52 protein-coding genes and 1 pseudogene (1 of these 53 only partly in view) are annotated in these 55,571 nt (G+C 68.8%); 12 read left to right on the top strand and 41 right to left on the bottom strand.

The features are described 5' to 3' along the window. From ACSQ2G_RS08985 to ACSQ2G_RS08970, 4 genes are all read right to left on the bottom strand, one after another. Nucleotides 1-1,134, bottom strand: the 5' portion of a protein-coding gene (locus tag ACSQ2G_RS08985) for a hypothetical protein (protein ID WP_436030104.1). It extends 966 nt beyond the left edge of the window; only the first 1,134 of its 2,100 coding nucleotides appear in the window; its start codon is at nt 1,132-1,134; the stop codon falls past the left edge of the window. A gap of 223 nt (nt 1,135-1,357) precedes the next feature. Next, entirely contained in the window at nt 1,358-3,904 is a 2,547-nt protein-coding gene (locus tag ACSQ2G_RS08980; protein ID WP_436030102.1) for a TonB-dependent siderophore receptor, read from the bottom strand. A 248-nt stretch (nt 3,905-4,152) separates the two neighbouring features. Continuing rightward, complete coding sequence (locus ACSQ2G_RS08975) at nt 4,153-5,583, bottom strand: APC family permease (RefSeq protein WP_436030100.1); 1,431 nt, start codon at nt 5,581-5,583, stop codon at nt 4,153-4,155. Between the two features lie 170 nt (nt 5,584-5,753). Continuing rightward, nucleotides 5,754-6,938, bottom strand: a complete 1,185-nt coding sequence (locus ACSQ2G_RS08970) for a class I SAM-dependent methyltransferase (protein WP_436030098.1) — start codon at nt 6,936-6,938, stop codon at nt 5,754-5,756. A gap of 206 nt (nt 6,939-7,144) precedes the next feature. On the opposite strand from ACSQ2G_RS08970, the gene ACSQ2G_RS08965 reads away from it, so the two are divergent. Continuing rightward, the gene (locus ACSQ2G_RS08965; RefSeq protein ID WP_436030097.1) at nt 7,145-8,071 is read left to right on the top strand and encodes a LysR family transcriptional regulator; all 927 of its coding nucleotides are present in this window, start codon (nt 7,145-7,147) and stop codon (nt 8,069-8,071) included. 24 nt (nt 8,072-8,095) lie between these two features. Here ACSQ2G_RS08965 and ACSQ2G_RS08960 read toward each other — a convergent pair whose 3' ends face one another. Beyond that, on the bottom strand, nt 8,096-9,040 hold the full coding sequence (locus tag ACSQ2G_RS08960; protein WP_436030095.1) for an IS110 family transposase: 945 nt from the start codon (nt 9,038-9,040) through the stop codon (nt 8,096-8,098). Nucleotides 9,041-9,510: 470 nt separating this feature from the next. Here ACSQ2G_RS08960 and ACSQ2G_RS08955 point away from each other — a divergent pair, with 470 nt between their 5' ends. The 4 genes from ACSQ2G_RS08955 (at nt 9,511) to ACSQ2G_RS08940 (ending at nt 14,402) form a co-directional block, all read left to right on the top strand. After that, on the top strand, nt 9,511-10,539 hold the full coding sequence (locus tag ACSQ2G_RS08955; protein WP_436030093.1) for an aspartate-semialdehyde dehydrogenase: 1,029 nt from the start codon (nt 9,511-9,513) through the stop codon (nt 10,537-10,539). Nucleotides 10,540-10,635: 96 nt separating this feature from the next. Next, complete coding sequence (gene rarD / locus ACSQ2G_RS08950; RefSeq protein WP_436030091.1) at nt 10,636-11,547, top strand: EamA family transporter RarD; 912 nt, start codon at nt 10,636-10,638, stop codon at nt 11,545-11,547. An 81-nt stretch (nt 11,548-11,628) separates the two neighbouring features. Then, nucleotides 11,629-12,921 (top strand): serine hydrolase domain-containing protein, encoded by a 1,293-nt coding sequence (locus ACSQ2G_RS08945; RefSeq protein WP_436030089.1) that lies wholly within the window; start codon nt 11,629-11,631, stop codon nt 12,919-12,921. A 44-nt stretch (nt 12,922-12,965) separates the two neighbouring features. After that, entirely contained in the window at nt 12,966-14,402 is a 1,437-nt protein-coding gene (locus tag ACSQ2G_RS08940; protein ID WP_436030087.1) for an MFS transporter, read from the top strand. On the opposite strand, the gene ACSQ2G_RS08935 is transcribed toward ACSQ2G_RS08940, so the two are convergent. The 5 genes from ACSQ2G_RS08935 to ACSQ2G_RS08915 form a co-directional block, all read right to left on the bottom strand. Then, on the bottom strand, nt 14,399-15,223 hold the full coding sequence (locus ACSQ2G_RS08935; RefSeq protein WP_436030086.1) for a transporter: 825 nt from the start codon (nt 15,221-15,223) through the stop codon (nt 14,399-14,401). The two genes, ACSQ2G_RS08940 and ACSQ2G_RS08935, sit on opposite strands and share 4 nt — an antisense overlap. A gap of 18 nt (nt 15,224-15,241) precedes the next feature. Continuing rightward, nucleotides 15,242-16,369, bottom strand: coding sequence for a serine hydrolase domain-containing protein (locus ACSQ2G_RS08930; RefSeq protein WP_436030084.1), 1,128 nt, complete (start codon nt 16,367-16,369; stop codon nt 15,242-15,244). Nucleotides 16,370-16,437: 68 nt separating this feature from the next. Then, nucleotides 16,438-19,119, bottom strand: coding sequence for a PAS domain S-box protein (locus tag ACSQ2G_RS08925; protein WP_436030082.1), 2,682 nt, complete (start codon nt 19,117-19,119; stop codon nt 16,438-16,440). Nucleotides 19,120-19,206: 87 nt separating this feature from the next. After that, nucleotides 19,207-19,890: a Fe2+-dependent dioxygenase gene (locus tag ACSQ2G_RS08920; RefSeq protein WP_436030080.1), complete on the bottom strand. Its 684-nt coding sequence runs from the start codon at nt 19,888-19,890 to the stop codon at nt 19,207-19,209. A 112-nt stretch (nt 19,891-20,002) separates the two neighbouring features. After that, a complete protein-coding gene (locus ACSQ2G_RS08915) occupies nt 20,003-22,402 on the bottom strand; it encodes a TonB-dependent receptor (RefSeq protein WP_436030079.1) in 2,400 nt (799 codons plus the stop codon). Nucleotides 22,403-22,673: 271 nt separating this feature from the next. On the opposite strand from ACSQ2G_RS08915, the gene ACSQ2G_RS08910 reads away from it, so the two are divergent. Continuing rightward, nucleotides 22,674-23,306, top strand: coding sequence for a LysE family translocator (locus ACSQ2G_RS08910; protein WP_436030077.1), 633 nt, complete (start codon nt 22,674-22,676; stop codon nt 23,304-23,306). Nucleotides 23,307-23,493: 187 nt separating this feature from the next. Continuing rightward, on the top strand, nt 23,494-24,213 hold the full coding sequence (locus tag ACSQ2G_RS08905; RefSeq protein ID WP_436030075.1) for a ribonuclease T2: 720 nt from the start codon (nt 23,494-23,496) through the stop codon (nt 24,211-24,213). A gap of 8 nt (nt 24,214-24,221) precedes the next feature. On the opposite strand, the gene ACSQ2G_RS08900 is transcribed toward ACSQ2G_RS08905, so the two are convergent. Further along, complete coding sequence (locus ACSQ2G_RS08900) at nt 24,222-24,431, bottom strand: hypothetical protein (protein ID WP_436030073.1); 210 nt, start codon at nt 24,429-24,431, stop codon at nt 24,222-24,224. A gap of 460 nt (nt 24,432-24,891) precedes the next feature. Here ACSQ2G_RS08900 and ACSQ2G_RS08895 point away from each other — a divergent pair, with 460 nt between their 5' ends. Beyond that, nucleotides 24,892-25,362, top strand: a complete 471-nt coding sequence (locus ACSQ2G_RS08895; protein ID WP_436030071.1) for a hypothetical protein — start codon at nt 24,892-24,894, stop codon at nt 25,360-25,362. A 71-nt stretch (nt 25,363-25,433) separates the two neighbouring features. Here the strand turns inward: ACSQ2G_RS08895 and pnp are convergent, their stop codons facing one another. From pnp to rbfA, 4 genes are all read right to left on the bottom strand, one after another. Beyond that, entirely contained in the window at nt 25,434-27,584 is a 2,151-nt protein-coding gene (pnp, locus tag ACSQ2G_RS08890; protein ID WP_436030070.1) for a polyribonucleotide nucleotidyltransferase, read from the bottom strand. 244 nt (nt 27,585-27,828) lie between these two features. Further along, nucleotides 27,829-28,098: a 30S ribosomal protein S15 gene (gene rpsO, locus ACSQ2G_RS08885; protein ID WP_028039724.1), complete on the bottom strand. Its 270-nt coding sequence runs from the start codon at nt 28,096-28,098 to the stop codon at nt 27,829-27,831. Between the two features lie 14 nt (nt 28,099-28,112). Further along, nucleotides 28,113-29,045: a tRNA pseudouridine(55) synthase TruB gene (gene truB, locus ACSQ2G_RS08880; protein WP_436030067.1), complete on the bottom strand. Its 933-nt coding sequence runs from the start codon at nt 29,043-29,045 to the stop codon at nt 28,113-28,115. Then, nucleotides 29,045-29,539 carry a 30S ribosome-binding factor RbfA gene (gene rbfA, locus ACSQ2G_RS08875; protein ID WP_436030065.1) on the bottom strand — a complete coding sequence of 165 codons (495 nt, stop codon included), beginning with the start codon at nt 29,537-29,539 and terminating at the stop codon, nt 29,045-29,047. The genes truB and rbfA overlap by 1 nt, the downstream gene beginning before the upstream one ends. A 167-nt stretch (nt 29,540-29,706) precedes the next feature. Between rbfA and ACSQ2G_RS08870 the strand changes: the two genes are divergently transcribed. Beyond that, complete coding sequence (locus ACSQ2G_RS08870) at nt 29,707-29,982, top strand: hypothetical protein (protein WP_436030063.1); 276 nt, start codon at nt 29,707-29,709, stop codon at nt 29,980-29,982. Here the strand turns inward: ACSQ2G_RS08870 and ACSQ2G_RS08865 are convergent. After that, nucleotides 29,979-30,767, bottom strand: coding sequence for a dienelactone hydrolase family protein (locus tag ACSQ2G_RS08865; protein WP_436030062.1), 789 nt, complete (start codon nt 30,765-30,767; stop codon nt 29,979-29,981). The two genes, ACSQ2G_RS08870 and ACSQ2G_RS08865, sit on opposite strands and share 4 nt — an antisense overlap. A 129-nt stretch (nt 30,768-30,896) precedes the next feature. Between ACSQ2G_RS08865 and ACSQ2G_RS08860 the strand changes: the two genes are divergently transcribed. Next, entirely contained in the window at nt 30,897-31,238 is a 342-nt protein-coding gene (locus tag ACSQ2G_RS08860) for a hypothetical protein (RefSeq protein ID WP_436030060.1), read from the top strand. On the opposite strand, the gene ACSQ2G_RS08855 is transcribed toward ACSQ2G_RS08860, so the two are convergent. The 8 genes from ACSQ2G_RS08855 to rimP form a co-directional block, all read right to left on the bottom strand. Continuing rightward, nucleotides 31,235-31,708 (bottom strand): hypothetical protein, encoded by a 474-nt coding sequence (locus ACSQ2G_RS08855; RefSeq protein ID WP_436030558.1) that lies wholly within the window; start codon nt 31,706-31,708, stop codon nt 31,235-31,237. The two genes, ACSQ2G_RS08860 and ACSQ2G_RS08855, sit on opposite strands and share 4 nt — an antisense overlap. A 110-nt stretch (nt 31,709-31,818) precedes the next feature. Beyond that, nucleotides 31,819-32,334 (bottom strand): DUF2939 domain-containing protein, encoded by a 516-nt coding sequence (locus ACSQ2G_RS08850; protein WP_310080365.1) that lies wholly within the window; start codon nt 32,332-32,334, stop codon nt 31,819-31,821. A gap of 48 nt (nt 32,335-32,382) precedes the next feature. Continuing rightward, the gene (locus ACSQ2G_RS08845; protein ID WP_436030058.1) at nt 32,383-32,796 is read right to left on the bottom strand and encodes a type II toxin-antitoxin system VapC family toxin; all 414 of its coding nucleotides are present in this window, start codon (nt 32,794-32,796) and stop codon (nt 32,383-32,385) included. Further along, nucleotides 32,793-33,095, bottom strand: coding sequence for an AbrB/MazE/SpoVT family DNA-binding domain-containing protein (locus tag ACSQ2G_RS08840; protein ID WP_436030056.1), 303 nt, complete (start codon nt 33,093-33,095; stop codon nt 32,793-32,795). The genes ACSQ2G_RS08845 and ACSQ2G_RS08840 overlap by 4 nt, the downstream gene beginning before the upstream one ends. Nucleotides 33,096-33,217: 122 nt before the next feature. Next, the gene (gene infB, locus ACSQ2G_RS08835) at nt 33,218-36,337 is read right to left on the bottom strand and encodes a translation initiation factor IF-2 (RefSeq protein ID WP_436030055.1); all 3,120 of its coding nucleotides are present in this window, start codon (nt 36,335-36,337) and stop codon (nt 33,218-33,220) included. A gap of 189 nt (nt 36,338-36,526) precedes the next feature. Then, complete coding sequence (locus ACSQ2G_RS08830) at nt 36,527-37,192, bottom strand: RNA-binding protein (RefSeq protein ID WP_436030054.1); 666 nt, start codon at nt 37,190-37,192, stop codon at nt 36,527-36,529. A 54-nt stretch (nt 37,193-37,246) separates the two neighbouring features. Then, on the bottom strand, nt 37,247-38,941 hold the full coding sequence (gene nusA, locus ACSQ2G_RS08825) for a transcription termination factor NusA (protein WP_436030052.1): 1,695 nt from the start codon (nt 38,939-38,941) through the stop codon (nt 37,247-37,249). A 2-nt stretch (nt 38,942-38,943) separates the two neighbouring features. Continuing rightward, a complete protein-coding gene (rimP, locus tag ACSQ2G_RS08820) occupies nt 38,944-39,555 on the bottom strand; it encodes a ribosome maturation factor RimP (RefSeq protein WP_436030051.1) in 612 nt (203 codons plus the stop codon). Between the two features lie 274 nt (nt 39,556-39,829). On the opposite strand from rimP, the gene ppa reads away from it, so the two are divergent. After that, nucleotides 39,830-40,363, top strand: a complete 534-nt coding sequence (ppa, locus tag ACSQ2G_RS08815; RefSeq protein ID WP_028039714.1) for an inorganic diphosphatase — start codon at nt 39,830-39,832, stop codon at nt 40,361-40,363. Nucleotides 40,364-40,508: 145 nt separating this feature from the next. Here ppa and trmB read toward each other — a convergent pair whose 3' ends face one another. The 15 genes from trmB to ACSQ2G_RS08740 form a co-directional block, all read right to left on the bottom strand. Next, on the bottom strand, nt 40,509-41,189 hold the full coding sequence (gene trmB / locus ACSQ2G_RS08810) for a tRNA (guanosine(46)-N7)-methyltransferase TrmB (protein WP_436030049.1): 681 nt from the start codon (nt 41,187-41,189) through the stop codon (nt 40,509-40,511). A 114-nt stretch (nt 41,190-41,303) separates the two neighbouring features. Then, nucleotides 41,304-42,527 carry a methionine adenosyltransferase gene (gene metK / locus ACSQ2G_RS08805; protein WP_436030047.1) on the bottom strand — a complete coding sequence of 408 codons (1,224 nt, stop codon included), beginning with the start codon at nt 42,525-42,527 and terminating at the stop codon, nt 41,304-41,306. 112 nt (nt 42,528-42,639) lie between these two features. After that, on the bottom strand, nt 42,640-43,074 hold the full coding sequence (locus tag ACSQ2G_RS08800) for a helix-turn-helix domain-containing protein (protein WP_436030046.1): 435 nt from the start codon (nt 43,072-43,074) through the stop codon (nt 42,640-42,642). A gap of 53 nt (nt 43,075-43,127) precedes the next feature. Further along, complete coding sequence (gene lnt, locus ACSQ2G_RS08795; protein WP_436030044.1) at nt 43,128-44,711, bottom strand: apolipoprotein N-acyltransferase; 1,584 nt, start codon at nt 44,709-44,711, stop codon at nt 43,128-43,130. Next, a complete protein-coding gene (locus ACSQ2G_RS08790) occupies nt 44,708-45,634 on the bottom strand; it encodes a hemolysin family protein (RefSeq protein ID WP_436030042.1) in 927 nt (308 codons plus the stop codon). Before ACSQ2G_RS08790 ends, lnt begins: the two co-directional genes overlap by 4 nt. Nucleotides 45,635-45,646: 12 nt before the next feature. Beyond that, nucleotides 45,647-46,105, bottom strand: a complete 459-nt coding sequence (gene ybeY, locus ACSQ2G_RS08785) for an rRNA maturation RNase YbeY (RefSeq protein WP_436030556.1) — start codon at nt 46,103-46,105, stop codon at nt 45,647-45,649. Between the two features lie 18 nt (nt 46,106-46,123). Further along, nucleotides 46,124-47,068, bottom strand: a complete 945-nt coding sequence (locus ACSQ2G_RS08780) for a PhoH family protein (protein WP_436030040.1) — start codon at nt 47,066-47,068, stop codon at nt 46,124-46,126. Beyond that, nucleotides 47,065-48,417, bottom strand: coding sequence for a tRNA (N6-isopentenyl adenosine(37)-C2)-methylthiotransferase MiaB (gene miaB / locus ACSQ2G_RS08775; protein WP_436030038.1), 1,353 nt, complete (start codon nt 48,415-48,417; stop codon nt 47,065-47,067). Before miaB ends, ACSQ2G_RS08780 begins: the two co-directional genes overlap by 4 nt. 182 nt (nt 48,418-48,599) lie before the next feature. Then, the gene (locus ACSQ2G_RS08770; protein ID WP_436030036.1) at nt 48,600-49,007 is read right to left on the bottom strand and encodes a Fur family transcriptional regulator; all 408 of its coding nucleotides are present in this window, start codon (nt 49,005-49,007) and stop codon (nt 48,600-48,602) included. Between the two features lie 61 nt (nt 49,008-49,068). Next, entirely contained in the window at nt 49,069-49,521 is a 453-nt protein-coding gene (locus ACSQ2G_RS08765; RefSeq protein WP_436030035.1) for a GNAT family N-acetyltransferase, read from the bottom strand. Then, a complete protein-coding gene (gene tsaB, locus ACSQ2G_RS08760) occupies nt 49,518-50,159 on the bottom strand; it encodes a tRNA (adenosine(37)-N6)-threonylcarbamoyltransferase complex dimerization subunit type 1 TsaB (RefSeq protein ID WP_436030033.1) in 642 nt (213 codons plus the stop codon). The genes ACSQ2G_RS08765 and tsaB overlap by 4 nt, the downstream gene beginning before the upstream one ends. After that, complete coding sequence (locus ACSQ2G_RS08755; RefSeq protein ID WP_436030031.1) at nt 50,156-50,809, bottom strand: DUF1131 domain-containing protein; 654 nt, start codon at nt 50,807-50,809, stop codon at nt 50,156-50,158. Before ACSQ2G_RS08755 ends, tsaB begins: the two co-directional genes overlap by 4 nt. Nucleotides 50,810-50,813: 4 nt before the next feature. Then, entirely contained in the window at nt 50,814-51,464 is a 651-nt protein-coding gene (locus ACSQ2G_RS08750; RefSeq protein ID WP_436030029.1) for a DUF1131 family protein, read from the bottom strand. A 117-nt stretch (nt 51,465-51,581) separates the two neighbouring features. Then, nucleotides 51,582-52,169 carry a malonic semialdehyde reductase gene (locus ACSQ2G_RS08745; RefSeq protein WP_436030027.1) on the bottom strand — a complete coding sequence of 196 codons (588 nt, stop codon included), beginning with the start codon at nt 52,167-52,169 and terminating at the stop codon, nt 51,582-51,584. Nucleotides 52,170-52,295: 126 nt separating this feature from the next. Then, nucleotides 52,296-52,865, bottom strand: coding sequence for a NifU family protein (locus ACSQ2G_RS08740; RefSeq protein WP_436030025.1), 570 nt, complete (start codon nt 52,863-52,865; stop codon nt 52,296-52,298). Between the two features lie 131 nt (nt 52,866-52,996). Between ACSQ2G_RS08740 and ACSQ2G_RS08735 the strand changes: the two genes are divergently transcribed. Then, nucleotides 52,997-54,277 carry a cytochrome P450 gene (locus ACSQ2G_RS08735; RefSeq protein ID WP_436030023.1) on the top strand — a complete coding sequence of 427 codons (1,281 nt, stop codon included), beginning with the start codon at nt 52,997-52,999 and terminating at the stop codon, nt 54,275-54,277. Here the strand turns inward: ACSQ2G_RS08735 and ACSQ2G_RS08730 are convergent. Together ACSQ2G_RS08730 and trpS are read right to left on the bottom strand one after the other, a co-directional pair. Next, nucleotides 54,275-54,367, bottom strand: a pseudogene (locus ACSQ2G_RS08730) (hypothetical protein); the annotation flags it as partial. The gene ACSQ2G_RS08735 and the pseudogene ACSQ2G_RS08730 sit on opposite strands and share 3 nt — an antisense overlap. 25 nt (nt 54,368-54,392) lie before the next feature. After that, nucleotides 54,393-55,427, bottom strand: a complete 1,035-nt coding sequence (gene trpS, locus ACSQ2G_RS08725; protein WP_436030021.1) for a tryptophan--tRNA ligase — start codon at nt 55,425-55,427, stop codon at nt 54,393-54,395. Nucleotides 55,428-55,571 lie beyond the last annotated feature (144 nt).

Below are 55,571 nucleotides of genomic sequence, written 5' to 3'. Positions count from 1 at the left end.
CCGGGCCGAAGGGGCGTCGGCGAACGCGCGGCCCTGGTTCAGCACGAAGCGCAGGTTGCTGACCAGCCTGGCGCCGGTCGGCGTGCGGACGCCGGGCTGGCTCTCGCTGGCCAGGGGCTGGGCCAGCCAAGTCCGCGCCCGCGCCTGTCCAGGGCCTTGCAGGTAGTCGGCGGCGACGGCGCCCAGCATGTAGTCGTCGTCGACCATGCCGTAGTCGAGCTCGGCCGCGTCGCCGTCGCGGCCGGCCTTGCGGTTCTGGACGACGGCGAACTCGCCGACGCCCTCCTCGTGCGCCACCTCGCCGCCGGGCGACAGCCGGGCCAGCACCGAATTGAGCCCCGCCTCGACCGCCGCCGGCCGCAGGGCGGGCATCAGCAGCCGCACCGACATCAGGGTGTCGCGGCCGAAATAGGTGTTGAAGCGCCAGGAGCCGGCCAGGAACTTCTCGCGATAGCTGAGGAAGGCCAGGGCGTCGCGAGCGCCGGGATCGGCGGCCGCCTGGGCGTTGAGCAGCTGCCCGATCGGCAACGGCGTCAGCGGCGCGTCGCCGCTCAACGCCGTGATCTCCAGCGCGATCCGCCCGTCGGCCCCGGCGACGATGGCGCCCTGGTCGATGCGGCCGCCGATGACGCGGATCGTCAGCGCGTAGCCGGGCCCGCCGTCGAGACGGGCGCGCCGCCAGGTGAGGGTGTCGCCCTGAATCGTCGGTTCGGTCGCCACCTCGGCCGGAAAGCGGCCGACCGCCTGATAGTCCCGCAGGTAGCGGACATTGGAGAGCACCGCCTGCTTGGCGACCAGTCTTGGCGCGTCGAGGCTGGCGCGGGCGACCACGCCGTTGAGCGCACCGCGGCGGAGCGGCTTTGGCGGCTGGTCCAGACGCCAGGTCGCCGGCTTGGCCGTCGGCTCGAACCACAGGCCCACGCCGCTGTTGCCGGCCGGGAAGGCGACCAGGATGCGCGGATCGACGCCGTTGCGCAGCAACAGGTGCGCGGCGACCGTGTCTTCGCGGACGAAGGCGTTGAGGTTCTGCCCCTCGGTAAGCTGGTAGGCCAGGTCCGGCCTGGCCAAGGCTTGGCTCGAGACGGTCAGCGACAGCAGGCCGCCGGCGGCCGCCCATCGAAAGTTCTTGAACATCGCTGTCTCCAATCCCACGGGGACCGGCGCATCCGTCGTCCCCCGCCTGGCCTAGCGCTCTAGAAGCCGTGGACTGTTGACGGTCTTGGGCCGAATTCCTCGTCCTTCGACAGGCTCAGGATGAGGAATTCTACTGAACCGCCTTGTCGGCAGCCCTCATCCTGAGCTTGTCGAAGGACGAGGGCGGCGCCCACCATGCTAAACGCCTAACTGTCCACAGCTCCTAGAAGCGCAAGGTGAGCGAACCGCCATAGGTCCGTCCTACGATGCCGCGAGCGTAGAAATAGCCCGAGGCCGCGTTCTGGGTCTGGCCTTGCCGCGGGTTGCCCTCGGTCAGGCCGACGACGTCGAAGATGTTGTCGACGTTGAAGTTGACCTGGAGATTGTCCTTCAGGTTCAGGGTGACCCCCGCGCTGGTGACGCCATAGGACGGCAGGGCCACGCCGTTGCCGGAGTCGGCGTAGATCTTGCCGACATATTTGTAGCGGGCATAGACCTCGCCCAGGCCGTTCGGCAGCTTGATGGCCGGCGTGATGGTGTAGAGCCGCGCCGGCGTCCGCTCGGGGCGATTGCCGTCATAGGTCGGCTGCGGCACGCCGTCGAGGCTGAGGTTGTTGAGGGTGGGATCCTGGATCACGCCCGAAACATTGACCGAGAACCAGTCGACGGGCCGGACCAGGGCGTCCAGCTCGACGCCCTTGGTCTTGAGGTCGGCCAGGAAGCTGGTCTGTTTCGTGGGATCGGACGGGTCGATGAAGTTGTAGAACTGGTTGTCGAAATTGGTCCGGAACACCGTGGCCGAGGCGCTGAGGACGCGGCCGTACTCGAAGCGCACGCCGGCCTCATAGAGTTCGATCTTGGTGATCGGATCGGTGTTGTTGGTCTGGAAGCCGTTGGCGTAGCGGCCATAGACCGAGAAGTGCGGCGTGATCAGATAGCTGGCGCCGAGCGTCCAGGCGACCTTGTCCTGGGTCCGGCGCGTCTCGGTGAACGTGCCGTCGAAGGTCGATCCCACGGTGCGCACCACGCCTGCCACGCCGGGCTGCACCGGCTGGTTGACCGCCGCGGCGTTGCCTTCCAGGTACCGGGCCTTGTCGCTTTCCCAGCGTACGCCGCCGTCGATGTGGATCTTGTCGCCGATCGCCAACTCGTCGTTGGCGTAGAGCGACACCGACTTGTCGGTGCGGCGACGAACCCCCGCGCCCCAGTCGCCATACGACACCATGCCGTTGTCGCTGAGCACGCCGATGACCTGGTTGTTCGCGTCCAGCGAGACGATGTCATAGAGATCGCTGTTGGTGCGGACGTCGTTGACCACGGTGGCCACCGCCGACTGGTTCTGGCTGCGGCTGACGTCGTAATACTGAACCCCGGTGGTCAGCGAGTTCTTGAACCCGTCGCCCTGATATTCCCAGCGCGTGCCTATATTGGCGCCGAAGTCGTGGCCCGACTGGTAATCGTGGTTGAGCGTGGTTTCCTGCAGGAAGCCGTTGCCGTTCAGGGCGTTCAGGGTGGCCACGTCGCTCGAGGGGATGACCACGCCGGTGCGCAGGTTCTTGGCGCCGAAACGCGCGGTGGCCGGATAGGCGGCCAGGCCGGCGGTGAGCAGGTTGTTGATCGGCGAGGCCGCGCCCGGCGTCAGATAGGTGACCGCGCTGGCCAGGCCGGCGTTGCCGGTGCCCGAGCCGGGGAACAGGCCGTTGAAGTCGTCCTTCAGGTCCAGGTAGCGGGCCCGGGCGAAGATCTCGACGCTGTCGCTCAGCGGCTTTTCGAAATCGATGCGCAGCTGCTTGGTCTTGACCCGCACGCCCTCGCTGAGCCGGAAATCGCGGAAGCCGTCGCCTTCGACGAAGGTCGACACCGGCACGGAGATCCGGTTGAAGGCGGCGCCGCCGACATTGCCGAACTGCGTGCCCAGCCCTGGAATGCCGTGGGGCTTGCCGTTGCTGTAGGCGTAGGGCTGGTCGGCGTAGTAGGCGCTCTCCATGTCGCCGATCTTGCCGGTCAGGCGCACGAATCCGCCGCCGTCGAAGCGGTATTCCAGCATCCCCTTCAGGCGGTAGCCGTCATAGTCGAAGGTGTTCTTGCGCACCCCGGGACTGCTCTGGACATAGCCGCCGATGTTGAAGGCCAGGTTGTTGGCGATCGGCGCGGAATAGTAGAAGTCGCCGCGCTTGAGGCCGTAATTGTAGCCCGTGGCCCGCACCACCCCCTCGGGCTTGTCGAAATTGGGCTTGCGCGACAGGAAGTTGATCGTGGCGCCCGCCCCGTTGACGGTCAGAATGCCCGATGTGCCGCCCTTGACCGCTTCCATCCGGTCGATGGTGACGTCCTCGGAGAAGAAGAAGTCCGCCCCGCCGCCCTGGTAGATGACCGGCAGGCCGTCCTCCTGCAGCTGGATGAAGCGCTGGCCGCCGCCCTGCAGGCCGCGCACCGAATAGTTGTTCGACAGCTCGCCGGCCGTGCCCTCGACGAAGATGCCGGGCACCAGTTCCAACAGGTCGGCGGTCGAGCGCGGGGCCTTGCGCTCGATGTCGGCGCGCGTCGCCAGGGTGATGTCGGCCGAGGCGGTGATCAGCGGGCGATTGCGCGAGGTCAGGCCCGTGACCACGACTTCGCTGACGGTCTGCGGGTCGGCGGGAGCGGGGGTCTGGGCGGCGGGGGCGTTGACCGGGACGGGCTGCGTCGACGCGGTCTGAGCCCAGGCGGGAACGGCGACGCCGCTGCAGCCGGCCAGCAACAGGGCGCGCAGAGCGTGACGTTTGCGCATGAATCCTCCCCAAGGCGGTTCGGTCCCCGCCTGGAACGGCGGATGTACCGAGTGCACGATGTATGACGATTGCAGTATCGATGCAATCGTTTGTTATTTACCGTAACCGTAGTCGGCCTTATCCACGATCATAGCGACCGCCCACGGCCTCGACGGCAGCACCGACAAAACCGCCGCGGGTGGGCTTATGTTCCCAGAGAGCGAATCCGCCCCGAGCGTTGGCTCAACGCCGGCGCGGGCAGCGGGTTTCAGAACCCGGCGGCCAGCTTCGATCGTCTGACCGAATAGCCGAAGTACAGCACGCACGCGGCGGCCGCCCAGACCGCGAACAGGATCCAGGTGTCCAGCGGCAGGCCGACGATCAGATAGCCGCAGAACGCCACGCTGAGCGCCGGCACGACCGGGTACAGCGGCACGCGGTAGCCGCGCGGCAGGTCCGGCTGGGTGCGGCGCAGGATGATCACCCCCAGCGAGACGATGGCGAAGGCGATCAAGGTGCCCATGCTGGTCAGGTTGACCAGGGTGTCGAGCGGCACGAAGGCGGCCAGGACCGCGATGAAGGCCGCGACGATCCAGGTGTTGAGATCCGGCGACTGGGTCTTGGGGTTCACCCGCTGGAACACCTTGGGCAGCAGGCCGTCGCGGCTCATGGCGTAGAGGATGCGGGTCTGGCCGTACATCACCACCAGGGTGATCGAGAAGATCGAGACGATGGCCCCGACGCAGAGGATCAGCGAGGTCCAGGCCTGGCCGGTCAGGTTGCGCAGGATCACCGCCAGCCCAGCCTCTTGGCCCGCGAACGCCGTCCAGGGCTGGGCCCCGACGGCGGCCAGGGCCACCAGGATGTAGACCGCCGTGACGATCAGCAGGCTGAGGATGATGCCCAGCGGCAGGGTGCGGCGCGGGTCCTTGACCTCGTCGCCGGCCGTCGAGACCGCGTCGATGCCGATATAGGAGAAGAAGATCGACGAGGCCGCCGCCCCGATCCCGGCCACGCCCATCGGGGCGAAGGGCTTGAGGTTGCCGGCGTGGAAACCGGAAAAGGCGATGACCACGAAGAACAGCAGCACCAGCAGCTTCAGCACCACCAGCACGGCGTTGACCGTCACCGACTCCTTGACGCCCCGCAGCAGCAGGACCAGGCAGGCCCCGACCAGCACCACCGCCGGCAGGTTGAACACCCCGCCCGCCCCCGGCGCCTTGGCGATGGCGTCGGGCATCCGCCAACCGATCAGGTCGGAGAACATCTCGTTCAGGTACTGCCCCCAGCCCACGGCGATGGCCGAGGCGGAGACCGCGTATTCCAGCAGCAGGCAGGCGCCGACCAGGAAGGCCGCGAACTCGCCCAGGGTGGCGTAGGCGTAGCTGTAGGACGACCCCGACACCGGAATGGTCGAGGCCAGCTCGGCGTAGCACAGGGCGGTCAGGGCCGCGGTGATCCCGGCGATCACGAACGAGACGACGACGGCGGGCCCGGCGGCCGGCACGGCCGTGGTCAAGGCCACGAAGATGCCGGTGCCGATCGTCGCCCCGACGCCCAGCATGGTCAGCTGGAACAGGCCGATCGTGCGGTGCAGGCCCCCCAGGGCGTGATCTTCCGGCAGGTGCTCGCCGCCCTCGGCGACGACCCGGCCCACGGGCTTGCGGCGGAAGAGATCGGCCGCGCGAAACTGGCCCATGGTGTCCTCGGAATGTGGTCGCCGGTGACGACCCTCCCCCTGTGGGGGAGGTGTCGGCGAAGCCGACGGAGGGGGGATGCTCGGGTGCTGGTCGCACAGGTTCAACCGTCCGACAACTCCCCCCACCGATCGCTACGCGATCGCCTCCCCCACAGGGGGAGGAACTCGTTCTACCGCTCGCCCTCGAACATGTAGTCCCGGGTGATCGGCAAGGCGCCGACCTTCTTGGCGACCTGAATCTGGAAGACCATGTGCCCCCCATAGCGGAAGCCCAGCTCGGCCCCGCACAGGTAGAATTCCCACATCCGCCGGAACCGGGCGTCGAACATCGTCGGGATATCCGGGTCGGCCAGGAACCTCATCCGCCAGTGCTTGCAGGTCTCGGCGTAGTGCAGGCGCAGGATCTCAATGTCGGTAATCCACAGACCCGCCGCCTCGACCGCCTTGACGATCTCAGACAGGCCCGGGATGTAGCCGCCGGGGAAGATGTACTTGGCCGTGAAGGCGTTGGTCGCGCCGGGGCCGGACATGCGGCCGATCGCGTGGATCACCGCGCTGCCGTCGTCGGTCAGCAGGCGTTTGACCGTGTCGAAATAGGTCTGGAAATTCGGCGCGCCGACATGCTCCAGCATGCCGACCGAGACGATGCGGTCGAAGGTCTCGTCCAGGTCGCGATAGTCGGTCAGGCGGAACTCGACCCGGTCGGACAGCCCCGCCTTTTCGGCCCGTTCCCGGGCCAGGGCCAGCTGCTCGGTCGACAGGGTGACCCCGGTCATCTTGGCCCCATGGTCGGCCGCCAGGGTCAGGGACATGCCGCCCCAGCCCGAGCCGATGTCCAGCACCTTCATGCCCGGGGTGATGTTCAGCTTGGCGCCGATATGGGCCTTCTTGGCCGCCTGGGCTTCCTCCAGGGTCATGTCGGGCCGCGCGAAATAGGCGCAGCTGTACTGCATGTCGGCGTCGAGGAAGCGCTTATAGAGTTCGTTGCCCACGTCGTAGTGGTGGGCGACGTTGCGGCGCGAGGCGATGCGGTCGTTGAGCGACTGCACCGTGCGCTTGACCGCCTTCCTGGCCCGGGTCAGGGGCGTGCCGCGCTTGGGCGTGCGGCCGCCGCTCCTGCCGACGATCTCCAGCAGGTCCCACAGGGTCCCCTGCTCGATCGTCAGGTCGCCTTCCATATAGGCCTCGCCCAGGCCCAGGCTGGGATTGGCCACTAGGCGGCGCAGGCCGCGGGCGTTGATCCGCATGGTCACGGGCGGGCCCGAGCCGTCGCCGGCCTTCTTTACCGAGCCGTTGGGCAGGTGGACGGTCAGGTCGCCGACCTTGACCATCTTGTTCAGCAGCGCTTCGATCATGACGGCGACCCTAGCGCGAGCGCCGCCGGAGAAAAGACGCAAAATTTTCGTCCGCCTCCCCTTGCAAAATCGCACGCGCGAACCACTCGGCGTTGGCTGTCGCTGGGCCTCGACCTGCGGCGCCGTTCGAGCGCGGGCGCTAGGCAGCGCCGCTTCGCGTGCGATAATCCGCTCGCCACCACACCAGCCGCTCGGAAAGTCGCACAATGGCCCAGCCCGACCTGGCTGATCTGGACGCCTTCACCGCCGTGGCGCGGGCCCGCAGCTTCCGAGGCGCGGCGGCCTCGCGCGGGGTCTCGGCCTCGTCGCTGTCCGAAGCCCTGCGCCGGCTGGAGGCGGCCCTGGGCGTGCGGCTGCTCAACCGCACCACCCGCAGCGTCACCCCGACCGAGGCCGGCGAGCGGCTGCTGGCCCGCCTGACCCCCGCCCTGGCCGACGTCTCCCTGGCCCTGGACGAGGTCAACGCCTTCCGCGACAGCCCGACCGGCGTGCTGAAGCTGAACGTGCCGGGGGCGGTGTCGCGGATCGTCCTCCCCGACCTGATCCCCCGGTTCCTGGCCGCCCATCCCGGCATCCGCGTCGAGGTCAGCGTCGAGGAGGCCTTCGTCGACGTGCTGGCGGCCGGCTTCGACGCCGGGGCGCGCTATGACGAGCGGCTGGAAAAGGACATGATCGCCGTGCCCCTGGCCGGACCGCAGCGCTTCGTGGTGGTGGGTTCCCCGGCCTATTTCGAAAAGCATGGCCGACCGAGCCATCCCCGCGAGGTGCTGGGCCACCCGTGCATCCGCCATCGCTTTCCCAGCGGGTCCAGCTACGCCTGGGAGTTCGAAAAGGACGGCGAGGTCGTCCGCGTCCAGCCCGAGGGGCCGCTGGTCACCAACAGCGGCGAGCTGGAGCTGGCCGCCGCCGAGGCGGGGCTCGGCCTGCTGGCCACCTTCGAGGCCTTCTGCGCCGACCGTATCGCGGCGGGCAAGCTGGAGACCGTGCTCGACGACTGGCTGCCGCCGTTCAGCGGGCCGTACCTTTATTATCCAAGCCGTAGGCACATGCCCGCGCCGCTGCGGGCGTTCGTGGATTTCGTCAAGGCTTCGAACGCCCTCTCCCAGCGGGAGAGGGAGGGGCCCGCCGCGTAGCGGTGGGAGGGTGAGCAACTGTGTTTATCGGGCGTATTGGGGGTCCCAGGCCTGACCTGAGCGCAGCAGGGCGACGATGATGCCGAGCATGCGGCGGGCGACGGCGATGATGGCCATCTTGGGGCTCTTTCCGTTGGCGATGAGGCGCTGGCGGAAGGCCTTGAGGGCGGGGTTGCTGCGAGCGGCGGCCAGGGCGGCCATGTAGACGACGCGGCGGACCTCGGCCCGTCCGCCCCAGATGGCGCGCTTGCCCTTTCGCTTGCCGCTGTCGTCGTCGAACGGCGCCAGGCCGACCAGGGCGGCCAGCTGTCGCCGGTCGAGCTGGTCGATCTCGGGGACCAGGCCCAGCAGGGTCTGGCTGAGGATGGGGCCGGCGCCCTTGAGCGACTGGATCAGGCGGTCCTTGCGGGCCATGGCCTCGTCGTTGGCGACCAGTTGGGCCAGCCGCCGCTCGATCAGCAGGATCTCGGCGGCGATGCGCTTGAGCCGCCGGCCGGCCATCCGGCGCAGGAGCGGATCGACGACCAGCCGGACCTGGGCTTCCAGGCGGATGCGGTCTTCGGTCAGCTGGCGGCGGGCGGTGATCAGTTCGGCCATCTGTTCGGCCAACGGATCATGGTGCGGCGCGCGGGTCGGCAGCTGGTCGGTGAAGCGCGCCAGCATCAGGGCGTCGGCCACGTCGTTCTTGGCCAATTTGCCCAGGGCCCGGGCGTACTGGCGCAGCCGGTAGGGATTGACCAGCCGCACCGGCAGGCCCGCCACGCGCAGCGCCCTGACCAGCGGGCGTTCGTAGCCGCCGCTCGGCTCCAGGCCGATGGCCCGCACCGTCCAGGCGCCGCAGCGCTTGATCAGCGCCGCCCAGCCGGCCGGGTCATTGTCGAACTGGAGGATCTCTCCGGTCGGCAGCATCGCCACGTCCAACCGTTCCTGGCAGACGTCGATGCCGATCACACATTCGTCCTGGTTCATCTTCGGCGTCCCATCCTTGCGTGCGGGGTCTTGTCCCGGGCAACTGTTCGGGTTCAGGAAGAAGATGACCGCGGCCCCAGCTCATCCACGGCGTGCAGGCCTCAGGGGTAACGGGCTCGCGGTCACCGCCACGGGCCGGGCCATGACCCGGCCCGTGGCGACCACAACTCTGACAGATTCCAGACACGCAAGGGGTTACACCCTTACCGGTTTCACACGGACGCTCTGCCGGCGCGCCGTCGACCGTCTTACCCCCTCACCCTCCCACGCCTGCGGCGCGGGTCCCTCCCTCTCCCCATGGGAGAGGGCGCGAGAGATGCAAATCCCATCCACCTCAGGTGAAATCTTCCCCTCCGGCCCCGCACTAAGCGTCGCATTAGAAAGCCTGTTCTTGCTTCCGAGCCTTCCGGGGCGTAACGGGTCCGCTCCCGCCGCCGATGGCGGGCTCAAGACATGAATTGGAGGCTGCGATGGGTTACCGGGTCGCCGTGGTCGGCGCCACGGGCAATGTGGGCCGTGAAATGTTCAACATCCTCGAGGAAGTGAAATTCCCCGTGGACAAGATGCATGCCATCGCCTCGCGTAAATCCATCGGCGTGGAAGTCTCGTTCGGCAGCCAGACCCTGCACTGCGAGGACCTTGAGCAGTTCGACTTCTCCAAGGTCGATATCGTGCTGATGAGCGCCGGCGGCGCCATCTCCAAGGCCTGGGGCGAGAAGATCGGCGCGGCCGGTCCGATCGTCATCGACAATTCCAGCCACTTCCGGATGGACCCGGACGTGCCGCTGGTGGTGCCGGAAGTGAACCCGGACGCCGTCGACAAGCTGCCCAAGAACATCATCGCCAATCCCAACTGCTCCACGGCGCAGCTGGTGGTGGTGCTGGCCCCCCTGCACGCCGAAGCCAAGATCAAGCGGGTGGTCGTCTCGACCTACCAGTCGGTCTCGGGCGCGGGCAAGGAAGGCATGGACGAGCTGTGGGAGCAGACCAAGGGCGTCTTCGTCCTGGGCGCCCCGCCCCCCAAGAAATTCACCAAGCAGATCGCCTTCAACGTCATCCCCCACATCGACGTCTTCATGGAAGACGGCTTCACCAAGGAAGAGTGGAAGATGATGATGGAGACCAAGAAGATCCTGGACCCCGCCATCAAGCTGACCGCCACCTGCGTGCGGGTGCCGGTGATGGTCGGCCACGCCGAGGCCGTGAACATCGAGTTCGAGACCCCGCTGGACGAGGACGACGTGCGCGAGATCCTGCGCGACGCGGACGGCGTGCAGGTGGTCGATAAGCGCGAGGACGGCGGCTACATGACGCCGAAGGAAAGCGCCGGCGAGTTCCCGGTCTATGTCTCGCGCATCCGCACCGACCCGACCGTGGAGAACGGCATCGCGCTGTGGTGCGTGGCCGACAACCTGCGCAAGGGCGCGGCGCTGAACGCCGTGCAGATCGCGCAGCTGCTGCATGAGAAGGGTCTCATCAAGCAGAAACTCCCGGCCTAAGCCGCCCTCCGCAACAAGCGGGTGGACGATTTCAGGGGCTCCCGGGACTTCAGGTCCCGGGAGCCTTTTTCATTGGCGATCTTGAGGAACGACGCGATGTCGGCGGACACGACCAAGAGCCCGGACGAATCCCGGACGGCTTTGATCGCCGGGGTGGGCTGCTACCTGCTGTGGGGCGTCCTGCCCCTCTATTTCCACCTGTTGTCGGGGCTGGGCGTCGGCGCATGGGAGATGGTCGCCCACCGCACCCTGTGGGCCGCCCCCTGGGCGTTCCTGGCCGTGCTGATGGCTCGGCAGGGCGGACAGGTGGCGGCGGTGCTGCGCCAGCCGCGCACCCTGGGGATCCTGGCCCTGAGCACGGCGGCGATCTTCATCAACTGGTCGATCTATGTGTTCGCGGTCACCGCCAACCACGTGATCGAGGCCAGCCTCGGCTACTACATCAACCCGCTGATGAACATGGCGGCCGGGGCCCTGCTGTTCCGCGAGCGGATCAGCCGCGAGGGCGCGATCGCCATCGGCCTGGCGGTGATCGGCGTGGCCATCCAGACGGCGGCCCTGGGCCACCTGCCGATCATCTCGCTGGGGGTGGCCCTGAGCTTTTGCCTCTACGCCATCCTGCGCAAGCAGGTGAAGGCCGACGCCCAGACCGGCCTTTTCATCGAATGCGTCTACCTGGCCGTGCCTGGGCTGCTCTATGTGCTGCACCTGCAGGCCACCGGCGCCGGCCACCTCGCCAGCGGCGCGGGCGTCACCACCCTGCTGCTGCTGGCCGGTCCGGCGACGGTCGTGCCCCTGGTCCTGTTCGCCTGGTCGGCCCGCCGCATGCCGCTAAGCGCCATGGGCTTCCTGCAGTTCATCGCCCCGACCCTGCAGTTCCTGATCGGCGTGCTGCTGGGCGAGGCGTTCACCCCGATGCGGGCCCTGTCGTTCGTGTTCATCTGGCTGGGCGTGGCGGTGTTCGCCTACGGGGCCTGGAAGCGGACGCGGGCGGTGGCCAGGGCCTGATCCTCCACGTCATCCAGCGTGTTCGGGGATGACGCCGGATTCGAACACCGGCTAGGCTGGCCCTCTCACGAGAGCCTCTCCATGCCGACCCGACGTTCCCTGCTCGCCGCCGCCGGCGCCCTGGCCCTGACGGGCGCGGCGCGCGATCCCCTCGACGACCTGCTGGCGGGGAAAGGCGATCCCCAGGCCGCCGTGCCCGGCCTGGCGGGAACCGTCTTCCGCGGCGCGCCCGAGCCTCTCGCGGGGACCGTGACGCGCGGCCTTGCCGACGTCGCGACCGGCCGGGCCATGACCGAGGCCTCCCCGGCCCGCATCGCCTCGATCTCCAAGCTGGTCACGGCGATCGGCTTCATGACCCTGGTCGAGGCCGGCAAGGTCGGACTGGACGACGACGTCTCCGACATTCTGGGGTGGTCCCTGCGCCATCCGCGATTTCCCCGGGCGGCCATCACCCCGCGCCGGCTGATGTCGCACACCAGCGGCCTGCGCAACGGGCCCAGCTATCCGGTCGTGTTCGGCCGCCCGCTGAGCGCGGCCCTGACCCCCGGCGGCGTCCAGTGGGACGACGGCGCCTGGTTCGGACCGGCCGAGGAGGCGCCGGGCGACTGGTTCGCCTATGCCGACGTCAACTACGCCGTGGTCGCGCAGCTGATCGAGCGGCTGTCGGGCCAGCGCTTCGACCGCTTCATGGCCGCCCGGGTGTTGGAGCCCCTCGGTCTGAAGGGCGGTTTCAACTGGAGCGGCGTCTCCCAGGCGGTCCGTGACCAGCGGGCCGTGCTCTATCGCAAGGCCCCGTCCGACGACGGGCCGTGGGACGCGACGGGGCCCTGGATCGCCCAGCTGGACCAGACCCTGCCGCCCGCGCCCCAGGCCGCGGTCCGGGTCGGCGCCGAGGCGGCGGGGCGATCGCTGGACAGCTATGCCCCCGGCGAGAACGGCTTCGTGTTCGCGCCGCAGGGCGGCCTGCGGGCCTCGATCAACGACCTAGATGCGATCGGCCAGTTGTTGGCCCGGCGCGGCGCCCCGATCCTGAGGCTTGAGACCTACCGGACCATGACCACGCCGACCTGGCGGTTCGACCCGGTCCGCCCGAACGGCGAGGGCTACGGCGGCCTGATCCGCGCCTACGGCCTGGGCGTCCAGACGCTGACCGGGACCGAGGGTTACGACAATCCGTTCGACGGCTGCGAGGGCTGGATCGGCCACGCCGGAGACGCCTATGGCCTGACCTCGGGCTTGTGGGTCCATCCGGACGCCGCCCGGGGCATGGCCTATCTGCTGACGGGCCAGGCCGCGCCGCTGGCGCGCAACAAGGGCCGCTCGAAGCTGACCCGCCAGGAAGAGGCCATGGCCGCCTGGCTGACCCGAGCCTGACACTATCCTCAGGTCGGGCTTGGCGAGGGGGGCGGGCTTGGGCCATGCTCGCGCCCATGGCCGGTCCGCAACATCCTCCCTGCGACGAAGGCGTCATCCGGGCGGCCCGACCGGACGGCTCGACGAGCCGCAAGCGCCTGGCCCTGGCGGCCACGGTGCTGGGCTCGAGCATGGCCTTCATCGACGGCTCGGTGGTCAATGTCGCCTTGCCGGCCATGCGGACAGCGCTGAAGGCCGACGCGGCCCAGGTGCAGTGGATCGTCAACGCCTATCTGCTGCTGCTGGGCGCGCTGGTGCTGATCGGCGGCTCGGCGGGCGACCGCTATGGGCGGCGCAAGGTGTTCGTGGCGGGGGTGGCGCTGTTCGCCGCCGCCTCGCTGGGCTGTGCCCTGGCTCCTGACGCCGGCTGGCTGATCGCCGCCCGCGCCCTGCAAGGTCTCGCCGCGGCCATGCTGGTGCCGGCCAGCCTGGCGATCCTCGGCTCCACCTTCGGCGACCAGGAGCGCGGCGCGGCGATCGGGGCCTGGGCCGGGTTCGGGGCGGTGACCACGGCGATCGGCCCGGTGCTGGGCGGCTGGCTGGTCGACCACGTCTCGTGGCGCGCCATCTTCCTGATCAACCTGCCCCTGGCCGCCGCCACCGTCTGGTTGGCCCTGGTCGCCGTGCGCGAGAGCCGCGACCCCGAGGTCCAGCAGCTGGACTGGCGCGGCGCGGCCCTGGCCGCGACCGGCCTGGGCGCCTTGACCTGGGGCCTGACCGCCGTCGGCCAGCGGGGCTGGACCAGCGGCGCGGTCTGGGCCGCCCTGGCGGCCGGCGCGGTCCTGCTGGCGGGCTTCGTGGTCAGCCAGGCTCGCGAGAAACACCCGATGATGCCGCTGTCCCTCTATCGCTCCAGGACATTCAGCGGCGCCAACCTGCTGACCCTGGCGCTTTATTTCGGCCTGACCGGGGCCCTGTTCTTCCTGCCGTTCGAACTGATCGCCCAGCACGGCTATTCGGCCGCTGGAGCCGGGGCGACCCTGCTGCCGTTCTCGGCGATCATGGGCACGCTGTCGGGGACGGCGGGCCGGCTGGCGGACCGGTTCGGGGCCCGGCCCATGCTGACCGTCGGTCCGATCCTGGCGGGCGTCGGCTTCGGCCTGCTGGGCGCGCCCTGGGTGGGCGCCGGCTACTGGACCGGCGTGCTGCCCGGCCTGCTCGTGGTCGCCCTGGGCATGACCATCGCCGTCGCGCCCCTGACCAACACCGTGATGAGCGCGGTGGCCGCCAGCCATGCCGGCGTCGCCTCGGGGATCAACAACGCCGTCGCCCGGGTAGCCGGCCTGCTGGCGGTGGCGGTGCTGGGCCTGATCTATTTCGCCCCCGGTCCGCAGGGCTACCCCTGGGTGATGGGGATCAGCGCCGCGGCGGCGGTCGTCGCGGGGATCGTGGGGTGGCTGATGATCGAGGGCAAGCCGAAGCAAGGACGCACGGGCGCCTAGAACCGCTTGGCCACTCCTACCGCCACCTCCAGGTCGGGCGTGTCGCGGTTCAGGCCGACATAGGCCGAGGCGTCCAGTTGCAGGTCCTTGGCCGAGGCCGGGGTCCAGCCCGCCGTCAGGTCGAAGCTGGCCGAGGTGACGTGGCCGGACGGGTCCTGCTCGCGATCGGCCCACAGCTCGGCGCCCAGGGCCACCGGACCGAACGACCGCCCGATCCCGACCGCGCCGCCGAAGCCGGCATGGCGGCCCGAACCGTCGGCGTCGGCCCGCGCGTCCAGCTCCGGCGACAGGGCCAGCGACCAGTCGGCGTTCAGCGGCAGCGAGATCGGGACGATCACCCCGCCCTGCCAGGCGTCGCCGCCGATCCCCTCGGCCCCGGTCGGGGCGGTGACGAAGGGCTGCAGGGCCACCGAGGCGCCGTCGCCGCCCGGGTTGCGCAGCGACCAGCGCAGGGCCAAGCCGAGGTCGCCGACTCCGTCCACCGTGGAGACCGCGCCCGAGGCCCGGTCCTTCTGGCGGATCCGTTCGTGCGCCGTCCAGCTGAGCTGGCCCTCGAGCGTCGGGGTCAGGCCCAGGCGCAGCTCCAGCGCCCCGAAGGCCGTGTCGTCGGTCGAGACGCCGCCGCCCCGGCTCCACGCGCCATCGGCCACGCCCAGCTCGGCCTGGAAGCGTCCGGCGTCGAGCACGCAGGGCGGCGAGCCCTTGCCCGGCCGGTCGGCGCAGAAGTCGCGCCCGGCGTCCTGGGCGTGGGCGCCGGCGCCCCAGGCCAGGGCGGCCAGGGCGGCCCAGCCGACGACGCTCGCGATCCCGACCTTGGCCATGGTTCCCTCCGAAGCTCGCTAGAGCGCGGCGTACGCCGCCTGGATCAGCCGCACGGCGCGGGGGTCGCCGATCAGCTCGGTCCCCTGCTTGTTCATCACATAGGCCCCCGACACGCCGCGCGACGGGTCGGCGAAGGCGCACGAGCCGCCCCAGCCGCTGTGGCCGAAGGCGTCGGCCGTCGGGCCGTAGAAGAAGTTGGGCGTGTTGCGCATGAAGCCCGCGCCCCAGCTGATCACATAGGGCAGGACCAGGTCCTGGCCGACGATCCGCTCGGCGCTGGCCTGGGCGATCACGGCCGGCGACAGCACCGACACGCCGTCCAGTTCGCCGCCCGAGGCCAGGGCGCCCATCAGCCGCGCCAGGGCCGGGGCGGTGGCGTGGCCATTGGCCGACGGGATCTCGGCCCGCCGCCAGTCGGCCGTGCCGCGGCCGCCCGGCGCGGCCCACTTGGTCATGAAGGCGGCCTTCACGGCCTCGTTCATCGCCCCGAACTTGGGCAGGGCGGTCGGCCGCATCAGCTCGGCGCAGCGGGCGTGCTCGCTGTCGGGCAGGCCGATCCAGATGTCCAGGCCCAGGGGCTCGGCCAGGTCCTCGCGCAGGGCGGTCCCCATGGTCCGGCCGTCGACCCGGCGGAAGATCTCGCCGGCCGTGAAGCCGAACGTGACCGGATGATAGCCGCTGGCCGAGCCGATCGGCCACAGCGGGGCCATGGCCGCCAGCTTGGCGGTGGTGGCTTCCCAGTCGAACCAGATGGCCGGATCGGTCTCGTCGGGAAAGCCCGACAGCCCGTCCTGGTGCGACATCACCTGGCCGACTGTGACGTCCTGCTTGCCGGCCTGCGCGAATTCCGGCCAGACCGAGGCGACCGTCTGGTCGTAGGTCAGCCTGCCCTGGTCGACGAGGCGGGCGATCAGCAGGGCGGCCACGGCCTTGGTGGTCGAAAACAGCGGCGTCAGGGTGTCGGGTCCGAAGGCGACCTCGCGCTTGCGGTCGGCGAAGCCGCCCATCAGGTCGACGACCACCTCGCCATGGATCGCCAGCGAGAACCGCGCGCCCAGCTCGCCGCCGTCCTCGAAATTGGCGGCGAAGGCGTCGCGGACGGCGGAGAAGCGGTCGGGGCAGAAGCCGGTGATGTCGACGGTCATGGGCAAGGGTCTAGCCCAGGGCGGGCGCGATTGTCATCCGCCCCGAAGCGCCAAATCCTTACGGCGGCCTAGGCTACCGCCGCCTCCACCTCGCCGCCCGCCAGGCGGACGATCTCGCCGATCAGGGCGGCGGGCGAGATCGGCTTGGCGGCGACGCCGTCCATGCCCGCGGCCAGATAGGCGGCGCGTTGGTGCGACAGGACGTTGGCGGTCAGGGCGATGATCGGCGTCCTGGCGGCGGGACCGGGCAGGTTACGGATGCGACGGGTGGCCTCCAGCCCGTCGATGCCGGGCATCTGCACGTCCATCAGGATCAGGTCGAAGCCCCGAGCCGCCGCCGTCACCCCGTCCAGTCCGTCCTCGGCCGTCTCGACGCTGGCGCCCAGCTGCTCGAGGATGCGGCGGGCGACCAGGCGGTTGGTGGCGTTGTCCTCGACGACCAGGATCTTCAGGCCCTCCAGCAGGCCGTCGGCCATCTCGGCCTCGGCCGCGCGGGCCTGGGCCGGCGGGGCGGCGATGGTCAGCAGGAAGGTCGAGCCGACACCCTCGCGGGAGGTGAACACGACCTCGCCGCCCATCATCTGCGCCAGTCGCCGGGTGATGGCCAGGCCCAGACCGGACCCGCCGAACCGGCGGGTGGTGCTGGCGTCGGCCTGCTGAAAACGCTCGAACAATCGGGCCTGGGCCTCGGCGGCGATGCCGACGCCGGTGTCGATCACCTCGAAGGCCACGCGCGGCTCGCCGCCCTCCAGGCGGCGCACCGTCAGGGTGACCGAGCCGGACAGGGTGAACTTCACGGCGTTGCCGACCAGGTTGAACAGCGCCTGGCGCAGCCGGCTGGGGTCGGTGAGGATCAGGCCGAGGTGGGGCGCGTCGACCCGCAGCTCCAGCCCCTTGTGCTCGGCCTGGGCCCGCAGCAGCCGCGCCACGCTGGCGGCCACATCGCTGGGATCGACCGCCTCCTGGCTGACGTCCAGCCGGCCGGCCTCGATCCGCGAGAAGTCGATCACGTCGTCCAGCAGGGTCGACAGCATGCGGCCGCAGGCCAGGGCCTCGCCCAGCAGGTGGTCGGCCTCGCCCGGCAGTTTCTCGCGCTTGAGCAGGTGCATGACCCCCAGCACCCCGTTCATCGGCGTGCGGATCTCGTGACTCATATTGGCCAGGAACTGGGCCTTGGCGTCGTTGGCGGCCTGGGCGGCGCGCTCGGCCTCGACCAGGGCCAGCTCGGCGCGCTTCTTCTCGTCGATGTCGAGGATCAGGCCGAACGCCTTGCGGATGCGGCCGCCGGCGTCGACGCGCACCTCATGGAAGATGCGGATCCACTTGCCGTCGCCGTCGGACGTCATCACCCGCACGTCGAAGGACCGGTCGAGGGACTCGTCGTCCTCGCCCTCGGCGCGGCGGCGGGCCTCGCCGGCGGCGTAGACCGCCGCGACGTCGTCGGAGTGGATCATCGGCCAGACGGCGCTGCGCACGTCGTCATAGGTGACCTTGCGGCCCAGGATGCGATGGAACTCGGGCGATCCCCAGAAGGCCTTTTCCACGTGGTCGATCTCGTAGACGCCGGCCTGGGCCGCGCCCAGGGCCACGCGCAACCGGCGGGCGTTGGCCCGGGCCTCGCGCCGGGCCTGCGACAGGGCCGTGACGTCGTCCATATAGGTGATGACGCCGGCGATCACCCCGTCGGCGTCGCGCCAGGGACGGGCCTCCCAGCGCAGGGTGTGGCTGCGGCCCAAGCCATCGTGCAGCTGGTCCTCGCGCCGCACCACCGTCTGGCCGATCAGGGCGCGCTCCACCGCCCGGACGAAACGCTTGCGCGAGCCCGAGGTCAGCTCGTGCAGGCTGCGACCGATGACCCGCGCCTCGTCGGCCTGGAAGACCTCCAGGAAGCGCGGGCTGACCACTTGCAGGCGCAGGTCGCGGTCATAGAGCGCCACGGCGAACGGGGCCTCCTCGACCAGCCGGCGGGCCTGACGCTCGCCCCAGACCGCCGCGTCGCGGGCGCGGGCCACCTCGGTGACGTTCTGCGAGATCCCCTTCAGGGCGAACAGGCCGCCGGGGCGCGGTTCGGTGCGGAAGGTGGCCCGGTAGGTGAACCATTGGCCGCCGGCCCCGCGCAGGCGGTGCTCGATCGTGCCGCCCTCGCCCGTGCGCACGGCCCGTTCGAACGCCTCGACCAGGCCCTCGCGCTCGGCCGGGTCCAGCCGGGCGTAGAACGACTCGGGACGGGCGATGGTCTCGGCGCCCAAGCCCGTGGTCTCCAGAAGGTCGCGCGACCATTCGATCGATTGCTCGTGCGGCTCGTAGCTCCACATGCCGATCCCGGCCGAGGTGGCCAGCAGTTCACGGGTCTGGCGGGCGGCGGCGATCTCGGCGCGGCGGGCCACGTCGGCGGTGACGTCCCGGAAGGTCCCGACCATCTCGCCGTTCGGCCCCAGCCGCGATTGGCCCTCGAGCCACACCCAGCCGCCGACCTTGCAGGTCACCTTCAGGCGGTTGAGCGCCTCGCCGGACGCGCGGATCAGGGAGGCGGTCTCGACGAAGTCCTGGCGCGAGTCCGGATGCACGAAGCGCAGGGCGGGCTGGCCGATCAGCTCTTGCCGGGTCCAGCCGGTCACCCGCGTCCAGGCCGCGTTGACCGTGGCGAACCGCCCTCGCGCCACCACGGCGAACAGGTCGTGCGCGTGATCGAAGAACCACTGCGCGCTCTCGGCGTCGCTCAACCGTGCGGACTTGGGGGGCGAAGGCATCGCGACTCCCGGGAATGGAACCGCGATCGTGAAGCCGAAGAGTAAACTTATGGTTGGCGTCGGCGATCATTGTTCGCTGGGCGCGTGTCAGACCTCGGCCCACATCCGCAGCAGGTTGTGGTAGGTCCCGGTCAGCGACAGCACCGAGGGGTCGGCGGCGCCCACCGCGGCGGACAGGCGCTGGATCGCCACGTCCATGTCCAGCAGCAGGGCGCGGCGGGCGTCGTCGCGCACCAGGCTCTGGATCCAGAAGAAACTGGCCGTGCGCACGCCGCGCGTCACCTCGGTGACGTGGTGCAGGCTGGAGGCCGGATAGAGGATCGCCGCACCCGCCGCCAGCTTGACCAGGTGGCTGCCATAGGCGTCCTCGACCACCAGCTCGCCGCCGTCATAGGCGTCGGGCTCGCTCAGGAAGACGGTGATCGACAGGTCGGTGCGCAAGGGCTGGCCGGTCGACGGATCGCGGCGGATGGCGTTGTCGACATGGTCGGCGAAGCCCATGCCGACGCCGTAGCGGTTGAACAGCGGCGGCAGGATCGTACGCGGCAGGGCGGCGGAGACGAACAGCGGATTGGCCTGCAGGGCCTGGACGATGATCGCCCCGACCTCGCGCGCCGCCGCCCCGTCCTGCGACAACTGCAGGTTGTTCTTGGCCATCGCCGCCTGGAAGCCCGAGGTGACGTTGCCGTCCACCCAGTCGGCCGCGTCGAGCACGGCCCGGCAGTGGGCGACCTCGTCGGGAGTCAGGACGTCGGGGATCTGGATCATCATGGCCAGACTTCTAACAAGAAACTGGCTCCTGGCAGAATGGCCTCGCCCGGGAGGGGCCGCTCCCGGGCGAGGCTTGGACGTCAGGCACGAGCGCTTTCGGGGAGGAGAAGGCTCAGTACTTGACGTTCAAGGTCAGGATCGCCTGCCGGCCGGGGGCCGGGTCGGCGTGGTGGACGCCGTTGGTCCGCATGATGTAGCGCTCGTCGCCGACGTTTTGGACGTTCAGCTGCAGGTCGACCTTGTCGTTGATCCTGTAGCTGGCGAAGGCGTCGAAGCGCCAGTAGTCCGGCGCGTAGACCGCGTTGGCGCCGCCGCCGGCCCCGCCTTGGTTGCCGCCGAACATCTTGGAGACGTAGTAGGCGCCGCCGCCGACCGACAGGCTGCGCACCATGCGATAGGTCGTGAACAGGCTGAAACTGTTCTTGGGCGTGTTGGCCAGCGGATCGCCTTGGTTGATGTTGGCGGTCGGCGCGCCGCCGCCCGTCGGGATCACCACCGCGCCGCGGACCAGCTCGCTGTCCATGTAGGTGTAGCCGCCAAAGGCCTGCCAGCGGGGCGTGATGTTGCCCGAGACGCCCAGCTCGACGCCCTTGACCTGGGTCTCGCCGACCTGGGCGAAAAGGCCGTTGTCGATCTGGATCAGCGCGTTCTTGCGGGTGGTCTTGAACACGGCGCCCGACAGGGCCAGCGTATCGTGGAACAGGGTCCACTTGGCGCCGACCTCGAAGCTCTCGCTGTCTTCCGGCTGCACCACCTGGTTCGGCGTCGTGCCGATCGTGCCGACAATGCCGTTGCTGTTCTGGTCGCCGGCCGCGACGCCCGGCGGGGTCGAGGCCGTGCCGTACGAGACGTAGAGGCTGGAGTCCTCGGTCGGCTTGAAGACCAGGCCCGCCTGGTAGTTGGTGAAGTCCCATTCGCCCTGGCGGTAGGCGATCGCGCCGCCGCTGAACACGCCTTGGGTCTGGGTGAAGGCGCTATAGTCGTAGCCGGCGCTTTCGTAGTGGTCGTGGCGCAGGCCCAGGTTCAGCAGCCACCTGTCGCCGAACTTGAGGGTGTCGAAGCCGTAGATCGCCGCGGTCTTGGCGACGTTGCGGTTCGCCGGGCTGCGGTTGATCACGCCCGTCCACGGATCGTCGGCATTGGGCGCATAGACCAGGGTGCAGTCGCCCGCGCCCAGGATTTCCCTGGTCGTCACCGTGCCGCTGGCGGCGTACTTGTAGGCGGCGGGACAGGCCGAACCCGAGGTGGTGAAGGTCGAATAGGTGGCGTTGAGGTTTTCCTCGTGGCTCAGCTCGACGCCGATGTCGAAGCTGTGGCCGATGGCGCCGGTGTCGAACTTGCCGTGCAGGTCGGTGTTGGCCGCGACGGTCTTGGTCGGGTTCCAGCGGGTCTTGGCGCCGCGCTTCATCCACCAGGCGCCGTCGATGAACTGGGCCGGGCCGCCGTCGCCGGGGTTGGTGACGATGTAGTCGTTCAGGCTCTTGGAGTAGCGGACCACCTGGCGCACGCCGAGATTGTCGTTGATCGCGTGGTTGACGATCAGGGTGGCGATGTCGGCCTTGGTCTTCTGGTAGTCACGGGCCTTCAGGCCGTAGAAGCTGCGGTAGTCGACGTCCAGGATGCCCGAGGCCGTGCGCGGCTGGGTGGTCTTGGTCAACAGCGGGACCCCGTAGTCGGGCATGGCGTTGCTGTCGAGGTGGTAGTAGCTGAGCGTCACCTGGGTCGGGCCGTCCAGGCCGAAGGCGATCGACGGCGCGATGCCCCAGCGGTCGAAATCCACCGCCTTGCGGCCTGGGATATTGCCCTGCGTGCCCAGCAGGTTCAGGCGCACCGCGACGCTGTCGTTGATCTGATGGTTGAGGTCGACGGTGGCGCGGACATAGGCGTCGGTGCCGCCGGCCAGCGAAGCGGCGGCGAAATCGTCGGCCTTCGGGGCCTTGGAGGTCAAGTTGATGCTGCCGCCGCCCGAGCCGCGGCCGCTATAGGCGCTGTCGGGGCCCTTCACGACCTCGACCTGCTCGAGGTTGAACACCTCGCGGGTCTGGCCGCCGCTGTCGCGCAGCCCGTCGACGAAGACGTCGTTGGCGCTGCTCTGGCCGCGGATGAACGGACGGTCGGCGAGAGGCTGGCCGCCCTCCCCCGCCCCGAAGGTGATGCCCGGCGAGGTGCGCAGGATGTCCTGCAGCGAGGTGGCGGCGGTCTGCTCGATGATCCTGCGCGGGATCACCGTGATGGCCTTGGGCGTGTCGACCAGCGGCGCGGTCAGCTTGGGCGACTGGACCTCGGCGCCGCGCTTGCCGTCGACCTTGACGCCCGAGAGCTCGGTGGCGCTGTCGGCGGGGGCGGCCGCGGCGCCGCTGGCCGTGGCGACGGCGGCATCCGCGTCAGGCGCGGCGGCGAAGGCGGCCGGGGCCAGGGTCAGGCCGGCCAGGCCGGCGACGGCGGCGACGCCCAGCGCGCTGCGGGCTTGGCTGCGGACGCCGGCGACGGCGGGCTTGGCGGACGTGTGCATCGAGAAACCCCAGCAAGGCCGTCGGGGGAGCGCGGCCCTTTGTCGTAATTGCGACGCGTTCTTAGCTGGAGCGTTGCCGGCGTGCAATGATAATCATTCTCAGGAATATCCGGAGACCGGCCGCGCTTTTTTGGGCGCTGCCGGCAGGCCGCCCGCTCTGAGGCGGCGTTCAGGAAAGCTGGCCTCAACCTTCGCCGCGAACCGGTGTAGACAGCCTTCGTCCGCGTGACCGGCGATCGCGGGCGCGCCCGTCCATTCGTCGAGGAGCCCCATGCCCGAAGCCAAGACCTGGATCGCCTTCTGCCTGGTCTGCCTGGGCATGGCCCTGACCCCGGGGCCGAACATGCTCTACCTGGTCAGCCGCTCGATCAGCCAGGGGCGCTGGGCCGGGATCGTGTCGCTGGCCGGCACCGCCGCCGGCTTCGTGGTCTATCTGGTCTGCGCCGCCCTGGGCATCACCGCCCTGCTGATGGCCGCTCCGATCGCCTACGACATCCTGCGGTTCGGCGGCGCGCTCTACCTGGCCTGGCTGGCCTGGCAGGCGATCCGGCCCGGCGGCGCCTCGCCGTTCCAGGTGCGCGAGCTGCCCAAGGACAGTCCGGCCAAGCTGATCAGCATGGGCTTCCTGACCAACCTGCTGAACCCCAAGGCGGCGATGCTGTACCTGTCGCTGCTGCCGCAGTTCATCGACCCGCACCGCGGTGCGGTGCTCGGCCAGTCCCTGGCCCTGGGCGGCAGCCAGATCGCCATCAGCCTGACCGTCAACGGCTGCATCTGCCTGGCGGCCGGCACGATCGCCGGCTTCCTGGCCACCCGCCCCAGCTTCGCCCTGGTCCAGCGCTGGCTGATGGCCTCGGTGCTGGGCGGCCTGGCGGTGCGGATGGCGACCGAGGCGCGGCGGTAATTTATAGCCGCTCATCCCGGCGAATGCCGGGGCCCGGATGGAATGGCTTTGAGGTTGTTTCCAGGAGCGCCGAGCTCTTCCAACCGCCACACAGCCATAGGATCTGGGTCCCGGCATTCGCCGGGATGAGCGGGTTTTGGGGAGGCCAAGGCGTGCTAGACAAGGCGCGGTAAGCCCCGGAGTCCTCATGCCGTCGTCGAAGATCGCCCAGGCCGTGATCGGTCTTTTCGCCGCCTTGGCCCTGGCCAGCGCGGCCCAGGCCTCCAGCCTGAAGTCCTGCGCCGTCCCGCGCGACGTGGTTCCGGCCGCGCCGGAGGTTCCGCCGGCCGACCAGGTGCACACCGACGTGCCGACCGCCGCCTACCTGCTGGCGCTGTTCTGGTCGCCGGAGTCCTGCCGGGCCGGCATCGCGGAATCGGACAAGGCCATCCAGTGCGACGCCAACCGCTTCGGCTTCACCGTCCATGGCCTGTGGCCGAACGGCCCCGACCGCATCCACCCGCGCTACTGCCGCCCCAGCCCGTCGATCAGCGCGGCGACGGTCAGGGCCAACCTGTGCATGACCCCCTCGCCCTGGCTGCTGCAGCATGAGTGGCAAGCGCACGGCACGTGCCAGTGGGACACCCCCGAGGCCTATTTCAAGAAGGCCCGCCAGGTGCGCGAGCGCCTGAACGTGCCGGACCTCAAGCCCGATGCGAATGGAACCATGACGGCGGGCGAGGTGCGGACCGCCTTCCTCAAGCGCAATCGCGGCATGACGGCCGAGGGGCTGAACGTGCGCGTCAACAAGGACAACCGCCTGACCGAGGTGTGGGTCTGCATGGACCTGGACTTCAAGCTGGCCGCGTGCCGGGGCGGCAACGGCACGCCCGACCGGGTGACCATCCGGGTGACGCCGAGGCGGTAGGTCCCGCGTTAGAAGCCCTCCTCGTGGATGATCGCGGTCACCGGGGCGCGCTTGAAGCGGACGCCGCGATAGGTGGCCTCCGGCGGCTCGCCCTCGGGCCGCGCGCCGGTCAGCGACAGGAACTCGTCCCAGCGGTCCTCGGGCAGCAGGAAGGCGATGTCGACGTCGCCGTTGCGGCTGGCCTCGATCTCCTGGTCGGCCTGGTCCTTGATGGTCATGGACGCGCTCCTTCGTAGGGGGAACGCGTGGGGGTGAGCGGGTATCCCGGCGGCTTGTCTTATGGGTATACGCCTTTTTGACTCGTCATCCCGGGCCTCGTACCCGGGACCCCTCCGTCCGCCGCAGGTGCGGAGGGGTGGCGCGCCAGCGCGCCATGGCGCTTCACCGTCGGCTGAACCAGGGGTCCCGGGCACGAGGCCCGGGATGACGGGGTTTGGGGGGGCCGAACTGAGCATCCGCCCTGATCCGCCCCAGCGGATCAGGCCCCGCCTTAAATCCTTGGAGGCGAGCTTGCTCTGGGGTCAGGCCGTGTCAAGGACCGGCCTCCGGCCGGCCGCACCGCGGCGGCGCCTGGCGCCGTCCTTGACACGGCCTGACCCCAGAGCTCCGATCCACCAAGGACTTAGGGCGGGGTCGCATCCACGGTGCGGATGACCGACCTAAAAAGGGGGAAAGATCATGAACGAGCCAATACTGCCGCGCCCTTACACTATCGAAAAGCTCACCTCTATGAGCGTAGGAGACCGACATAATCTCTGGAAGAACGCGAAGTCCAAGGATACGCCCGAAGCTGGCGCGCTGGTGAATGCGATCGAGGCCCTGGGGTTGCCTTTCAGCGAAGGCGGCGGCCTGAAAATGGATGATCCGCTTACACTAAAGATTTGGGCCATTATCAATTCGCCTGAAGGAAAGGCTGCTTGTATTGCCGCCAACGACTCCGGCCTGCCCGCTGTGGCCGGAGTTGACCCGATGCTGTTTGCGGAGCTGGGCGTGGACTATGGCGGCCACAACCAATCAACAAACACGGCAGGGTCCATCGTGGGGGAAGTCATGCGCGCCGCCGGCTATGTCCACTCGGGAGAGCATCGCTCCCTGCCGCCGGGTAGCGTGGCGAAAACAGGCGCGTTCTGGGTGCCGAGACATCCCTAAGTACGCAAAACGGGCGGCCCCTTTCGGAGCCGCCCGCCTGCTAACGCTTCACCGGGAAGACACCATCACCCTCAGGTGGTGACGGCTTCCTCCGGGGTGACGGCTTCCTTCTTGGACAGGTCTTCGCCGGTTTCCTGGTCGACGACCTTCATCGACAGCTTGGTCTTGCCGCGATCGTCGAAGCCCAACAGCTTGACCTTCACGATCTGGCCTTCCTTCAGCACGTCCGAGGGCTTGGCCACCCGTTCGTTGCTGATCTGGCTGACGTGGACCAGGCCGTCCTTGGCGCCGAAGAAGTTCACGAAGGCGCCGAAGTCGACGACCTTGACGACCTTGCCGTCGTAGATCGCGCCGACTTCCGCTTCCTGGGTGATCGACTTGATCCAGTCGATCGCCGCCTTGATCTTGGCGCCGTCCGAGGCCGAGACCTTGACCGTACCTTCGTCGTTGATGTCGACCTTGGCGCCGGTGGTGGCGACGATCTCGCGGATCACCTTGCCGCCGGTGCCGATCACTTCCCGGATCTTGTCGGTCGGGATGGTGATGGTCTCGATCTTCGGAGCGTAGTCGCCGACGTCTTCACGCGGCGCGTCCATGGCCTTGTTCATCTCGCCCAGGATGTGGGCGCGACCTTCGTGAGCCTGGGCCAGGGCCTGCTTCATGATTTCCGGCGTGATGCCGGCGATCTTGATGTCCATCTGCAGCGAGGTCAGGCCCTCGCTGGTGCCGGCCACCTTGAAGTCCATGTCGCCCAGGTGGTCTTCGTCGCCCAGGATGTCCGACAGGACCGCGAAGCCGTCCTTTTCCAGGATCAGGCCCATGGCGATGCCCGAGACCGGACGGATCAGCGGAACGCCCGCGTCCATCATGGCCAGCGAGCTGCCGCAGACCGTGGCCATCGAGGACGAGCCGTTCGACTCGGTGATCTCGGAGACCAGGCGGATGGTGTAGGGGAAGTCTTCCTTGCTCGGCAGCATCGGGCGCAGGGCGCGCCAGGCCAGCTTGCCGTGGCCGATTTCGCGGCGGCCCGGGCTGCCCATGCGGCCGGTCTCGCCGACGCTGTAGGGAGGGAAGTTGTAGTGCAGCAGGAAGGATTCCTTGTAGGTGCCTTCCAGGGCGTCGATGAACTGCTCGTCGTCGCCGGTGCCCAGGGTGGCGACCACGATCGCCTGGGTCTCGCCGCGGGTGAACAGGGCCGAGCCGTGGGTGCGCGGCAGGATGCCGACTTCGCCGAGGATCGGACGGACCTTGTCGACGGTGCGGCCGTCGATGCGGATGCCGGTGTCGAGGATCGCGCGACGCACGACGTCGGCTTCCAGTTCCTTGAACACCGCGCCCAGCTTCAGCGGGTCGTAGCCGGCCGGATGCTCGTCCGACTTGCCCAGGGCGGCGATGGCCTTCTTCTTGGCCGCGCCGATCGCTTCGTAGCGGTCCTGCTTCTTCTGGATCTTGTAGCCGGCGATGATGTCGGCGCCGACCAGCTTCTTCATCTCGGCCTTCACCGCGTCGGTGTCTTCGGGCTCGAACTCGAAGGGCTCCTTGGCGGCGTGCTCGGCCAGCTCGATGATCGCGTCGATCACCGTCTGCATTTCCTTGTGGGCGAAGTTGACGCCGCCCAGCACGATCTCTTCCGAGAGCTCCTGGATTTCGCTTTCGACCATCATCACGGCGTCGGCGGTGCCGGCCACGACCAGGTCCATCTTGCTTTCCTTCAGCTCGTCGAGCGTCGGGTTCAGCACGTAGCCGCCGTCAACATAGCCGACGCGCGCGGCGCCGATCGGGCCCATGAACGGGGCGCCCGACAGGACCAGGGCGGCCGAGGCGGCCACCATGCCCAGGATGTCGGGATCGTTCTCGAGGTCGTGCTGCAGCACGGTGACGACGACCTGGACTTCGTTCTTGAAGCCCTTGACGAACAGCGGGCGGATCGGACGGTCGATCAGGCGGGAAACCAGGGTTTCCTTTTCCGACGGACGGCCTTCGCGCTTGAAGAAGCCGCCGGGGATCTTGCCGGCCGCGAAGGTCTTTTCCTGATAGTTGACCGTCAGGGGGAAGAAGTCCTGGCCGGGCTTCTGGGTCTTGGCGAACACGGCGGTGGCCAGGACGACGGTTTCGCCCATGGTGGCCAGGACGGCGCCATCGGCTTGACGGGCGATGCGACCGGTTTCGAGGACCAGCGTCTTGCCGCCCCACTCGATCGTCTTGCGCTTGATATCGAACATTTTTGCTTCTTTCGGTTCCGAAGGACCCATTTCCTTCAGGACGGACAGGGGCGGGCGGCCGAAGGGCGGTCCCGATGTTTCCTCATCCAGTTCGACAGGCTCCCGACGATCGTGATCCTCGGACGTACAATCGAATTCGCAATCAACGAACTCGCAGCAACCGTCGTTTCAGCCTGTCTTGAAACGATGGCCATAAAAAGCGTTCGGCCGCCCCGCGTGAGCGAGGCGGCCGACTGCGCCGATACTAGCGGCGCAGACCCAGCTTCTCGATGAGAGCCGCGTAGCGGGCGGCGTCGGACTTCTTCAGGTGGTCGAGGAGGCTGCGACGCTGGGAAACCATCATCAACAGACCACGACGGCTGTGGTTGTCCTTCTTGTGGGTCTTGAAGTGCTCGGTCAGGTTGGCGATCCGTTCGGACAGGATCGCGACCTGGACTTCGGCGCTGCCGGTGTCACCTTCGGTGCGGGCGTGTTCGGCGATGAGAGCGGTCTTGCGCTCGGCAGTGATCGACATCGGGTTGTCTCCGCTCAGGTGAGTTGGAAGACCCGCACCGGATTGAGCTTTCCGGCGCGCATCTCGCACAAGGCCACCAACCTGTCGCCCGACATGGCGGAAACGGTGCGATCACCGGGCGCGAGCTCGGCTTTCAGCGATTCCACCTGCCTTGGGAGCAGAACGATGGCGCGTCCTTGCGCAAGCCGGAAGGCGTCTTCATCGGTCACGGCCAGCGCCGGGATGTCGTCCAGCGCGGTCTCGACCGGAAGCAATGCCTCCGACAGCCGGGCCTCATAGCTTAAATTCTCAAGGGTTTCCAGGCCTATCGCCGAATCCTCGCTGAACCGCCCGACTCGCGTCCGGCGAAGCTGGTCGACGTGACCGCAGGCGCCGAGCGCGGCGGCCAGGTCGCGGACCACGGCGCGGACATAGGTGCCCTTGCCGCATTCCATCTCCAGCTCGATGTGATCGGCGTCCGGAGCCCCCGTCACGCGAAGCGCGTGCACCGTCACCTTGCGGGTCTTCAGCTCGAACTCGACGCCGTCGCGGGCCAGGTCGTAGGCCCGCTCGCCGTCGACCTTAATGGCCGAATAGTTCGGCGGGACCTGGTCGATCTCGCCGACGAAGGCCGGCAGCGCCGCCTCGACCGCCTCGCGGGTCGGGCGCACGTCGCTGCTGTCGGTGGTCTCGCCCTCGCGGTCCAGGGTGGTGGTCGAGCGCCCCCACTGGATCATGAAGCGATAGGCCTTGTCGGCGTCCATCAGGAACGGGACGGTCTTGGTCGCCTCGCCCAGGGCCAACGGCAGGATGCCGGTGGCCAGGGGGTCCAGCGTACCCGCATGGCCGGCCTTCTGGGCGTTGAACGCCCGGCGCACGCGGCTGACGGCGCTGGTCGAAGTCAGGTCGTAGGGCTTGTCCAGGCAGATCCAGCCGGAAATGGCGTCGCCCTTCTTGCGGCGCGCCACTAGTTTTCCTCGTCTTCAGCCACGTCGGACAGGCGGCGCACGTCCTGCTGCACACGCGGATCGGCGAACAGGCGATCCATGTAGGTGGCCGAGTTGAAGGTCTCGTCGTGCAGGAACTTCAGGTCGGGCGTGAACTTCATGTCGATGACCTTGGCCAGGCGCCCGCGCAGGAACTTGCTCAGGCGGTTGAGGCCGGCCACCACTTCGGCGGGGCTGCCCGGAACCACCACGGTGCGCGACGGCGAGGACGGCTCGCGCTCGACCTGCGGCGTCACGCTGGCCCCCAAGGGCTCGACGAAGCAGATGGCGTGCTTGAGGTCGGCGCTCATCCGCACCTCGGAGATGGTCACCGAGATGCCCGCCAGGGCCGGGTCGACCAGCTCTTCCTCGCGCAGGATGTCGACCAGGGCGTGGCGGATCAGCTCGCCGGCCCGCAGCTGGCGTTGCGACGGACCCACGGGCCCGCTCTTCTTGTTGTCGGTATGGCGCTTCATGGCGCGGTCGCCTCGATGCCCGGCCGGCGGATCGAACGCCGGGTCGCGGGGAGAAATGGGAGGCGGGGTGTCTAGGCGCGTAAGCGTGAAAAGTCCAGCGTCCGGTATGATTGCTTAAGGTTGCGCAACGATGCTCGTCAAGACTCCAAACGAGACAGAGGCGTGTGATGTTCAAGACCGTGGAACTGCTTCAGATCCTGCTGCGAGCGATCGGCGCGTTATTCCTGGTCTCGGGCGGCTTACAACTGACGCTCGCCGTTGCGTTGACCACGATCACGATTACCGCTGCTAACGTTCACCCCGCATCACCTCTCGGCATCATGGCCGTTTGCGCCATTCAGATGGGTATCTTTTCCATCGCCTCGCTGGCGAGCGGCGGAATCCTAGTCGGCTTCAGTCGCCGCCTTGCACACTTCGCGATCAAGCCCTTCCAGGGCATCTAAGCCCCCGTCCGCTCCTTGAAGAACTCCAGCACCCGCCGATAGACCTTCATCGTCTCGCCGTCCGGGTCTTCGCGATCCAGGTGGACGGTCAACACCGAGTGCGGCGCGCGGCCGGTGCCCTTGCGGGCCGAGGCGTCGGGCAGGACGTGGGTTTCCAGCCGAGCGCCGAACTCGCGCTCCAGGGTGTTGAAGCGGGCGCAGGGAACCAGCACGTCCTCCTCGAAGCGCAGGGCCAGCAGCGACAGGTCCTCGGCCTCCATCCTCGCCTTGGCGATCACCAGCTCAGCCGGCGAGCAGTCCAGGGCGTCGCCGTGCTTGCGACTCACCGGCAGGGACGGCTCGGCCAGCACCGGGGCCACCACCGACGGCTCGGTCATCATCGCCAGGGCGAAGCCGCCGCTGAAGCACATGCCCACGGCTCCCACCCCCTTGCCGCCGCATTCGGCGTGAACCTGCCGGGCCAAGGCGCGCAGCCAGTCGACCATGGGGCTGGAACGGCCGGCCGCCCAGACCGTGAATTCGCGCCGGACGCACAGGGTCTTGACGATCGTCCCGAGCATGTAGCCCGTCGAGATCGGTCGGCCCGGCTGGCCGAACAGGCTGGGGCAGAACGCCGTCATGCCTTCGGCCGCCACGTCCCGGGCGAATTCTAACACCGGAGGATGCAGGCCCGGCATCTCGTGGATGACGATCACGGCCGGGCCGGAGCCGATGCGATAGACCGGCCGCCTCCAACGGCCGTTATCGAACTCGAACCTGGTGAAGCCCGCCAGCACGTCGACCATGTCTGTCCGCCTCATCTTTCGCGGGAGCATGGCATGAAACGACTGTTCGACGTCACCCCTAGAAACGCCCAGGTTGCGCCGGCGAGGGGCGCGGCCTATCCCTTCTAGCTTGAGCTTGGGGAGCGGCGGATGATCTTCTGGTGGACCGGTCGGGGCTATCTGGCCCTGTTGAGCCTGATCGGCGTGTTCGGCCTGTTCGGGGCGCTGCTGACCCTGGCGTTCGGCGAGCAGATCTTCGACACCGCGCCCTGGCTGTGGGCGGTCGGCGCGGTGATCGCGTCGGTCGTCAACTGGGTGGTCGGCTGCCGGGTCAACCGCAAGCCCCTGAAGGTTCCGCGCCTGACGCTCTGGAAAAGCCGCCTCTCCTACCGTCCGCCCAATCGCTTCATGGGCCTGCCGCTGGAGGTGTGGTCGGCGCCGATGATGCTGCTGGCGGCGGTCATGCTGGTGCGCGGCCTGCTGCCGGCCTAGCCCGGGCCGTTGCCGCCGGTCCAGTCCTCCATCGGGTCGGGCAGATTGCCGCTCGGCAGCTTCCATTCGCCCCGGAAGGAGAAATCCAGCGTGCCGCACAGCCGGGTCTGGCCGCCCTTGGGGTCGTCGCCGAACGCCTGGACCCGCAGGTCGCGATGCACCGCCAGCCGGCTGAAGCTCAGCCACAGGCGCGTGGCCCCTGGACAGAAGGCGCGGATATAGATCTTGCCCTGCTCGAACTTGGGATCGATCTCGTACAGCGCCGCGTCGGCGTCGACGCCGCTCATGGCCTTCAGCCCCCCGGGGCCCAGGTCCCTCTGGTGGCCGTCGATAAGTCGGCCCTGAACCGGCACGCCGGTGGCCAGCACCTTGGTCACCCGCGTCCCGGTCAGTTTCTTGTCGAACAGCACGGTCAGGCCCGCGCCGGTCAGCCGCTTGGCGTCCGGCGAGATCGGGTCGTAGGAGTACATCTTGCGCTCGGCGTGGGCCGCGCCGGCCGCCGCCGTCGCCAGGCAGGCCAAGGCCAGGCCCAGCACGGCCTTCAGGCTCGTCCGGCGAGCGGCCCCCGACACCCCTGCCCTCACAGCTTCAGACGCAGCTTCGCCGTTTCGGGATCGAAGCCCGACAGCCGCCAGGTGCCGCCCTCGAGGGTGAAGGTCAGCAGGCAGGGGCCATCCTTGGACTTGGCCGCGCAGACCTGGTCGGAGCCGATATAGCGCAGGCCCGCGGCGATGCTGATCCGGTCGGGGATCGGCTTGTCGGGCGTGTAGCCGTAATAGTTGGCGGCGTAGCGGAAGGTCTCGGGCTGGACCAGGGCCTCGCCGGCGATGTCGGCGGCCGGACCGGCCAGGGCGACGGCCGCGGCCTGCCAGCCGCCGCCCATGGCCGAGCTGCGCGCCTTGCGCACCAGTTCGCTCTCGATCTCGGCCTTCAGCGCCGGGCGGTCGACGCGGGCGTCGAAGGCGGCGTGGTCGTTGTTGCGGATCGCCACCAGCAGGGCGTGGACGTCGCCGGCCGCGTCGTAGCGGGTGGCCGTGGCGCAGGCCGACAACGAGACGGCGGCGAGGCTGACGGCGAGAAGGGCTCGAATGCGCATGGCTCTAGGGTTAGGCCTGAAATCGGGCGATTTCCAGTCCGGCGGGCGTCAGGCGGTCAAGACCGCCACCCCGCGCCGACGAGCGGCGTCGACAAGGTCCTGGTCGAACGAGGCAAGGCTCGACCCGGTCCTTATCGCCAGCTCCAGATAGGCGGCGTCATAGAGGGTCAATCCTTCCTGGCGCGCGAGATCGAGCGTCTCGCTCCAGGCATGGACGTCCGTCTCGACGTCGATCGCGATGGACATGGCGTCGAGCCGCCCCAGGGATCGATCGACAAAGGCCTCGTCGCAACGCTTGCGACGCACCGCCATGGTGAGGGCGTTGGCGATTTCCAGCCGCCAGAGCGAAGGCGCGACGAGACCCTCGTCGATGGCGTCGACAATGATGACCCGCGCCGCCTTGTGGTTCGGCTCCTCGAACAGGCTGGCCATCACGATCGACGCGTCGAGCACGACGCTCATCGGCGCCCTTCGTCAATCAACGCACGGATCGAGGCGCCGCCAAGGGTCCTGCCCTCGCTGTCAGCGACGATCTCGTCGAAGGCGGCCAGGGCGCGCGCCCGGACCTCGGCCCGCGCATCGGCGCGATGGATGACGATGTCGCCGTTTCTGACTTCGATCTCGACCTTCTCGCCGTCCGACAGACCCGCGGACCGGACGACGTCCAGCGGTATGCGCACGGCCAGGCTCTTGCCCCATGTGCCGACGGTGGCTGCGGCCTTGGTCTTGGCCCGAGGTTTCGCTGCGCCGATCATGATCATTACGCCAAACAAGGATATCACGGAATATCCCAGAATTCGCATCCTGTCGACCAACGGAGCTGAACGAAAAAGGGCGCGGATCTCTCGACCCGCGCCCCGTCTCGTCAAAGCTTCAGTGGGACCTAGTCCAGCTGGCGCTTGATCTCTTCGACCGTGAAGCACTCGATGGTGTCGCCGACCTTGATGTCCTGGAAGCCGGCGAACATCATGCCGCACTCCTGGCCGGACGGGACTTCGTTGACCTCGTCCTTGAAGCGCTTGAGCGTCGCCAGGGTGCCCAGTTCCAGAACGACGATGTCGTTGCGGATGATCCGGACCTTGGCGCCCTTGCGGACCACGCCTTCGGTGACCTTACAGCCGGCGATCTTGCCGACCTTGGAGATGTCGAAGGCCTGCAGGACCTCGGCGTTGCCGAGGAAGGTTTCGCGCTGGATCGGGGCCAGCATGCCCGAGAGCACGCCTTTGATGTCGTCCAGCAGGTCGTAGATGATCGCGTAGTAGCGGATCTCGACCCCCTCGCGCTCGGCCAGCGCCCGCGCTTGAGCAGAAGCCCGGACGTTGAAGCCGATCAGCGGCGCGCCGGCGCCCTTGGCCAGCATCACGTCGCTTTCGCTGATCGCCCCGGCGCCCGACAGGATGATCCGCGCGCGGACCTCGTCGGTCGACATGGCGTCCAGCGAACCGATGATCGCCTCGGCCGAACCCTGCACGTCGGCTTTGATGACCAGCGGCAGCTCGCGGTACTTCTTGTCCTGCAGCTTGGCCATCATGTCGGCCATGCTGGTGGCGCCCGCGCCGATCGGGTGCATCGACTTCTCGCGCTTGAGACGGATGCGGTATTCGGTCAGTTCGCGAGCCCGCGCCTCGTTCTCGACGACGGCGAAGCTGTCGCCCGGCGACGGCACGCCGTCCAGGCCGAGGATCTCGACCGGGGTGGCGGGACCGGCTTCGGTCAATTGCTCGTTACGCTCGTTCAGCAGGGCGCGAACCCGGCCGAACTGGCTGCCGGCCACGACGATGTCGCCGCGCTTCAGCGTGCCGCGCTTGACCAGCACGGTCGAAACCGCGCCGCGCCCCTTGTCCAGCTTGGCCTCGATCACGACGCCGTCGGCGACGCGGTCGGGGTTGGCCTTCAGGTCCATGACCTCGGCCAGCAGCAGGATGCGCTCGATCAGCTCGTCCAGGCCCTGGCCGGTCTTGGCCGAGACTTCGACGATCTGGGTGTCGCCGCCCAGACTTTCGACCACGATCTCGTGTTGCAGCAGCTCGTTGGTCACCCGGGTCGAATCCGAGCCCGGCTTGTCCATCTTGTTGACGGCCACGATGATCGGCACTTCCGCGGCGCGGGCGTGTTTGATCGCTTCGATGGTCTGCGGCATGACGCCGTCGTCGCCGGCCACCACCAGGATCACCAGGTCGGTGATGTTGGCGCCGCGCGCCCGCATTTGCGAGAAGGCCGCGTGGCCCGGGGTGTCGAGGAAGGTGACCTTCTGGCCATTTTCCAGACGCACCTGGTAGGCGCCGATGTGTTGGGTGATGCCGCCGTGCTCGCCGCCGGCCACGTCGGCCTTGCGCAGCGCGTCCAGCAGGCTGGTCTTGCCGTGGTCGACGTGACCCATGACGGTGACGACCGGGGGCCGGGGCTCCAGGTGATCGTCGATGTCCTCGGCGCCGATGAAGCCTTCTTCGACGTCGGCTTCCGACACGCGGCGAACGGTGTGACCGAATTCGGTGGCCACCAGTTCGGCGGTGTCGTTGTCGATGACGTCGTTGATCTTCAGCATCACGCCCTGACGCATCAGGAACTTGATGATCTCGACGCCGCGCACGGCCATCCGGTTGGACAGCTCCTGCACGGTGATGACGTCCGGAATGACCACTTCGCGGCTGACCTTGACCACGTCGGCGGGACCGCCGCGGCGCTTTTCCTTCTCGCGTTCACGGGCCCGGCGAACCGAGGCCAGCGAGCGCATGCGGTCGGCGGAATCTCCGTCGCCGGCCACGGTCTGGATGGTCAGGCGACCTTCGCGGCGAACCGGGGCGCCCTTGGCGCGGCTGACAGCCTTGCCCGGAGCCGCGGCCTTGCGGCGATCATCGTCCTCCTCGGGCTTGCGACCGATGTCGCTACCGGGGCGGGGCGCCGAACGCGTGGCGCGCTGGATTTCCGGCGTGGCCGGAGCCGAGGCCGGGACGCCCGGACGGGCGCCGCGCGGACCACCGGGACCCGGACGGGCGCCGGGCGCCGGGCGCGGGGCCAGGGCCGAATAGCGGACGGTCTGGGTCGGGCGGTCGCCTTGCGGACGGTCGCCCTGGGGACGATCGCCTTGCGGGCGGTCACCCTGCGGACGGTCGCCGCGATAGCCTCCGGCCCCTTCGGGACGGGGACCGCGAGGCGGGCCGCCGGCGTCGGGACGCGGGGTGCGCTGATTGTACGGGCCGTCCTGGCGGGGGGCGCGCTGGTTGAACGGCCGGTCCGCGAAATTGGGACGATCGCCCTGGGGACGGTCGCCTTGCGGGCGGTCGCCCTGGGCGCCCGGACCCGGACGATAGGTGGTGGTCGACGAGCGGTCGTCGCGACGGTCGCGGCTGGGCTCATAGGTGCGGGTCTGACCGGCGGCCGGGGCCGGGGCCGGACGCGGAGCCTCGGCCCGGACCGGCGGCGCGGCCGGAGCCGGCGTCGGAGCCTGGGGCGCGGGAGCGACCGGAGCCGGAGCCGGAGCCGGAGCCGGAGCTGTCGGGGCGGCCGGCGCTTGAGCCACCGGGGCGGCAGGCGCTTCCGGAGCTGGGGCGGGAGCCGGCGCGGCGGCGGCCTTGGCGGCGGCGGCGGCCTTGGCGGCGGCTTCGCGAGCCGCGGCTTCGGCGGCCGTGGCGCGGGCCTCTGCGGCGCGGCGTTCGGACGCCTGACGCTCCTGCTGTTCGCGGGCGGCCTCGATGGCGCGCTGGCGGGCCACCATTTCGCTTTGCGACAGGCCTCCGGCCGAACCGCCGCCCCCTTGGGACGACTGCGGACGCGGCGCGTCGCCTTGGCGGCGCTCGGCCGAGGACGGCGCGGCGAGATTGCCGGCCGGCGGCGCGTGCGGTCGCACGCGCTTGGTTTCAACCACCACCGTCTTGGTGCGGCCGTGGCTGAAGCTCTGCTTCACGACGCCGGCGCTGACCGACCCCTGACGGGGCTTCAGCGTGATGGGCGCTCGCCCGCCGGGGTTGGAACCAGGCCGACCGTTTTCGTTCTCGTCGCTCATGCGCTCGCTTGTACTTCCGCCGGCGGGGGCCGGCCAAAAACCGTTTGATCCATACGAGAAAGGGGCCTGGACGTACTTCCCGAAGGAAGCGCGTTTCCCGACCCTTCACTCAGGAGCGGATCACGCTCCTCATTTCAAGTTCCAGGCCTCTGTCGCCGACGAATGGAAGCCATTCGTCGAGGCCAGGGCCTAGGGCTCCTCGCGCCAACTCGCCGACCAACTCGAAGGAAGGAGTGGGCGAAAGCCTGATAACCGCTCGACGTCCAAAGTCCAGCGATCAGTGCCGCGCCCGGCAAGGAGCGCCGTGTGTATCACATTCTCCCCGCCCAAGGCCAAACCCAATTCGTCGGACGTGAACATCCCGCAGATTTTGGGACTGTTCGGGGCCTTGTGGACCGCGGTGAGAATCTTTCGGCGACCGTCGGCGGCGCCGTCGGACGCCTCGATCAACCAGGCGGTCTGTCCCGAGGCCAGGGCCGAGGAGACCTTTTCGAAGCCTGAGATAATCGTTCCGCCGCGTCGTGCAAGCCCCAGCCCATCCAGAACCCGCTTGGTCAGCAGCCGTTCCACCTGGTCGGCCAGATCCGCCGGGGCGGACAGCTTGACCTTGGCCGAGCGCGAGAACAGGCCCTTCTTGGCGGCGATCGTCACCGCCTCGCGGGTGGCGTCGACCCACATCCCCCGGCCGGGCAGCTTGCGCGCCACGTCGGGGACCACCGTTCCGTCGGGCCCGACCACGAACCGCACCAGGCGCGCCTCGTCCGTCGCCTCGCCCAGGACGATGTCCTTGCGCAGGCGATTGGCTTGGGCGTGGGTCTTGGCCACGGGGGTCTGGGGCGTGTCGGTTTCGGTCATGCGGCTCTGGAAAACACCGGGCCTCGCACTTTCGTGGGAGGCCCGGTTGCTGGATCAGTCTTCCTTGGGTTCTTCGGTCTCTTCGACGGCTTCGTCCGAGACCTCGGCCTCATCCGAAGCTTCGACCGGCGCTTCGCCCGCCTCCCCCTCGAACTCGCCTTCCTCTTCGACATATTCCGGCTCGGGCGGGGCCTCGACCCAGCCCATGACGATCCGGGCTCGCATGATCAGGGCCTCGGCGTCTTCCGGCGACAGGTTGAAGCTGTCCAGGATGCCGGCCTCGCGGGTGCGCTCGCCGTCCTTGGTCTCGAACCAGCCGCGCAGGTCGTCGGGGATCAGGCCGGCCAGGTCCTCGACCGACTTCACCTCGCCTTCGCCCAGGGCCACGGCCACGGGCAGGGTGACGCCCTCGATCTCGAGCAGGCCGTCCTCGACGCCCAACTCCAGACGCTTGGCGTCCAGGGCGGCGGCTTCCTTTTCCAGGAACTCGCGCGCCCGGGTCTGCAGCTCGTCGGCGGTCTCGTCGTCGAAGCCCTCGATGGCGGCGATCTCGTGCGGCTCGACATAGGCGACGTCTTCCACCGCCGCGAAGCCTTCCGTGACCAGCAGCTGGGCGATGACCTCGTCGACGTCCAGGGCTTCCTGGAACAGGGCCGTGCGCTCGGAGAACTCGCGCTGGCGGCGTTCGCTTTCCTGGCTCTCGGTCATGATGTCGATCTGCCAGCCGGTCAGCTGAGAGGCCAGGCGGACGTTCTGGCCGCGGCGCCCGATGGCCAGCGACAGCTGCTCGTCGGGCACCACCACCTCGACGCGCTCGTCCTCCTCGTCCATGACGACCTTGGAGACCTCGGCGGGAGCCAGGGCGTTGACGATGAAGGTCGCCTCGTCCTCGGACCACTGGATGATGTCGATCTTCTCGCCCTGCAGCTCGGCCACCACCGCCTGGACGCGCGAGCCGCGCATGCCGACGCAGGCGCCGACCGGGTCGATGCTGCTGTCGTTGGAGATCACGGCCATCTTGGCGCGCGAGCCCGGGTCGCGGGCCACGGCGCGGATCTCGATGACGCCGTCGTAGACTTCCGGCACTTCCTGCGCGAACAGCTTGGCCATGAAGCCGCCATGGGCGCGCGACAGCATGATCTGCGGGCCCTTGGTCTCGCGACGGACGTCGTAGATGTAGGCGCGGATGCGGTCGCCGACGTTGAAGTTCTCGCGCGGGATCGACTGGTCGCGGCGCATGATGCCTTCGCCGCGGCCCAGGTCGACGATGACATTGCCGTATTCGACGCGCTTGACGCTGCCGTTGACGATCTCGCCGGCGCGGTCCTTGTACTCGTCGTACTGGCGCTCGCGCTCGGCTTCGCGGACCTTATGCATGACGACCTGGCGGGCCATCTGGGTCTGGACGCGGCCGATCTCGAACGGCGGCAGGCTTTCCTCGTAGATCTTGCCGACCTCGGCGTCGCGCCAGGTGCGCTTGGCCGACGACAGCTGGACCTTGCCGATCTCGCCTTCCAGCTCGAAGTCGTCGGGCACGACCTCGATCACCCGCTTCTGGGTGGTCTCGCCGGTCTTGGTGTCGATCTTCACCCGGATGTCGTGCTCGGCGCCGTAGCGGGCGCGGGCGGCCTTCTGCAGGGCGTCCTCGATCGCCTCGATGACGACCTCCTTCTCGATGCCTTTTTCACGCGCGACCGCGTCGGCGATCTGCAGCAGCTCGAGGCGGTTGGCGGAGATGCCGATGGCCATGGTCAGTCCTCTTCACTTTCGGACAGGTCAATATCGTCGTCGGCGTCGTCGCCGAGATCTTCGGAGTCAGCGTCGGTCCCGACGCGCGCGGCGCGCTGTTCGGCGCCCCGCTTCATCAGCTGGTCCGTCAACACCAGCTTGGCGACGACGATCCATTCGAACGGGAAATAGACGGTGGTGTCGTCCTCGCCCTCGAGGTTCAGGCCCACCTGGCCGTCCTCGACGCCGGCTAGCTCGCCCTTGAAGCGCTTGCGGCCTTCGGCGACGCGATCCAGCTCGATGCGGACCTCCAGGCCAGCATAGGTGTCGAAGTCCTTCAGCCGCGTTAGGGGGCGGTCGACGCCCGGGCTGGAGACTTCCAGGGTGTATTCGCCGCTGATCGGGTCGGCGGCGTCCATGATCTCGGAGATGGCGCGCGACAGGCGGGCGCAGTCCTCGACGTTCATGTCGCCCCCACTCCCATCTTCAAGGAGCGGACGTTCGGCCATGATCTGCAGCCGACGCTGCTCGGCCCCGCCCATTAGGCGCAGGCGGACGATCTCGTAGCCGACGGACTCGGCGACGGGATCGAGCAACTCGACCAGACCGATATCTTCCTGCGTCTTGCCGCGCACGGTTCTCTCAACTCACTGGGCCGCCCGGGCGCCGGCTAAAAGCCAAGCTGGCGAGCGGCCAAAGAAAAAGCGGCAGCCTTTCGGGCCGCCGCTCGAAAGCGCTATCAGCGCTGACGGACGATGTAGGAGCTATATAGCGCGATGTTTGGGCGGTTGGAAGCCCCCTGCGATCGCCACGCGTCGTCGCCCCTTCCGCAGTGCAGCACTTGTGGCCTATAAGCGCCCCCGCGCAGGCTCGCCTCCCCGCGGGACCTATCCCAAACGAAGAGTCACAATGGACCTCTCCAAGATCGCCGTCGGCGTCAACCCGCCGTACGACCTGAACGCCGTCATCGAGATCCCGCAAGGCGGCGAGCCGGTGAAATATGAGATCGACAAGGCCAGCGGCGCCCTGATGGTCGACCGCTTCCTGCACACGGCGATGTTCTATCCGGCCAACTACGGGTTCATCCCGCACACCCTGGCCGACGACGGCGACCCGGCCGACATCATGGTCGTGGGCCCGACCCCGGTGGTGCCCGGCGCGATCATCCGCTGCCGCCCGATCGGCGCCCTGATGATGGTCGACGAGGCCGGTTCGGACGAAAAGATCCTGGCCGTGCCGGTCGACAAGCTGCACCCGTTCTACACCGGCGTGTCCAGCTGGCGCGACCTGCCGACCATCCTGACCGAGCAGATCGCCCACTTTTTCCAGCACTACAAGGATCTGGAAAAGGGCAAGTCGACCAAGATCACCGGCTGGGCCGATCCGGACGAGACCGCCGAGCTGATCCGCACGGCGATCAAGCGCCACGACGAGACCTACTGAAGAAATTTCTTCCCTCCCCTTTATGGGGAGGGGGGACCAGCGAAGCTGGTGGGTGGGGCTTCACCGCCGCCAGGACGCCCTGCACCGATCCCCCACCCGACCCCTTCGGGGCCACCCTCCCCACGAGGGGGAGGGGAAAAAGTCTTCATTTCCTGACGAAATCCAAGAATACCGGCGCGCAGTCGCCCAGCTTCTTTTCCTCGTAGCGGGTGGTCACGTGGTCGGCCGGCGCGGCGTTGCGGTCGGCGGTCTCGTCGGCGAAACCGAAGGCCGGGTCGGCCAGCACCCGCTCGAGCGTCCACTCCGCGTAGTCGGCCCAGTCGGTGGCGAAGCGGAAGGCCGCGCCCGGCTTCAGCACCCGCGCCAGTTCGGTCACGAAGGCCGGCTGGATCAGCCGGCGCTTATTGTGCCGGGCCTTGTGCCAGGGGTCGGGGAACATGATGAACAGCCGGTCGACACTGGCGTCGGGCAGCCAGTCGACCAGGTCGCGGGCGTCGCCCTCGTGGATGCGGACGTTCTTCAGCCCTTGCTCCTCGACATGGCGAACGGCGCTGGCCACGCCGTTGACGAAGGGCTCGGCGCCGATCACCAGCACATCCGGCCGGCGACCAGCCTGGGCGGCCATGTGCTCGCCGCCGCCGAAACCGATCTCCAGCCAGACTTCCGCGGCGCCCGGCATCAGGTCCTGCGGCTGAAACGCCGCGGTCGGCAAGGCGATCTTCGGCAGCAGGCTGTCGAGCAGGGCCTGCTGGCGCGGCTTGACGGGGCGCGACTTCAGGCGGCCGAACGAGCGCAGCGGCCCGTGGGGCTGTTGGGGATGGGTCATGGGCGGGGTCTTAGAGCTTTGAAGTCGAAATGAAAACGGGCCCCGATCCGAGGATCGAGGCCCGTTGAACGGTTGGGGACAGGCGCATGCGCCTGTCCCCGGGTGTTTCCAGGCCTACGCCAGGCCCTTCAGCTCCGACACCAGGTCGGTCTTCTCCCACGAGAAGCCGCCTTCGTTGTCCGGCGTGCGGCCGAAGTGGCCGTAGGCGGCGGTGCGGGCGTAGATCGGCTTGTTCAGCTGCAGGTGCTCGCGGATCGAGCGCGGGGTGGCGCCGCCGATCAGCTGCGGCAGCAGCTTTTCCAGCACCTCGGGATCGACCTTGCCGGTGCCGTGCAGATCGACGTGGAACGACACGGGCTGGGCCACGCCGATCGCATAGGCGATCTGGATGGTGCAGCGCTCGGCCAGGCCGGCGGCCACGACGTTCTTGGCCAGGTAGCGGCAGGCATAGGCGGCCGAGCGGTCGACCTTGGTCGGATCCTTGCCCGAGAAGGCGCCGCCGCCGTGCGGGGCCGCGCCGCCGTAGGTATCGACGATGATCTTGCGACCGGTGACGCCGGCGTCGCCGTCCGGGCCGCCGATCTCGAAGCGACCGGTCGGATTGACCAGCCACTGGGTCTTCTTGGTGATCAGGCCCTCCGGGAAGATCGGCAGGATGTGCGGCTTGATCAGGTCGAGCACGCGCTTGGAGGTCGCGGCCTTGCCGTCGATCTTCTTCTTGTGCTGGTGCGACACCACGATCGAGACGACGCGGACCGGCTTGCCGGCGGCGTCGTATTCCAGGGTCACCTGGCTTTTGGCGTCCGGCTCCAGCTCCGACAGCTCGCCCGAGTGGCGCAGCTGGGCCAGGCGGCTGAGGATGTTGTGGCTGTACTGCAGGGTGGCCGGCATCAGCTCCGGGGTCTCGGTGCTGGCGTAGCCGAACATGATGCCCTGGTCGCCGGCGCCTTCGTCCTTCTTGTCCGAGGCGTCAACGCCCTGGGCGATGTGAGCCGACTGGCCGTGCAGGTAATTGGCGAACTTCGCCTTCTGCCAGTGGAAGCCCTTCTGTTCGTAGCCGATGTCCTTGACCGCCGCGCGGACCTTGGACTCCAGCGAACCGAGGATGTCCTTGGTCAGCGCCTTGTTGGCGGCCTTGTCGCCGCCCGGCTTGCCGGCCCGCACTTCGCCGGCCAAGACGACGCGGTTGGTGGTGACCAGGGTCTCGCAGGCGACGCGCGCCTCCGGGTCGGCGCTGAGGAAGGCGTCGACCACGGTGTCGCTGATCCGGTCGGCGACCTTGTCCGGATGGCCTTCGGAAACGCTTTCGCTGGTGAAGATGTAGGAAGAACGGCTCAAGGGTCAGCTCCGGACATGACGTCGCCCGCTCGGACGGTCTGTCCGAGGGACTAGTCGCGAACATATAAAGATATGTTTATGTCCGCAAGCCGCCCGAGCCCGCTTTCGCCGATCAGGCTTCCGGCTCTTCCTCGGCGATCTCGTCGGCCATCGATCGGACGAGGTCGAGAATGCGCCGCCGGACACGGGACTTGCCGATGCGCGGGAACAGGGCGGCCAGCTCCAGGCCTTCCGGCGTCATCAGGAAGTCGTGCACGAACTGCTCGGAGCCGTTTTCCTCGAAGCCGTCGACGTCGGTCGGGTCGGCCAGGCCCTCGAAGAAGTAGGAGACCGACGACTGCAGGCTCCTGGCGATCTCGTAGAGCTTGGAGGCGCTGACGCGGTTGGCGCCGCGCTCGTACTTCTGCACCTGCTGGAAGGTCAGACCCAGGTCATCGGCCAGACGCTCCTGGCTGACGCCGAGAATCTTGCGCCGCATGCGGATGCGGGCGCCGACGTGCAGGTCGATCGGATTGGGGGAGCGGTCTTGGTCAGGGGTCGTGTTCATGCCGTTTCAATCACTGGGAGAAAAGCCACGGATAATCTGGAAGCCTGTCTGTTTCAGTTTGGGACTTTTTCCAAGCTCCGACCCCCTGGGACGCGAATCGCGGCGGCAAATGAAACCAAAAGCAGCAGCGCGAACGGCCAATGCCCAAGTCTGGAGAACAGGGTCGGCGATCCGACATTAGGGACATTACCGTCGATCACGCCTGATTCGCCAAGTTTCAAGCGGGCGCCGGGCAAGATTCGTCCCTGGGCGTCGATCAGGGCCGAGACGCCGGTGGGCGTCGCGCGGATCAAGGGCAGGCCCGTCTCGATGGCGCGGTAGCTGGCCAGGTTCAGGTGCTGCAGCGGTCCGGACGTAACCCCGAACCAGGCGTCGTTGGAGACATTGACGATGGCGCGCACGCCCCGGACGGGCTTGGCCAGGCGCGGGAACAGGCTTTCGTAGCAGATCAGCGGCTGGACCAGCAGGTCAGCGGCGATCCGCAGCGGTCGGGGCTCCGGACCGGTGGCGAAGCCGTCGCCGAGGTGGGCCATGCTCTTGACGCCCAGCCGGGTCATCAGGGCGTCGGCCGGCAGGTATTCGCCGAACGGCACCAGGCGGTGCTTGTCGTAGATCCCGACCACCTCGACATCGCTCGCCGTCCGTCGGAGGGCGACCAGGCTGTTGTAGTAGACTGGCTTGTCGGGCGTCCCCTCGTAGCGATAGCCGCCCAGCAGCATCAGCTGGCCGGGCCGCAGGGCGTCGACGATGGCCTGCCGCACCCAGCTGCCGGGAACCATGTAGTCGTTGATCGCCAGCGGCAGGGCGCCCTCGGGCCAGACGACAATGTCGGCCGGCTTGGCCGCGTAGGGCCTGGCGGTCAGCGAGACATAGGCCTGGACGATCTGGGCGAACCGTCGCTCGTCCCACTTGGATTCCTGCGGGATGTCGGCCTGGACGATGCGGACGGTCGTCGGCGGTCGACCGGCGGCCGGCGGCGGCGCGGCGCGCAACAACCATCCGCCGGCGAAGAGCACGACCAGACCGGCGACGGCCGCGCCGACCGCGATCCGGCCGCGCCGGCCGTCACGCCAGACAGCGGGAGCCGCGGCGATGGCCAGGGTGATCCAGGTCAGGCCATAGGCGCCGACCACCGCCGCGACCTGCGACACGGCCGAGCCGGCCCGCCAGGTCTCGCCGGGCAGGTTCCAGGGGAAGCCGGTCAGGATGTGGCCGCGCGTCCATTCCAGGACGGCATAGGCCCCTGCGAACACCAGCACCCGCCGCACGCCGGACGGACGGATCAGGCGGTAGAGCACCGCCGCCAGCCCCCAGAACAGCGCCATGCCGGCGGCCATGGCGGCCACCGCGAACGGGGCCATCCAGCCCTGGTTGGCGGCGTCGACCATGAAGGCCTCGGCGATCCACCAGGTGGAGAGGCCGAAATAGGCCAGCCCCGTCAGCCAGCCGCGCAGGAAGGCCGAGCGCAAGGGACGGGGACCATCGATCGCGTCCAGCAGCCAGAGCAGCAGGGCGTAGCCCAGCAGGCCGGGCAGGATCCCGAACGGCGGATGGGCCAGGGCGGCGGCGAGGCCCGCCAGCAGGGCCAAGCCCTGGGCGCGCCATGGCGTCAGCTTCGGCAGGGGCGGCAGGTTCACGAAGCGGCCACGCGGCCGGGTTGCTCGGCGGTCTCGGCGCCGAGCTCGACGGCCGGGCGCACGCGGATCCGGCGCACGCGGCGCGGATCGGCCTCGACGACCTCCAGGTCGAAGCCGGCCGGATGGGCGATCACCTCGCCCCGCTGCGGCACCCGGCCGGCCAGGGCCACGACCAGGCCGGCGACGGTGTCGATGTCCTCTTCCATGTCGGGCGGGGCCAGGTCGCGGTCGAGAACGGCCTCCAGATCCTCCAACGGCGCGCGGGCGTCGACCTCGAACAGGCCGCCGGGACGGGCCACGATGCTGGAGACCTGGGCGTCGTCGTGCTCGTCGTCGATCTCGCCGACCACCGCCTCGATCAGGTCCTCCATCGTCACCAGACCGTCGGTGCCGCCGAACTCGTCGATGACCAGGGCCATGTGGATGCGGCTGGTGCGCATGCGCAGCAGCAGGTCGGCGGCCCGCATCGAAGCGGGAACATACAGCGCCTCGCGCCGCAGCCGGTGCAGGATCTGGTCGGTCGGGCCCGGGCGCTTGTCGTCATCGGCCAGCAGGCGGAACACGTCCTTGACGTGGACCACCCCGACCGGGTCGTCCAGCGTCTCGCGATAGATCGGCATCCGCGAGTGCTCGGCCTCGGTGAACTGGGCCACCACCGCCTCGAACGCCGTGGAGACCTCGACCGCCACGATGTCGGCGCGCGGGGTCATCACGTCGGCCACCCGCAGGCTCTGGAACGCCTCGGCCTGGTCGACCATATCGACCTCGTGGACCATGGCGGGGTCGGCCGGACGCGAGGCCTCGGCCAGGCCCGGCACGCCCCGGCCGGCGAGGTCCTTGCGCATCTTGCGGAAGAACGCCCGCACACCCCGGCTCAGGCGAGCCGGGCCGGCGGGCGTGGAACTCTGGTCGTCGCTGGGCATGCCCTGGCTTGGTTATCCCTCTGGGGACGCGGGTTCGGCATAGGGGTCGGGAATGTCCAAGCCCGCGAGGATCTCGCGCTCGAACGCTTCCATGGCCTGCGCCTCGGCGTCGTCCTGATGGTCGTATCCTAAGAGATGAAGCACCCCGTGCGCCACCAGATGTTGCAAGTGGTGCGCCAGAGGCTTTCCTTGCTCGGCCGCCTCGCGGGCGCAGACCCCGAACGCCAGGACGATGTCGCCGATCTGGCCTTCGAGATTGGGCGGCGAGGGGAAGGACAGGACGTTGGTCGCGTAGTCCTTCTGGCGGAAGTCGCGGTTCAGGACCTGGACGCTGTCATCGTCGGCCAAAAGGATGACGATGCCCTGGCCCTCGATGTCCTCGTGGGCGTCCAGCACCGCCTGGGCGGCGCGCCAGACCAGAGCCTCGGCCTCGGGCTCGGCCCTGGTCCAGGCCTCGTCCTCGATCTCGATGTCCACGGTGATGGTCATCTAGCGGGTCGTGGTCTGCAGGGCGTCGGCGTCGTAGGCCTTGACGATGCGCTCGACCAGTGGGTGGCGGACCACGTCGGCCGAGGTGAAGCGCGACACCGCCACGCCCTCGACGCCCTCCAGGATCGACACCGCGTGTGCCAGGCCGGAATCGCGGGGGTTCAGCAGGTCGACCTGGGTCGGGTCGCCCGTCACCACCATCCGCGCGCCCTCGCCCAGCCGGGTCAGGACCATCTTCATCTGCAGGCGCGAGCAGTTCTGGGCCTCATCGACGATGACGAAGGCATGGGCCAGGGTGCGGCCGCGCATGAAGGCGATCGGGGCGACCTCGATCTCCAGCTTGTCGCGGCGGCGGCGCAGCTGGTCGGCGCCCATGATGTCGGTCAGGGCCTCCCAGACCGGGGCCATGTAGGGATCGACCTTCTCGTTGAGATCGCCCGGAAGAAAGCCCAGTTTCTCGCCGGCCTCGACCGCCGGGCGGGTGACGATCAGCCGGTCGACCTCGCCGCGCAGCAGCATGCCCGCGCCATGGGCCACGGCCAGGAAGGTCTTGCCGGTGCCGGCCGGACCGAGGCCGAAGCACAGCGGATGGCTGAGCATGGCCTCCATGTAGCGGGCCTGGCCCTTGGTCTTGGGCGACACCGAGCCCTTGCGCACGGCCCGCGGCGAGGCCTGGCCGCCGGCGCTGTGGGCCTCGCCCACCGCCACCCGCACGTCGGCCTCGACCACCTCGTCGTCGGCGTCGGCGCGGTCGGCCAGGGCGACGATCGCCCGCTTGGCGCTGGAGCGGCCCTTGACGTCGCCGGTGATGGTGACGCCGCCGCCCGGCGTCTCGATCAACACCTTGAAGGCGTCCTCGATCAGGGCGGCGTGACGGCCGTTCGGGCCGGAAACGGCGCGCACGGCCGTGTCGGACAGGGGCAGGAACTCAGGCGTGCGGCTCAAGCGGACTCCAGCTGGGATTGGCTCTCGAGCACGCCGCCCAGGCTCATCTTGGCCGACGACTCGATACGGACGGGAACGATCTGGCCCAGCAGGTTGTCGGGGCCCACCGCGTGGACCGCCTGCAGGTAGGGGCTGCGGCCGACGATTTGACCGGGGTTGCGGCCTTTTTTCTCGAACAGCACCGGCAAGACCTTGCCGACCTGCAGGGCGTTGAAGGCCTTCTGTTGTTCGTCGAGCAGGGCGTTCAGCCGGTCCAAGCGCTCGGCCTTGACCGCCTCGTCGACCTGACCGGGCATGGCCGAGGCCGGGGTGCCGGGGCGGCGCGAGTATTTGAACGAGAAGGCCGAGGCGAAGCCGACCTCGCGGACCAGCTCCAGGGTCTTGTCGAAATCGCCGTCGCGCTCGCCGGGAAAGCCGACGATGAAGTCGCCGCTCATGGCGATGTCGGGCCGGGCGGCGCGGATCTTCTCGATCAGCCGCACGTAGCTTTCGGCCGTGTGGTCGCGGTTCATGGCCTTGAGGATCTTGTCCGACCCGGCCTGCACCGGCAGGTGCAGATAGGGCATCAGCTGCGGCAGCTCGCCGTGGGCCTCGATCAGGTCGTCGCCCATGTCGCGCGGGTGGCTGGTGGTGTAGCGGATGCGATCCAGGCCCGGGATCTTCGCCAGTCGCCGGACCAGCCGGGCCAGGGTGTAGCCGCCGCCGTCATAGGCGTTGACGTTCTGGCCCAGCAGGGTGACCTCGCGCACGCCCTGGTCGGCCAGACGCTTGGCTTCGTCCTCGATCTGCTCGGGCGGCCGCGACCACTCGCCGCCGCGGGTGTAGGGCACCACGCAGAAGGTGCAGAACTTGTCGCAGCCCTCCTGCACGGTCAGGAAGGCGCTGACGCCGTTGACCTGGCGCTCGGCCGGCAGGGCGTCGAACTTCTCGTCGGCGGCGAAGTCGGCCGACAGGCGCTCGCCGGTGGCCCGGTGGGCGCGGGCGATCAGCTCGGGCAGCTGATGATAGGCCTGGGGCCCGACCACCAGGTCGACCGCCGGCTGGCGACGCATGATCTCCTGGCCCTCGGCCTGGGCCACGCAGCCGGCCACGGCGATGGTCATCTGGCCGCCGGCCTCGGCCTTGCGGCCCTTCATCTGCTTGATGTAGCCCAGTTCCGAATAGACCTTCTCGGTGGCCTTCTCGCGGATGTGGCAGGTGTTGAGCACCACCAGATCGGCCCCTTCGGGCTCGTCGACCACGCCATAGCCCAGCGGACGCAGGACATCGGCCATGCGCTCGCTGTCATAGACGTTCATCTGACAGCCGTAGGTCTTGATATAGAGGCGCTTTTGCGGGGTCTCGCTCATCGGGGCGTTATGAGCGCGAGGGCGTTAACGCGCAAGGTCGTCGGCGCCACACCTCATAGCCCCTCTCCCCGTGGGAGAGGTATCGGCGAAGCCGACGGAGAGGGGAGTTTGCTGATGTGGGTCTATTCCCCCACCGGCGCCTTCGCGCCGCCTCCCCCACAGGGGGAGGATTTAGAGTGACGTCACTCCTCGATCGGAACCCCATAAAGCTCCAGCCGGTGGTCCACCAGCTTGTAGCCCAGCTTGCGCGCGATGGCGTTCTGCAGGGCCTCGATCTCCTCGTCCACGAACTCGACGACCTTGCCGGTCTTCATGTCGATCAGGTGGTCGTGGTGATGGTCGGGGGTCTCTTCGTAGCGCGAGCGGCCGTCGCGGAAGTCGTGGCGCTCGATGATGCCGCTTTCCTCGAACAGCCGCACGGTCCGATAGACGGTGGCGATCGAGATGTGCGGATCCACGGCGTGGGCGCGGCGGTGCAGTTCCTCGACGTCCGGATGGTCGTCGGCCGCCGACAGCACGCGGGCGATGACCCGACGCTGGTCGGTCATGCGCATGCCCTTTTCGATGCAGAGCTTTTCGAGGCGGTCCACGGCGGCGTCTCCGGAAAGATGAATCCAAGCCAGATTCGCGGGCAAGATAGGGGCTTGGGCGCTAGCTGTTAAGCACCCGACGCATCACCACCGCGTCCTTGGCCCCATCCGGGTGGGGATAATAGCCTTTTCTCAGGCCCACGCGGGCAAAACCGGCGGCCTGGTAGAGCCCGATCGCCGCGGCGTTGTCGGCCGCGACCTCCAGGAACATCTCGACGGCGGCGGCTTCCCGGGCGATCCCGGCGGCCATCCCGACCAGGGCCGCGCCCCAGCCGCGACGGCGGGCGGCCGGATCGACCGCCACGGTCAGGATCTCGGCCTCGCCGGCGATGGCCCGGCACAGGATGAAGCCCTTGGGCTCTTCGGGCTCGCCCGCCTCGCCCAGCACGGCGAAGACGCCGGGGCCCTTGAGCAGGGTCTCGAATTCCTCGGCCGACCAGGGCCGGTCGAAGGCGCGGTCGTGCAGGTCGGCCAGGGTGAAGCAGGCTTCCAGCCCGACGGGACGCAGGATCATGCCGCCGGCGCCACGGCGTAGGGCGCGCGCAGATAAAGCGGCCGGGGCGAATGGCCGGGCGCGGGCCTGGCGGCGGCCAGGCGGGCGACGGCGACGGGGTCGGCATAGGCCAGCGTCAGCACGGTCGCGCCGGGCAGGACGTCGGCGACCAGCGGCCCGCCCGAGCCGACCAAGGCAGCCGGCCCGCCGGAGTAAAGTTCGGCCAGGCGGGCGGCGGCGACCCCGACCTCCAGGGCGTCGGGGGCCATCAGCGCCTTTCCGCCGTCGAACACCTGCAGATAGACCTGGCCCATCTTGGCGTCGAGCACCCCGGCCACCAACCCGGCCGCGTTCGCCGAGGCGGCCAGGGCCTCCAGCGTATTGACCCCGACGCAGGGGATCGACAGGGCCGTGGCCAGGCCCTTGGCGAACGACAGCCCCACCCGCAGGCCGGTGAACGAGCCGGGACCGACGGTGACGGCGATCCGGGTCAAGTCGGGGAACTTGACGCCGGCCTCGGCGGCGACCTCCCGGGCCAGGACGGCGATGCGCTCCTGGTGCCCCCGGGTCATCGGCTCGCTGCGGGCGGCGCGGACAGTCTCGCCGTCCAGGATCGCCACGGAGCTGGCGCCCAGGCAGGTGTCGAGGGCGAGGATCATTGGACAGGCGCCCCGCCGCGCCACAGGAACTCGCGCAGCACGGCCTTGTCCCGCAGCGTCGCTTCAGGCGGCATGGCATCCTGTGTCCAGCCGGGCACGCCGAACACGTAGCGCAGCACCGGCTCGCCGGGCTGGGTGCAGATCACCGCGTGGACGTCGCGATCCTTCCCCGCCCAGCAGCGCGGATAGTCCATGCCGGCGGCGGCCCATTTCATCCCGAGCGTCTCGCCGCGCGGTCCTTGAGGAGAGCCGCCGGCGACGCGGATGTCGCCAACCTTGGTCGTGCCGGGATTGCCCTGGATCTCGATCGCGCCGCCGCCCTGCTCGACGGTGATGATCGGCGTCGGTTCGCCCGAGCCCTGATGCAGGAAGGCGGCTTTCACCACCGCTTTCGGAAAGCGGGGCTTGATGGCGTCGAGCGAGAAGTCGGTCTGGGCCATGACCGGGCCGACCGAGAACTCGTCCAGCATCAGTGGGCCGCCCCCATAGGGCGTGAAGCGGTCGACGGCGCCGGACGCGTCTTGCCGCGTCACCATGACGGAAGCCGCGGCGGTCGCGGGCGCCGCGGCCTTGGAGCCGGCGGGCTTGTCGGCCGGTCCGCAGGCGGCCAGGACCAGCAGCGGAACGGCGAGGATCAGGGGTCGGAGCATCGGATCAGGCCGCGCCGACCGCGGCCTTCTCGGCCGGACGCCAGACGAACTCGTTCAGCTGGCCCTTGGCCTTCAGCACCTCGACCGGCGGCAGGCCGCCCTTGGCCCAGCCGGGGACGCCGAACACGTAGGACACGGTCGGGGCCTCGGGCCGCACGCAGACGGCCTGGTTGACGGTGCGGCCCTCGCCCGCCCGGCACTGGGCGATGTCGAACGACAGGTCGGCCCACCTTGCGAGCAGGGCTTCGCCCTTGGGACCCTCGACCGGCCCGCCGGCCAGGCGGATCTCGCCGATGCCGCCTTCGGAGCCCTTGCCGATCTCCAGCAGCGGGACGTTGTCCTGTTCGACGGTGATGATCGGTCCAGGCGGACCCTCGCCGGTATGGATGAAGGCGCTCTTGACCACCGCCTTGGGGAACAGGGCCTTGATGGTCGCCTCGTCGAAGGCCGTTTCGCCGGTGATCGGCCCCACGCCGTCGGCGCGTACATGCAGCGGCCCGCCGACATAGGGCGTGACCGCGATGGCGACGGGTCCAGACTTCGGGACCTCCGAGCCCGCGGCGGCCGGCGGCGCGGCGGTGTCGGCTTGCTTGGCGGGGCCGCAGGCGGCGAGCAGCAGCAGCGGAGCGGCGATCAGGGCGAGGCGCTGGGTCATGGGGCGGTTCTAGCACCGGGTCGCCGACATGTGCATCCGCCGCACAAAGAAGTTGTCATCCCGGACAAGCGCTCCGCGCTTTCCGGGATGACAACCTTTTGGGGTCTCAGGACCCGATCACAGGATCTTCGCGGCTTCCTCGAAGTCCAGGCGCGGATTGCGCGGGAACAGGTTCTCTTCGGTGCCGTAGCCGATCGAGGCGATGAAGTTCGACTTGATGTTCGTCCCGGCGAAGAATTCCTTGTCGACGGCGGCGTTGTCGAAGCCCGACATCGGGCCGACGTCCAGGCCCAGCGCCCGCGCCGCCAGGATGAAATAGCCGCCTTGCAGCGAGCTGTTGCGCAGGGCGCCGACCTCCTTGGCCGCGGGATCGCCGAACCAGTGCTTGGCGCCCGGGGCGTTGGGGAACAGGCGGTCCAGGGTCTCGGGGAAATCCAGGTCGTAGCCGACGATGACGGTGACCGGGGCCTGGAGGATCTTCGGACCGTTCGAGCCCGACGACAGCGCCGCCAGTCTGGCCTTGGCTTCGGGGCTCTGCAGGAACAGGAAACGCGCCGGGGTGGTGTTGGCCGCGGTCGGGCCGAACTTCACCAGGTCGTACAGCTCGCGCAGCACCGGTTCGGGGATGGGCTGGTCGCTCCAGCCGTTGCGCGTGCGGGCCTTGGTGAACAGTTGGTCGAGAGCCGTGTCGGCGAGCCTGGCCATCAGCGATCCTTATGGACGATATAACTGCAACTTATACAGTTACAATAAGGCCGTCGAAAGGCGCTGACAAGACACCGCAGGCGTATTCCCTTGCCTCCACGCGCACGCGCGAAGGCCGGTTCGGGGCTAGAGCGTCTGCTCGACCCGGGTCACTTCCGGCACATAGTGCTTGAGCATGTTCTCGACGCCCGCCTTCAGCGTGGCCGACGACGACGGGCAGCCCGAGCAGGCGCCGCGCATGTGCAGCCAGACCACGCCGGTGGCCGGCTCGAACTTGCTGAACACGATGTCGCCGCCGTCCTGGGCCACGGCCGGGCGGATGCGGGTGTCGAGCAGGTCCTTGATCTCGGCGACGATCTGCGAGGTTTCCTCGTCGTAGACGCCGTCCTGGTCGTGGCCGCTCTCGACCTGGTCCAGCAGCAAGGGCCGGCCGCTGGTGAAGTGGTCCATGATGGCGGCCAGGATCGGCGCCTTCAGGTGCGGCCACTCCGCCCCCTCGGCCTTGGTCACGGTGAGAAAGTCCGGACCGAAGAACACGCGGTTGACGTCGCCGAGACGGAACAGCGCCTCGGCCAGGGGCGAGGCGTCGCCCTCCTCCATCGTCTTGAACTCCCGCGCGCCCTCTCCCAGCACTTCGCGGCCGGGCAGGAACTTCAGGACCTCGGGATTGGGCGTGGTTTCGGTCTGGATGAACATGGCGGAGAGATGGACCCGGCAGCCCCGCAAGACAAGAGGCCGGACCTGCGGCGGGGCGCCGCTTGCGTCATCGTGACAAACCAGCCCGCTTGTGGCTCCATCGTCAAAACAGATGTTTCAGGGAGGTCGCCATGAGCGACGGAGCCATCGACCTGTCGAGCGACGCCCAGAGGGACGCGGCGCGGGCCAAGGCCTACGCCATGCCCTTGGCGCAGATCGACGTCGCTGATCCCGCCCTGTTCCAGGCCGACGCCCACTGGCCCTATTTCGAGCGGCTGCGGGCCGAGGACCCGGTTCACTACTGCGCCCACGGCGAATACGGCCCCTACTGGTCGATCACCCGCTATGCCGACATCATGACGGTCGACACGACGCATCAGGTGTTCTCGTCGGACAGCAGCTTCGGCGGCATCACGATCCGCAACTTCGACGAGGACTTCGTCCTGCCGATGTTCATCGCCATGGATCCGCCCAAGCACGACATCCAGCGCAAGACCGTCAGCCCGATCGTCTCGCCGGTGAACCTGGCGCTGCTGGAAGGCACGATCCGCGAGCGGGTCGGCGAGATCCTCGACGACCTGCCGATCGGCGAGACCTTCGACTGGGTCGACAAGGTGTCGATCGAGCTGACCACCCAGATGCTGGCCACCCTGTTCGACTTCCCGTGGGAGGAGCGCCGCAAGCTGACCCGCTGGTCCGACGTCACCACCGCTGTCCCGGGAGCCGGCATCGTCGACAGCGAGGACCAGCGCCGGGCCGAGCTGCTGGAATGCCTGGCCTATTTCACCGAGCTGTGGAACCAGCGGGTCAATTCGACCGAGCCCGGCAACGACCTGATCTCGATGCTGGCCCACGGCGAGGCGACGCGGAACATGCCGCCGTTCGAATATCTGGGGAACATCCTGCTGCTGATCGTCGGCGGCAATGACACCACCCGCAACTCGATCACCGGCGGCCTGCTGGCCCTGAGCCAGAACCCGGCGGAGGAGGCCAAGCTGCGCGCCGACCCGTCGCTGATCCCCAACATGGTCTCGGAGATCATCCGCTGGCAGACGCCCCTGGCCTACATGCGCCGCACGGCGATCGCGGACTTCGAGCTGTCGGGCAAGACCATCCGCAAGGGCGACAAGGTCGTGATGTGGTACGTCTCGGGCAACCGCGACGAGACCGTCATCGAGAACCCGAACGCCTTTCTGATCGACCGGCCTCGCGCCCGCCAGCATCTGTCGTTCGGCTTCGGCATCCACCGCTGCGTCGGCAACCGCCTGGCCGAGCTGCAACTGAAGATCATCTGGGAGGAGATTCTCAAGCGCTTCCCGAAGATCGAGGTGATGGGCGAACCCAAGCGGGTCTATTCCAGCTTCGTGAAGGGCTATGAGAGCTTGCCGGTGCGGATTCCGGCGCGGCTTTAGGCGCGGTGCGTCCTTCGAGGCCCACTTCGCGGGCGCCTCAGGATGAGGAAGTCTGTTGCTGAAATCCTCATCCTGAGGTGCGAGCCGCAGGCGAGCCTCGAAGGACGCAGGGCGCTCAGGCCCCCCAGAACCCCACCAGCTTCTTCACCTCGGCCACCGTCGGCGCGGCGACCTCGGACGCACGCTCCGCCCCGGCCTTCAGGATCCGGTCGATCTCGGTCGGGTCGGCCAGGAAGCGGCGCATGGTCTCGCCGACCGGGGCCAGCTTGTCGACCGCCAGGTCGGCCAGGGCCGGCTTGAAGGTCCCGAAGCCCTTGCCGGCGTAGTCGGCCAGCACCTCGGCCTTGGTCCGCCCCGCCAGCGCCGCGAAGATGCCGACCAGGTTGTCGGCCTCGGGACGGGCGGCCAGTTCGTCCAGGGTCTCGGGCAGCGGTTCCGGGTCGGTGCGGGCCTTCTTGACCTTGGTGGCGATGGCGTCGGCGTCGTCGGTCAGGTTGATGCGGCTGTAGTCCGACGGGTCGGACTTGCTCATCTTGGCCGAGCCGTCGCGCAGGCTCATGATCCGCGCGCCGGGGCCCTGGATCAGCGGCTCGGGCTGAGGGAAGAAGCCCTGCACGCCGAAGTCGTGGTTGAACTTGCCGGCGATGTCGCGGGTCAGCTCCAGGTGCTGCTTCTGGTCCTCGCCCACCGGCACGTGGGTGGCCTTGTAGACCAGGATGTCGGCGGCCTGCAGCACCGGATAGGTGTAGAGGCCGACGCTGGAGCGCTCCTTGTGCTTGCCGCTCTTCTCCTTGAACTGGGTCATGCGGTCCAGCCAGCCCAGGCGGGCGACGCACTGGAAGATCCAGGCCAGTTCGGAATGCTCGCGCACCGCCGACTGCGGGAAGATCGTCGCCTTCTTCGGATCAAGGCCGGCGGCCAGGTAGGCGGCGGCGATCTCGCGGGTCTGCTGGGCCAGCGCTTCCGGGTCCTGCCAGACGGTGATGGCGTGCAGGTCGGCGACGAAGATGAAGGTGTCCATCTCGTGCTGCAGCCGGGCGAACTTCACCAGGGCGCCGAGGTAGTTGCCCAGGTGCAGGGCGCCGGACGGCTGGACGCCGGAGAGCACGCGGGTCGGGCCCGCATAGGAGACGGAGGTGTGGTCGGTCATGGCTTCAGCCTTGGAACTTGAAACGGTCATGGCGAGCGCGTGCGAACGCGAACCGCGCCGGAAGCGCGGTGGAACGGATCAGAGGAAGCTGCGCCATCGCGGCGCGGAAGAACCGATCGAAGCCATGCACGCTGGTTACCGGGC

The sequence above is a fragment of the Caulobacter sp. LjRoot300 genome (genome assembly GCF_964253875.1).
GTDB lineage: Bacteria > Pseudomonadota > Alphaproteobacteria > Caulobacterales > Caulobacteraceae > Caulobacter.
This window is presented reverse-complemented; position numbering and strand designations above follow the sequence as displayed.

Excerpts from the sequence above, each read along its gene's own strand:
- tsaB (WP_436030033.1), bottom strand. The coding sequence starts at position 50,159 with ATGATCCTCGCCCTCGACACCTGCCTGGGCGCCAGCTCCGTGGCGATC.
- ACSQ2G_RS08800 (WP_436030046.1), bottom strand. The coding sequence starts at position 43,074 with ATGAACACGACCCCTGACCAAGACCGCTCCCCCAATCCGATCGACCTG.
- ppa (WP_028039714.1), top strand. The coding sequence starts at position 39,830 with ATGGACCTCTCCAAGATCGCCGTCGGCGTCAACCCGCCGTACGACCTG.
- ACSQ2G_RS08975 (WP_436030100.1), bottom strand. The coding sequence starts at position 5,583 with ATGGGCCAGTTTCGCGCGGCCGATCTCTTCCGCCGCAAGCCCGTGGGC.
- ACSQ2G_RS08940 (WP_436030087.1), top strand. The coding sequence starts at position 12,966 with ATGCTCGCGCCCATGGCCGGTCCGCAACATCCTCCCTGCGACGAAGGC.
- ACSQ2G_RS08840 (WP_436030056.1), bottom strand. The coding sequence starts at position 33,095 with ATGATCATGATCGGCGCAGCGAAACCTCGGGCCAAGACCAAGGCCGCA.
- infB (WP_436030055.1), bottom strand. The coding sequence starts at position 36,337 with ATGAGCGACGAGAACGAAAACGGTCGGCCTGGTTCCAACCCCGGCGGG.
- ACSQ2G_RS08870 (WP_436030063.1), top strand. The coding sequence starts at position 29,707 with ATGTTCAAGACCGTGGAACTGCTTCAGATCCTGCTGCGAGCGATCGGC.
- pnp (WP_436030070.1), bottom strand. The coding sequence starts at position 27,584 with ATGTTCGATATCAAGCGCAAGACGATCGAGTGGGGCGGCAAGACGCTG.
- rarD (WP_436030091.1), top strand. The coding sequence starts at position 10,636 with ATGTCGGCGGACACGACCAAGAGCCCGGACGAATCCCGGACGGCTTTG.
- ACSQ2G_RS08915 (WP_436030079.1), bottom strand. The coding sequence starts at position 22,402 with ATGCACACGTCCGCCAAGCCCGCCGTCGCCGGCGTCCGCAGCCAAGCC.
- ACSQ2G_RS08765 (WP_436030035.1), bottom strand. The coding sequence starts at position 49,521 with ATGATCCTGCGTCCCGTCGGGCTGGAAGCCTGCTTCACCCTGGCCGAC.
- ACSQ2G_RS08905 (WP_436030075.1), top strand. The coding sequence starts at position 23,494 with ATGCCGTCGTCGAAGATCGCCCAGGCCGTGATCGGTCTTTTCGCCGCC.
- ACSQ2G_RS08790 (WP_436030042.1), bottom strand. The coding sequence starts at position 45,634 with ATGCCCAGCGACGACCAGAGTTCCACGCCCGCCGGCCCGGCTCGCCTG.
- ACSQ2G_RS08960 (WP_436030095.1), bottom strand. The coding sequence starts at position 9,040 with ATGAACCAGGACGAATGTGTGATCGGCATCGACGTCTGCCAGGAACGG.
- miaB (WP_436030038.1), bottom strand. The coding sequence starts at position 48,417 with ATGAGCGAGACCCCGCAAAAGCGCCTCTATATCAAGACCTACGGCTGT.
- ACSQ2G_RS08955 (WP_436030093.1), top strand. The coding sequence starts at position 9,511 with ATGGGTTACCGGGTCGCCGTGGTCGGCGCCACGGGCAATGTGGGCCGT.
- ACSQ2G_RS08860 (WP_436030060.1), top strand. The coding sequence starts at position 30,897 with ATGATCTTCTGGTGGACCGGTCGGGGCTATCTGGCCCTGTTGAGCCTG.
- trpS (WP_436030021.1), bottom strand. The coding sequence starts at position 55,427 with ATGACCGACCACACCTCCGTCTCCTATGCGGGCCCGACCCGCGTGCTC.
- ACSQ2G_RS08745 (WP_436030027.1), bottom strand. The coding sequence starts at position 52,169 with ATGGCCAGGCTCGCCGACACGGCTCTCGACCAACTGTTCACCAAGGCC.
- ACSQ2G_RS08945 (WP_436030089.1), top strand. The coding sequence starts at position 11,629 with ATGCCGACCCGACGTTCCCTGCTCGCCGCCGCCGGCGCCCTGGCCCTG.
- ACSQ2G_RS08855 (WP_436030558.1), bottom strand. The coding sequence starts at position 31,708 with ATGTACTCCTACGACCCGATCTCGCCGGACGCCAAGCGGCTGACCGGC.
- ACSQ2G_RS08830 (WP_436030054.1), bottom strand. The coding sequence starts at position 37,192 with ATGACCGAAACCGACACGCCCCAGACCCCCGTGGCCAAGACCCACGCC.
- ACSQ2G_RS08845 (WP_436030058.1), bottom strand. The coding sequence starts at position 32,796 with ATGAGCGTCGTGCTCGACGCGTCGATCGTGATGGCCAGCCTGTTCGAG.
- trmB (WP_436030049.1), bottom strand. The coding sequence starts at position 41,189 with ATGACCCATCCCCAACAGCCCCACGGGCCGCTGCGCTCGTTCGGCCGC.
- rbfA (WP_436030065.1), bottom strand. The coding sequence starts at position 29,539 with ATGAAGCGCCATACCGACAACAAGAAGAGCGGGCCCGTGGGTCCGTCG.
- nusA (WP_436030052.1), bottom strand. The coding sequence starts at position 38,941 with ATGGCCATCGGCATCTCCGCCAACCGCCTCGAGCTGCTGCAGATCGCC.
- ACSQ2G_RS08755 (WP_436030031.1), bottom strand. The coding sequence starts at position 50,809 with ATGCTCCGACCCCTGATCCTCGCCGTTCCGCTGCTGGTCCTGGCCGCC.
- ACSQ2G_RS08910 (WP_436030077.1), top strand. The coding sequence starts at position 22,674 with ATGCCCGAAGCCAAGACCTGGATCGCCTTCTGCCTGGTCTGCCTGGGC.
- ACSQ2G_RS08935 (WP_436030086.1), bottom strand. The coding sequence starts at position 15,223 with ATGGCCAAGGTCGGGATCGCGAGCGTCGTCGGCTGGGCCGCCCTGGCC.
- ACSQ2G_RS08970 (WP_436030098.1), bottom strand. The coding sequence starts at position 6,938 with ATGATCGAAGCGCTGCTGAACAAGATGGTCAAGGTCGGCGACCTGACC.
- ACSQ2G_RS08920 (WP_436030080.1), bottom strand. The coding sequence starts at position 19,890 with ATGATGATCCAGATCCCCGACGTCCTGACTCCCGACGAGGTCGCCCAC.
- ACSQ2G_RS08850 (WP_310080365.1), bottom strand. The coding sequence starts at position 32,334 with ATGCGCATTCGAGCCCTTCTCGCCGTCAGCCTCGCCGCCGTCTCGTTG.
- ACSQ2G_RS08865 (WP_436030062.1), bottom strand. The coding sequence starts at position 30,767 with ATGGTCGACGTGCTGGCGGGCTTCACCAGGTTCGAGTTCGATAACGGC.
- ACSQ2G_RS08930 (WP_436030084.1), bottom strand. The coding sequence starts at position 16,369 with ATGACCGTCGACATCACCGGCTTCTGCCCCGACCGCTTCTCCGCCGTC.
- ACSQ2G_RS08750 (WP_436030029.1), bottom strand. The coding sequence starts at position 51,464 with ATGACCCAGCGCCTCGCCCTGATCGCCGCTCCGCTGCTGCTGCTCGCC.
- ACSQ2G_RS08895 (WP_436030071.1), top strand. The coding sequence starts at position 24,892 with ATGAACGAGCCAATACTGCCGCGCCCTTACACTATCGAAAAGCTCACC.
- ACSQ2G_RS08740 (WP_436030025.1), bottom strand. The coding sequence starts at position 52,865 with ATGTTCATCCAGACCGAAACCACGCCCAATCCCGAGGTCCTGAAGTTC.
- ACSQ2G_RS08735 (WP_436030023.1), top strand. The coding sequence starts at position 52,997 with ATGAGCGACGGAGCCATCGACCTGTCGAGCGACGCCCAGAGGGACGCG.
- ACSQ2G_RS08900 (WP_436030073.1), bottom strand. The coding sequence starts at position 24,431 with ATGACCATCAAGGACCAGGCCGACCAGGAGATCGAGGCCAGCCGCAAC.
- ACSQ2G_RS08925 (WP_436030082.1), bottom strand. The coding sequence starts at position 19,119 with ATGCCTTCGCCCCCCAAGTCCGCACGGTTGAGCGACGCCGAGAGCGCG.
- rpsO (WP_028039724.1), bottom strand. The coding sequence starts at position 28,098 with ATGTCGATCACTGCCGAGCGCAAGACCGCTCTCATCGCCGAACACGCC.
- ACSQ2G_RS08965 (WP_436030097.1), top strand. The coding sequence starts at position 7,145 with ATGGCCCAGCCCGACCTGGCTGATCTGGACGCCTTCACCGCCGTGGCG.
- ACSQ2G_RS08980 (WP_436030102.1), bottom strand. The coding sequence starts at position 3,904 with ATGCGCAAACGTCACGCTCTGCGCGCCCTGTTGCTGGCCGGCTGCAGC.